Origin of the sequence: Kitasatospora sp. NPDC094028, assembly GCF_049543595.1 — a bacterium.
Lineage (GTDB): Bacteria > Actinomycetota > Actinomycetes > Streptomycetales > Streptomycetaceae > Kitasatospora.
Map to the genome: position 1 here is coordinate 266494 of NZ_JBMVFA010000007.1, position 57159 is coordinate 323652.

General features: G+C 73.8%; 31 protein-coding genes, 1 tRNA gene and 1 pseudogene (1 of these 33 only partly in view). 21 read left to right on the plus strand and 12 right to left on the minus strand.

Features of this window, described 5'->3' with window-relative positions; genetic code table 11:
- The 10 genes from ACPC54_RS14550 to ACPC54_RS14595 form a co-directional block, all read left to right on the plus strand.
- A protein-coding gene (locus ACPC54_RS14550; RefSeq protein WP_498964863.1) for an alpha/beta fold hydrolase crosses the window boundary here: on the plus strand, nt 1-2635 show its final stretch. It extends 6581 nt beyond the left edge of the window; 2635 of the gene's 9216 nt are visible here — the last part of the coding sequence; its start codon lies beyond the left edge, outside the window; it ends in the stop codon at nt 2633-2635.
- Entirely contained in the window at nt 2635-4071 is a 1437-nt protein-coding gene (locus ACPC54_RS14555; RefSeq protein WP_498964865.1) for a cytochrome P450, read from the plus strand. The genes ACPC54_RS14550 and ACPC54_RS14555 overlap by 1 nt, the downstream gene beginning before the upstream one ends.
- 32 nt (nt 4072-4103) lie before the next feature.
- Nucleotides 4104-5048, plus strand: a complete 945-nt coding sequence (locus ACPC54_RS14560; RefSeq protein WP_498964867.1) for an MBL fold metallo-hydrolase — start codon at nt 4104-4106, stop codon at nt 5046-5048.
- A complete protein-coding gene (locus ACPC54_RS14565) occupies nt 5045-5644 on the plus strand; it encodes a carboxymuconolactone decarboxylase family protein (protein WP_498964870.1) in 600 nt (199 codons plus the stop codon). Before ACPC54_RS14560 ends, ACPC54_RS14565 begins: the two co-directional genes overlap by 4 nt.
- A 128-nt stretch (nt 5645-5772) precedes the next feature.
- Nucleotides 5773-6966, plus strand: coding sequence for a cytochrome P450 family protein (locus tag ACPC54_RS14570; RefSeq protein ID WP_498964872.1), 1194 nt, complete (start codon nt 5773-5775; stop codon nt 6964-6966).
- 37 nt (nt 6967-7003) lie between these two features.
- Nucleotides 7004-8041, plus strand: a complete 1038-nt coding sequence (locus tag ACPC54_RS14575; protein ID WP_498964874.1) for a methyltransferase — start codon at nt 7004-7006, stop codon at nt 8039-8041.
- A 707-nt stretch (nt 8042-8748) separates the two neighbouring features.
- Nucleotides 8749-15225 (plus strand): type I polyketide synthase, encoded by a 6477-nt coding sequence (locus ACPC54_RS14580; protein WP_498964955.1) that lies wholly within the window; start codon nt 8749-8751, stop codon nt 15223-15225.
- A complete protein-coding gene (locus ACPC54_RS14585; RefSeq protein WP_498964877.1) occupies nt 15222-25910 on the plus strand; it encodes an SDR family NAD(P)-dependent oxidoreductase in 10689 nt (3562 codons plus the stop codon). The genes ACPC54_RS14580 and ACPC54_RS14585 overlap by 4 nt, the downstream gene beginning before the upstream one ends.
- 151 nt (nt 25911-26061) lie before the next feature.
- Complete coding sequence (locus tag ACPC54_RS14590) at nt 26062-34248, plus strand: type I polyketide synthase (RefSeq protein ID WP_498964879.1); 8187 nt, start codon at nt 26062-26064, stop codon at nt 34246-34248.
- Between the two features lie 4 nt (nt 34249-34252).
- Nucleotides 34253-35413, plus strand: a complete 1161-nt coding sequence (locus ACPC54_RS14595; protein ID WP_498964881.1) for an acyl-CoA dehydrogenase family protein — start codon at nt 34253-34255, stop codon at nt 35411-35413.
- 64 nt (nt 35414-35477) lie between these two features.
- Here ACPC54_RS14595 and ACPC54_RS14600 read toward each other — a convergent pair whose 3' ends face one another.
- Both ACPC54_RS14600 and mca read right to left on the minus strand, forming a co-directional pair.
- Complete coding sequence (locus ACPC54_RS14600) at nt 35478-35687, minus strand: hypothetical protein (RefSeq protein ID WP_498964883.1); 210 nt, start codon at nt 35685-35687, stop codon at nt 35478-35480.
- Between the two features lie 49 nt (nt 35688-35736).
- A complete protein-coding gene (gene mca, locus ACPC54_RS14605; protein WP_498964885.1) occupies nt 35737-36645 on the minus strand; it encodes a mycothiol conjugate amidase Mca in 909 nt (302 codons plus the stop codon).
- A gap of 240 nt (nt 36646-36885) precedes the next feature.
- Between mca and ACPC54_RS14610 the strand changes: the two genes are divergently transcribed.
- Both ACPC54_RS14610 and greA read left to right on the plus strand, forming a co-directional pair.
- The gene (locus tag ACPC54_RS14610; protein ID WP_498964886.1) at nt 36886-37299 is read left to right on the plus strand and encodes a DUF4307 domain-containing protein; all 414 of its coding nucleotides are present in this window, start codon (nt 36886-36888) and stop codon (nt 37297-37299) included.
- 259 nt (nt 37300-37558) lie between these two features.
- Nucleotides 37559-38059: a transcription elongation factor GreA gene (gene greA / locus ACPC54_RS14615; RefSeq protein ID WP_498964888.1), complete on the plus strand. Its 501-nt coding sequence runs from the start codon at nt 37559-37561 to the stop codon at nt 38057-38059.
- A gap of 80 nt (nt 38060-38139) precedes the next feature.
- Here the strand turns inward: greA and ACPC54_RS14620 are convergent, their stop codons facing one another.
- From ACPC54_RS14620 to ilvA, 3 genes are all read right to left on the minus strand, one after another.
- A complete protein-coding gene (locus ACPC54_RS14620; RefSeq protein WP_498964957.1) occupies nt 38140-38961 on the minus strand; it encodes an ABC transporter permease in 822 nt (273 codons plus the stop codon).
- Between the two features lie 37 nt (nt 38962-38998).
- Complete coding sequence (locus tag ACPC54_RS14625; RefSeq protein ID WP_498964890.1) at nt 38999-40075, minus strand: ATP-binding cassette domain-containing protein; 1077 nt, start codon at nt 40073-40075, stop codon at nt 38999-39001.
- 171 nt (nt 40076-40246) lie between these two features.
- A complete protein-coding gene (gene ilvA / locus ACPC54_RS14630) occupies nt 40247-41458 on the minus strand; it encodes a threonine ammonia-lyase (protein WP_498964892.1) in 1212 nt (403 codons plus the stop codon).
- Between the two features lie 123 nt (nt 41459-41581).
- Here ilvA and ACPC54_RS14635 point away from each other — a divergent pair, with 123 nt between their 5' ends.
- Nucleotides 41582-42067 carry a MarR family winged helix-turn-helix transcriptional regulator gene (locus ACPC54_RS14635; RefSeq protein WP_498964894.1) on the plus strand — a complete coding sequence of 162 codons (486 nt, stop codon included), beginning with the start codon at nt 41582-41584 and terminating at the stop codon, nt 42065-42067.
- Here the strand turns inward: ACPC54_RS14635 and ACPC54_RS14640 are convergent.
- Nucleotides 42064-43218: a cystathionine gamma-synthase gene (locus ACPC54_RS14640; protein ID WP_498964896.1), complete on the minus strand. Its 1155-nt coding sequence runs from the start codon at nt 43216-43218 to the stop codon at nt 42064-42066. The two genes, ACPC54_RS14635 and ACPC54_RS14640, sit on opposite strands and share 4 nt — an antisense overlap.
- Before the next feature lie 169 nt (nt 43219-43387).
- Here ACPC54_RS14640 and ACPC54_RS14645 point away from each other — a divergent pair, with 169 nt between their 5' ends.
- The 4 genes from ACPC54_RS14645 (at nt 43388) to ACPC54_RS14660 (ending at nt 47483) form a co-directional block, all read left to right on the plus strand.
- Nucleotides 43388-45043: a M48 family metallopeptidase gene (locus ACPC54_RS14645; protein WP_498964898.1), complete on the plus strand. Its 1656-nt coding sequence runs from the start codon at nt 43388-43390 to the stop codon at nt 45041-45043.
- A gap of 54 nt (nt 45044-45097) precedes the next feature.
- Nucleotides 45098-46222: a hypothetical protein gene (locus tag ACPC54_RS14650; RefSeq protein WP_498964900.1), complete on the plus strand. Its 1125-nt coding sequence runs from the start codon at nt 45098-45100 to the stop codon at nt 46220-46222.
- A gap of 80 nt (nt 46223-46302) precedes the next feature.
- Nucleotides 46303-46980 (plus strand): peptide-methionine (S)-S-oxide reductase MsrA, encoded by a 678-nt coding sequence (msrA, locus tag ACPC54_RS14655; RefSeq protein WP_498964902.1) that lies wholly within the window; start codon nt 46303-46305, stop codon nt 46978-46980.
- 140 nt (nt 46981-47120) lie between these two features.
- On the plus strand, nt 47121-47483 hold the full coding sequence (locus ACPC54_RS14660; protein ID WP_498964904.1) for a cupin domain-containing protein: 363 nt from the start codon (nt 47121-47123) through the stop codon (nt 47481-47483).
- 56 nt (nt 47484-47539) lie between these two features.
- Here the strand turns inward: ACPC54_RS14660 and ACPC54_RS14665 are convergent, their stop codons facing one another.
- From ACPC54_RS14665 to ACPC54_RS14675, 3 genes are all read right to left on the minus strand, one after another.
- Nucleotides 47540-48832, minus strand: coding sequence for a L,D-transpeptidase (locus ACPC54_RS14665; protein WP_498964906.1), 1293 nt, complete (start codon nt 48830-48832; stop codon nt 47540-47542).
- Nucleotides 48833-49017: 185 nt separating this feature from the next.
- Nucleotides 49018-49356, minus strand: coding sequence for a hypothetical protein (locus ACPC54_RS14670; RefSeq protein ID WP_045703072.1), 339 nt, complete (start codon nt 49354-49356; stop codon nt 49018-49020).
- A gap of 449 nt (nt 49357-49805) precedes the next feature.
- The gene (locus ACPC54_RS14675) at nt 49806-51206 is read right to left on the minus strand and encodes a cystathionine beta-synthase (protein WP_498964909.1); all 1401 of its coding nucleotides are present in this window, start codon (nt 51204-51206) and stop codon (nt 49806-49808) included.
- 213 nt (nt 51207-51419) lie between these two features.
- On the opposite strand from ACPC54_RS14675, the gene ACPC54_RS14680 reads away from it, so the two are divergent.
- The 3 genes from ACPC54_RS14680 to ACPC54_RS14690 all read left to right on the plus strand — a co-directional run bounded on the left by ACPC54_RS14680 (nt 51420) and on the right by ACPC54_RS14690 (nt 55071).
- Entirely contained in the window at nt 51420-52502 is a 1083-nt protein-coding gene (locus ACPC54_RS14680) for an SGNH/GDSL hydrolase family protein (RefSeq protein WP_498964911.1), read from the plus strand.
- Nucleotides 52503-52564: 62 nt separating this feature from the next.
- Nucleotides 52565-53785: an acetyl-CoA C-acetyltransferase gene (locus ACPC54_RS14685; protein WP_498964913.1), complete on the plus strand. Its 1221-nt coding sequence runs from the start codon at nt 52565-52567 to the stop codon at nt 53783-53785.
- Nucleotides 53786-54129: 344 nt separating this feature from the next.
- Nucleotides 54130-55071 carry a hypothetical protein gene (locus ACPC54_RS14690; protein ID WP_498964915.1) on the plus strand — a complete coding sequence of 314 codons (942 nt, stop codon included), beginning with the start codon at nt 54130-54132 and terminating at the stop codon, nt 55069-55071.
- A 75-nt stretch (nt 55072-55146) separates the two neighbouring features.
- Here ACPC54_RS14690 and ACPC54_RS14695 read toward each other — a convergent pair whose 3' ends face one another.
- From ACPC54_RS14695 to ACPC54_RS14705, 3 genes are all read right to left on the minus strand, one after another.
- Nucleotides 55147-55512, minus strand: coding sequence for a hypothetical protein (locus ACPC54_RS14695; RefSeq protein ID WP_498964917.1), 366 nt, complete (start codon nt 55510-55512; stop codon nt 55147-55149).
- Between the two features lie 101 nt (nt 55513-55613).
- Nucleotides 55614-56504 carry a Bax inhibitor-1/YccA family protein gene (locus ACPC54_RS14700; RefSeq protein WP_498964919.1) on the minus strand — a complete coding sequence of 297 codons (891 nt, stop codon included), beginning with the start codon at nt 56502-56504 and terminating at the stop codon, nt 55614-55616.
- A gap of 137 nt (nt 56505-56641) precedes the next feature.
- Nucleotides 56642-56726, minus strand: a tRNA-Leu gene (locus ACPC54_RS14705).
- Nucleotides 56727-57046: 320 nt separating this feature from the next.
- Here ACPC54_RS14705 and ACPC54_RS14710 point away from each other — a divergent pair.
- Nucleotides 57047-57159 (plus strand): annotated as a pseudogene (locus ACPC54_RS14710) (ABC transporter ATP-binding protein); the annotation flags it as partial.

Sequence of the window (57159 nt, forward strand, 5' to 3'; positions counted from 1 at the left end):
CGCCGCCCTGCTCGCCGACCCGGACCTCGACCCGGTCGACGTCGCCTTCTCGACGGCGACGACCCGTGCGGCCCTGCCGCGGCGGGCCGCGGTCGCGGCCCGGGACCGGGACGAACTGCTCGACGGGCTGACGGCGCTGGCCGGCGACGGCGCGGCCGAGCACACCGTCGAGGGCAAGGTGCTGAACGGCAAGACGGTCTTCGTCTTCCCCGGCCACGGTTCGCACTGGACCGGGATGGCGGTGCGGCTGCTGGACACCGCGCCGGCGTTCGCGGAGCAGATCGCGGCGTGCGCGAAGGCGCTCGAACCGCACGTGGACTGGAACCTGGAGGACGTGCTGCGCGGCGCGCCGGGCGCGCCGTCGCTGGAGGCGGTCGACGGGGCCGTCCCGTGGAACGTGCTGCAGCCGACGATGTTCTCGGTGATGGTCTCGCTGGCCGCGCTGTGGCGGGCCCACGGCGTGGAGCCGGACGTGATCGTCGGCCACTCGCAGGGCGAGGTCGCCGCCGCCTACGCGGCCGGCGCGCTGTCCCTGGAGGACGCCGTCCTGATCGTGGTGATGCGCAACCGGCTCGCGAGCGAGCTGCTCCCCAACGACGAGGGGCTGCTCTGGATCGGGGCGTCGGACGCCGAGGTCGAACGGCGGGTCGCCGCACACGGCGGCCGGGCCGAGGTCGCCGTGGTCAACAGCCCGGTCTCCGTGGTGCTCGCCGGTGACGGCGAGGTCCTGGAGCTGGTGCGGGCCGAGTGCGAACGCGACGGCGTGCGGACCCGCGCGCTCGGTTCGGGCTTCGCCTCGCACACCACCGCGGTCGAGGCCATGGAGACCGAGCTGGTGGCGTCCCTGGCGTCGGTGACGCCCCGGGCGGGCCGGGTCCCGTTCTACTCCACGGCGGTCGACGGATTCGTCGACACCACCGGCCTGGACGCGGCCTACTGGTACCGCAACGTCCGCAACCAGGTCGGCTTCGAGGCCGCGGTCTGCGCGCTGATCGACGACGGTGCGACCCGCTTCGTGGAGGTCTCGCCGCACCCGGTGCTGTCGACCGCGATCGAGCAGACCGCCACGGCCCACGACGCCGAGGGCCGGGTCGCCACGGTGGCGACGATCGGCACGCTCCGGCGCGACGAGGGCGGCCTGGACCGCTTCGCGCTCTCGCTGGCCGAGGCGCACACGGCCGGCATCGAGGTGGACTGGGACGGCTTCTACGCCGGCACCGGCGCCACCCGGGTGCCGCTGCCGACCTACGCGTTCCAGCGCAAGCGGTACTGGCTCGCGCCGGCCACGACCGGCCAAGCCGCCGCAGGCGCGACGCAGCCCGCCGAGCAGCCCGACGAGGACGCGGACGACCGCGGCGGCGTGCTGGTGCGGCAGTTGGCCGCGGTGCCGGCGGAGGAGCGCGAGGCGCTGGCGCAGAAGGTGGTCCGGGCGCAGGTCGCGGCCGTCCTCGGGCACGAGTCCGGCGACGCGGTCGAAGTCGACCAGGGCTTCTGGGAGATGGGCTTCAACTCGGTCGGCGTCGTCCGGCTGTGCAACCGCCTGAACCGGGTGACCGGCGTGCAGGTGGCGTCGACCGTGATCTTCGAGCACCCCGACGCCCTGGGCCTGGCCCGCTGGCTCGTCCGGCACCTGGCGGACGAGGTGGCGGCGGCCGAGGCCGACCCCCGGTCCGGCGGGTCCGACCGGCCGGTCGACGCGGACCGGCGGGCGCCGGGCAGCGCGGACGGACGGGACGCGGCCGCACCGGCCGGTTCCGCCGGCCACGGGGCCACGGCCACCCGGCCCGCCCCGCAGGACCGCGGCACGTTCACCGCGCTGGTGCGGCACGCCCACGCCGAGGGCGAGCTCGACCGGGCGATGAGCTGGCTGATGGAGGCCTCCCGCTTCCGCCCGGCCTTCACCTCGCCCGGCGAACTGCCGCAGGACGGCGGACGCGTGGTGCGCCTCGCCAAGGGCGACCCGGGGCAGCCGGGGCAGCCGGCCGTGGTCTGCGTGCCGTCGTTCGCGGTCGGCTCGGGCCCGCACCTGTTCCTGGCGCTCGCCCAGGGCCTGCGCGGCCGGGACGTGTACTCCTGCTCGCTGCCCGGCTTCCGCGAGGACGAGCCGCTGCCGGGGGCCTGGAGCACCGTCATCGGGCTGCTCGCGGAGCGGATCCGGCAGGCCGTCGGCGACGCCGAGGTGGTGCTCGTCGGGTACTCCATCGGCGGCGCCGTGGCGCACGCGCTGGCCGCCGAGCTCGAACGCACGGGCCGGGCCGCGGCCGGCCTGGTCCTGCTCGACTCGCCGGACCCGCGGTCCGTCGTCGAGGACAGCGGCAGCACGTTCGAGTCGAGCATGGACGCCCTGCTCAACGGCGGCCGCGACCTCGCCTTCGACGACTCCGGCTGGCTGGCGATGGGCGCCTACCTGCGCCTGCTGGCCGAACGCGAGGACACCGGCATCGAAACCCCGCGGCTGTACGTGAAGGCCGGTGACACGCACTCCTGGCCCGTGTGGGACCTCGGCGGCGACCTGGTGCGGCTCGACGCCGGCCACTTCGACCTGATCAACGACCCGAAGTGCGCCCAGGCCGTCGAGACGTGGGTCCGGGGCGGATTCTCTGCTGACTCAGCTGTGCACGACAAGGAGAAGTGATGAACCCCGACGCGAACGACGTGGCGGTCGAGGACGGAGCGGGCCGCTGCCCGGTCGACCACACCGCGAAGCCGGCGGAGACGACGGTGATCCCGTCCTCGCAGGTGCCGGGTCCGACCATGGGCCAGCGCGAGCAGCTCGCCCAGTGGGCCGGGAACCGCACCGCGTTCCTGAACGACTGCAAGCGGCTGTACGGCTCCAAGTTCAAGCTGGGCTTCGTGCCGGGCGTCGAGTTCTTCATCCTCACCGACCCGGACGAGGTGAAGGCCGTCTTCCAGGGGCCGCGCACCAGCCTGCACTGCGGCACCTCGAACGGCGCGCTGGAGAAGTTCTTCGGCCACACCGGGCTCGCCTTCCTCGACGAGGGCGAGCACCTGGCCCGCCGCAAGGCGCTCACCCGCAGCTTCAAGGGCGCCGCCTTCAACCGGATCACCGAAGCGGTGGAGCAGATCACCGTGGACGCGGTCGCGCAGTGGCCGCGCGACGAGGACCTCGACATGCACCCGCTGGTGCACCGCTGGGCGATGAACGTGATCCGCGAGGTCGTGTTCGGCCAGGTGGTCCCGAGCAACTGGCCGCAGCTGCTCGACGCGCTGATGGACCTGCTGGAGATCAACACCTACCCGACCGCGATGATCATGTTCGACCGGTGGTCGCCGGCGAAGAAGCGGCTCATGAAGCGCCGCCCCGGCACCGGCGTCAAGGACTTCTGGCAGAACCGGCCCCGGGTCGACGCGCTGATCGCCGAGGCGGTGGCCGAGCGCATCCAGGTCGGCGAGCTCGGCAACGACATGCTGTCGGTCCTGCTCGGCATCACCCACGAGGACGGCTCGTCGCTGTCCGGCGTGGAGCTGCGCGACGAGATCATGACCATGTTCGTCGCCGGCACCGTGACGACCGTGTCCGCGGTCTGCTGGTCGATCGAGCACTTCTCCCGCGACCCGGAGCGGCTCGCCAAGCTGCGGGCCGAGATCGCCGAGGGGTCCTCCACGGAGTACCTCACCGCCGCCGCGCACGAGGTGCTGCGGAAGAACCCGCCGCTGCCGAACAACCTGGCGCGCCAGGTCATGAAGCCGATCGTGATCGGCAACGTGCGCTACGAGCCCGGCCAACTGCTGGTTCCCAGCGCCGAGTTGATGAACAACGACCCGGAGCGCTACCCGGAGCCGGACGAGTTCCGCCCGGAGCGGTTCCTCGGCGTGCAGCCGGGCCAGTACACCTGGATCCCGTTCGGCGGCGGGCACACCCGCTGCATGGGCGACCAGATCGCGATCCACGAGATCAAGACCATGCTGCGCGAACTGGTGACCAACGTCGACTTCGAGCGGGTCGAGGAGGACCCCGCGAAGGCGGTGCCGCGCGGCCCGGTCGTGGTCCCCCAGCGCGGTCCGCGGATGGTGCTGCGCCCCCGGACCGCGGTGGCGGCCGGGAACTGACCGCGGATATTCACAGAACCGAGGAGACACCCTTGTCCGTTCCCTACAGCACCGGCGTGCACCAGCTCGCGCCGCAGACCTTCGCCTACCTGCAGGGCAGCTGTGCCACCGGCTTCGGCAACGCCGGCCTGGTGCACAGCGGCGAAGAGGCGCTGCTCGTCGACACGCTGTTCTCCGTCCCGCAGACCCGGGACATGCTGTCGGCCATCGCCAAGGCGGTGCCCACCGCCGACATCTGCTGGGTCGTCAACACCCACCACGACGGCGACCACTGGTGGGGCAACCAGCTCGTCGGCGACGCCATGATCGTGTCCTCCACGGCGGCGGCGCGGGCGATGCGCCACGCCGGCCCGGAGACCACCTCCCCGCTGCTGGCCCCCGACGCCGACCCCCGGCTGCGCAGGCACCTGGAGCCGTTCGACTTCTCCGGCATCATCCCGACCTACCCGACGATCACCTTCAGCGGCGAGCTCGAACTGACCGTGGGCCAGCGGGTCGTGCGGCTGATCGAGGCCGGCCCGGCGCACACCGTCGGCGACGTCATCGTCCACGTGCCCGACGCGGGGGTCGTGTACGCCGGTGACCTGCTCATGTTCGGCACCCACGGGGTCATCCACTCCGGGTCGATCGACAACTGCATCCGCGCCTGCGACACGATCGTCGAGCTCGACCCCGAGTTCGTCGTCCCCGGCCACGGCCCGGTCGGCGGCAAGCAGGACGTCGTGCGGGTCCGCGAGCACCTGGAGCAGCTGAAGATCCAGGCCACCGCCGCCCACCAGCAGGGCAAGTCCGCGCTGGAGGCCGCCCGCGACTTCGACCTCACCGGCTTCGAGGGCCTGGAGAACGCCGAGCGCCTGGTCCTCAACATCGGCGCCGTCTACCGCGAGCTCAACGGCGACGGAACCCCGGAGCCGCTGGAGTGCCTGCACCACATGGTGGAGCTGGAGGAGTCCCTGAAGGTCGAGGTGACCGCATGACGCCCCGGAGCACCGCGCCCCGGATGGCGCTCGCCCCGGCGGAGGTGGTCCGCCCGCTGCTCGGGATGCCCGCCGAGGTCCAGACCGACCCGGACGGCCCGCTGGCCCACATGGTCGGCAACCCGGTGCCCAACGTCCTCGGCGTGATCGGCAACCACCCGGCGCTGCTGTCCGGGATGAACCCGATGCTCTCCGCGCTCGGCCAGGGCAAGCTGCCGCTGCGCGACCGCGAGCTGATGGTGCTGCGGGTCGGCTACCTCCTGCAGTCGCGCTACGAGTGGGCCCACCACGTCGCCATCGGCTCCAAGGCCGGCATCTCCGCGGAGGAGATCGCCCGCGTCCCCGCCGGCCCGGACGCCGCCGGCTGGTCCGCGCACGACGCCGCCCTGCTGCGCGCGGTCGACGAGCTGCGCGGCCCGGACGCCGCGCTGTCCGACCGGACCTGGCAGCAGCTGTCGTCCGTGTACGACGACGAGCGGATGCTGGAGGTGCTGGCGATCATCGGCGCGTACTCGATGCTCGCCTACATCCTGAAGTCCTGCGACGTCGCCGTCGAAGACTGGTTCACCGACCCCGCCGACCTCCCCAGACCCTGAGAATCCGCCGACCGGTTCCGTGCGGCCGCACGGAACCGGCGCGGTTCGGCACCCGCATGCCGGACCGCACTCGTCAGTGGAAGTGATTCTCAGGGAGGGCAAGGCAGATGACTCGGTTCGGTGGTTCCGTGCACGAAGAGCCGATCGGAACGGACTTCTTCGACGATCCGCACAAGTACTACCGTCGCTGGCGCACCAACGGCCCCGTCTTCCGGGTCCGTCGGCCGAACGGTCTGCCGCACTGGCTGATCATCGGCTACGACGAGGCCCGCACCGCACTCGCCGACCCGCGGATGCGCAAGAACGTCACCGATCTCTACGAGATCCTGCGCCGCACCGCCCCGGACGGGCGGGGCGCCGGCGCCTCGGAACTGCTCAACTCGCACATGCTGAACAGTGACGCGCCCGAGCACACCCGGCTGCGCAAGCTCGTCGGCCGGGAGTTCACCGGGCGCCGGGTCGCCGCCCTGCGGCCGCGCATCGAGCACATCACCAAGGGCCTGCTCGACCGGATGGAGGGTCAGGAGGAGGTCGACCTGATCGAGGGGCTGGCGGCCCCGCTGCCGGTCATGGTGATCTGCGAACTGCTCGGCGTGCCCTTCGACGACCGGGAGAAGTTCCAGGAGTGGTCCCGGATCCTGCTGGACGCCGACCCCAGTGTCGACATGGCCGTCGTCTCGCAGCAGATGACCGACTACCTGACCGAACTGCTGGAGGCCAAGCGGGCCGCCCCCGGTGACGACCTGTTGTCCGGGCTGATCACCGACAGCGCGGACGGCGACCAGCTCTCCGTGGACGAGCTGATCGGGATGGCGTTCCTGCTGCTGGTCGCCGGGCACGAGACGACGCTGCACCTGATCGCCAACGGCGTCCACATGATGCTGCGGGACCAGGAGGCGCTGGAGTCGCTGCGGGCGCACCCGGACCGGATCCCCGCCGCGACCGAGGAGGTGCTCCGGCGCTTCGGTCCGGTCGGCTGGGCGACCATGCGGTACACCAGCGAGGCCGTCAGCCTCGGTGGCGTCACCATCCCGGCGGGCGAGCTCGTGTGCGTCTCGCTCGACGCCGCCAACCACGACCCCGAGTACAACGAGGACCCGCCCCGGCTGCACCAGGTGGACGAGAGCCCCAAGCACCTGGCCTTCGGGCACGGCATCCACTTCTGCCTCGGCGCCCCGCTGGGCCGGCTGGAGGCGAACGTCGCGTTCGCCCAACTGCTGCAGCGGTTCGAGAAGCTGCGACTGGCCGATCCCGACTTCTTCCCCGAGTGGCGGATCGGCTTCATGCGCGGATTCGGTTCCCTGCCGGTGCGCCTGAAATGAACGCGCGAACACCAAGCACTGCACTGAGGAAGACGTCATGACTGAAGCGATCCACAAGCAACGACTGTTCGAACTGGCCTTCGGCCACATGGCCATGCAGACGGTGTCCACCGCGGCCCGGCTGAACGTCGCCGACACGCTCGGCGACGGCGAGCGGACCGGCGCCGAGCTCGCCGCCGAGCTCGGCACGGACCCGGCGGTGACCACCCAGCTGTGCAGCGCGCTCGCCGCGTTCGGGGTCCTGACCCACACGGAGACCGGGCACTTCCGGCTGACCGAGGTCGGCGCCCTGCTGCGGACCGACCGGCCCGACTCGCTGAACTCCTTCACCCGGATGTTCACCGACCCGGCGATCCAGGCGGCCTGGCGCGAGCTGGACACCGCCGTCCGCACCGGGGGCTCCACCTTCGGCGACGTGTTCGGCAAGTCCTTCTTCGAATACGTCGCGGGCGACCCGGAACTGTCCGCGAACTTCCCCGCCACCCTGCGGCAGAGCGCCCTGCAGACCGCCGAGGCGCTGCCCCGGGCCTACGACTTCGGCGCCTTCAAGACCGTCGCCGACGTCGCCGGCGGGAACGGCGCGCTGCTCGCCGCCGTCCTCACCGCCAACCCCGGCCTGCGCGGCATCGTGCACGACGCCGCCCCGGCGGTCGGTGCGGCCGAGGAGGTCCTGGCCGCGGCCGGGGTCGCCGACCGCTGCACCGTGGTCGCCGGCGACCTCGCGGCCGAGGTGCCCGCCGGGGCCGACCTCTACCTGGTCAGGAACGTCCTGCACTACGCCGACGACGAGCGCGCCGTCGCGATCCTCGGCAACATCCGGCGGGTGGTCCCCCCGCACGGCCGGCTGCTCATCGTGGACCCGGTCATGCCCGACACCGTCGACGGCTCGCTGCCGAACACGATGTACCTGAGCGACATCCACATGCAGCTCGTCGGGGCCCGCCGGGGCCGCACCAAGGCCGAGTTCGAGGCCCTCTGCGTCCGCGCGGGCTTCACCGTGACCGGACTGTCGCTGCTGCCCGCCCCGATGGCCTTCTCGCTGATCGAGGCCGTCCCCGGGGGCGGCGAGAACTGACGACCGCCGGACGGCGGCCGCGGCCGCCGGTCCGACTTCCCGCTCGCGTCCCATTCCGTTTCGCGCAGGCCCACACCGTGCCTGCGCGGAACGGGACGCGGGCGGGTTCGTTATATCGGTTCGGCATCATCGCCGCCCGGAATCCGCGCGGACCGGATTAGCGCGGCCCAACTGGACCGCACCCGAAGCCCTTTACCACCGTGTTGTTTCAGGTTTGGTCCAGTCCACTGACCAGAAGCTGACAGCGATGTTGGTCACGCCGGGGCAGGGACGGCGATCAGGGCGCCTCCCCGTCGAGCGCGCACGTCGTGCCGTTCGCACAGCGTCCTCTCGTTGTTTTCCGGAGCCGTGCGAAGCCGCCGTCCGAACCGGATCAACCGCTCCCCCGGCCGCACCGCAAACAAAGTGACCGGTTCCTGCCCTCTTGACATTGGCAGGTTGCGGACAACGCTCTCATGACCGCACACGAAGGTGCGTACTGTCACTCGCGGGCCTGCTGACACTCGGCCCATGACGGGGAATTCGCCATGGCGGGGGAATTGCCGGCCCGACGGCGTGCCGGCTGCCGGGGTGGCTGCGTCGATCGGTCACCAACCGAACCCTGATCCGGACGGCCCACACACGCGTGGCATGAGAGCAGTCGAGGACCTGGTCGCCGCTGTGCGCCCAGACGTGAAGGAGTACGCATGGCCGCCGATCAGAAGGACATCGTCGGGGCCCTCCGGCAGACGCTCAAGGAAACCGAGCGCCTCCGGCGGCAGAACCAGCAGCTTCTCGACCGTGCGGGCGAGCCACTGGCGATCGTCGGCATGAGCTGCCGCTTCCCGGGCGGTGTGACGTCGCCGGAGGAGCTGTGGGAGCTGCTGGCGAAGGAGCGCGTCGGGATCTCCGAGTTCCCGGACGACCGCGGCTGGGACCTGGAGCGGCTCTACGACCCGGACCCGGACCACCCGGGCACCTCCTACACGCGCAGCGGCGGATTCGTGGACCGCGTCGGCGAGTTCGACGCCGAGTTCTTCGGCATCTCGCCGCGCGAGGCGCTCGCGATGGACCCGCAGCAGCGGCTGCTGCTGGAGACGGCCTGGGAGGCGTTCGAGGACGCCGGCATCGACCCGCTGACCCTCAAGGGCAGCGACACCGGCGTCTTCTGCGGCGTCATGTTCCAGGACTACGGCTTCGTCGCGGGCATGAGCGACCGCAACGCCGAGATCGAGGGCTACCTCCCGACCGCCGCCGCCGGCAGCGTCGCCTCCGGCCGGATCAGCTACACCTTCGGCTTCGAGGGCCCCGCGGTGTCGGTGGACACCGCCTGCTCCTCCTCGCTCGTCGCCGTGGACCTGGCGGCCAAGTCCCTGCGGGCGCGCGAGTGCTCGCTGGCGCTGGTCGGCGGCGTGACGGTGCACCCGCGGCCGAACAACTTCATCGAGTTCAGCCGGCAGCGGGCGCTGTCGGTGGACGGGCTGTGCAAGGCGTACGCGGCCGCCGCGGACGGCGTGGCCTGGGGCGAGGGCTCCGGCCTGCTGCTGCTGGAGCGGCTGTCGGACGCGCGCCGCAACGGTCACCGCGTCCTGGCCCTGGTGCGCGGCACGGCCGTCAACCAGGACGGCGCGAGCAACGGCCTGACCGCGCCGAACGGCCCCTCGCAGGAGCGGGTCATCCGGCAGGCGCTGGCGAACGCCGGGCTCAAGGCGTCCGACGTGGACGCCGTCGAGGGCCACGGCACCGGCACCACGCTCGGCGACCCGATCGAGGCCGAGGCCCTGCTGGCGACCTACGGCCGCGAGCGGACCGACGGCCCGCTGCGGCTCGGCTCGATCAAGTCCAACATCGGCCACACGATGGCGGCGGCCGGCGCGGCCGGCGTCATCAAGATGGTCATGGCGCTGCGGCACGAGACGCTGCCCGCCACGCTGCACGTGGACGCGCCCTCGCCGCACGTCGACTGGGCCTCCGGCGAGGTCGAGCTGCTGACCGAGGCGCAGAAGTGGCCGGTCACGGAGCGGCCGCGGCGCGCGGGCGTGTCCTCGTTCGGGATCAGCGGCACCAACGCGCACGTCATCCTGGAGGAGGCCCCGGCCGAGGAGCCGAAGCCGGTCGAGGACGCCGTGGGCACGCCGGCGGTGACGCCGGTGCTGCTCTCCGCCCGGAGCGAGGCGGCGCTGCGCGAGCAGGCCGACCGCCTGCGGGCCCGCATGATCGCCCACCCGGACATCTCCGTCCTGGACATCGGCTTCTCCTCGGTGACGACGCGCGCGCAGCTGGAGCACCGCGCCGTCGTGGTGGCCGCCGACCGCGGCGCGCTGCTGGGCGGCCTCGCCGCCCTCACCGCGGCCGACCCCGCGGCGCACGTGCTCGAAGGCCGGCCGGGCAACGGCAAGGCCGTGTTCGTCTTCCCCGGCCAGGGTGCGCAGTGGGTCGGCATGGCCGTCGAACTGCTGGACTCCGCGCCGGTGTTCGCCGAGTCGATCGCCGCCTGCGGTGCGGCGCTGGCCGAGTTCGTCGACTGGAGCCTGGAGGACGTCCTGCGCGGCGCCGAGGGCGCCCCCACGTTCGAGCGGGTGGACGTCGTCCAGCCCGCGCTGTGGGCGGTGATGGTGTCGCTGGCGGCGCTGTGGCGCTCGTACGGCGTCGAGCCCTCGGCCGTGGTCGGCCACTCCCAGGGCGAGATCGCCGCCGCGTGCGTCGCGGGCGGCCTGTCGCTGCGCGACGGCGCCCGGGTCGTGGCGCTGCGCAGCCGGCTGGTCCTGGACCGGCTGGCGGGCCGGGGCGGCATGGTCTCGGTGGCCCTGCCGGCGGAACGCGCCGAGGAACTGCTGAAGCCGTACGGGGGCCGGATCTCGATCGCCGCGGTGAACGGCCCCGCGACGGTGGTCATCGCCGGTGAGCCCGCCGCGCTGGACGAGATGATCGCCGGCTGCGAGCGCGACGGCATCCGCGCCCGCAAGGTCAACGTGGACTACGCCTCCCACTCGGCGCAGGTCGAGGCCATCGAGACGGAGCTGCTGGACGTGCTGGCGCCGATCGCGCCGGTCTCCGGGCAGATCCCGTTCTACTCCACCGCCACCGGCGGCTTCATCGACACCAGCACGCTGGACGCCGCCTACTGGTACGGGAACCTGCGCGGCCGCGTCGGCTTCGAGCCCGCGCTCCGCGCGCTGATCGACACCGGCGCGAGCTTCTTCGTCGAGGTCTCCCCGCACCCGGTGCTGACCATGGCCGTCGAGGAGACGGCTCAGGCCCACGGCGCCCAGAACCGCGTCGGCGTGGTCGGCTCGCTGCGCCGCGACGAGGGCGGCCTGCAGCGCTTCGCGATCTCGCTCGGTGCGGCGCACGTGAACGGCCTCACCGTCGACTGGCCCGCGTTCTACGCCGCCACCGGCGCCCAGCAGGTGCAGCTGCCGACCTACGCGTTCCAGCGCGAGCGGTACTGGCTGACCCCGAGCGCCAAGGCCGGGGACGCCTCGGCCGCCGGGCTCGGCCGGGTCGAGCACCCGGTGCTGGCCGCGGCCGCGCAGCTGGGCGACCGCGACGAGTGGCTGTTCACCGGCCGCCTGTCGATCGACACCCAGCCCTGGACCCGCGACCACGTCGTCTTCGGCATGGTCCTCGTCCCCGGCACCGCCCTGGTCGAGATGGCCCTCACCGCCGGTGAGACGGTCGGCTGCCCCGTCCTGGACGAGCTGATCATCGAGGCCCCGCTCATCCTCGACGAGGACACCGCGCGCCACGTCCAGGTCACCGTCGGCCAGCCCGGCGACGACGGCCGCCGCGAACTGGCCGTCTTCTCCCGCCCCGAGACCGGCGGCCAGGACGGCCAGACCGAGACCACCTGCCACGCCCGCGGCTGGCTCGCCACCGAGGCCGACACCCCGGCCCCCTTCCCCCCGCACTGGCCGCCGGCCGGCGCCCAGCCCGTCCCCGTCGACGCGTTCTACCCGCAGCTGGCCGACCTCGGCCTCGACTACGGGCCGCTGTTCCAGGGCGTGCAGGCGGCCTGGCGGCTCGGCTCCGAGGTGTACGCCGAGGTGGCGCTGCCCGACGACGCCGGGACCGACGGCTTCGGCCTGCACCCGGCGCTGTTCGACGCCGCGCTGCACGCCAGCATGCTGGACAAGGACGCGGGCGCGTCGGTCGACCTGCCGTTCTCCTGGTCGGGCGTGCAGCTCGGCCGGGCCGGCCTCACCCGGGTGCGGGTGCGGATCGGGTCGGCGGGCGAGTCCGCCCTGCGGATCGACGCGGTCGACGACACCGGCGCCACCGTGGTGACGGTCGGCACCCTCGCCCTGCGCCCGACCGACCCGGGGCAGCTCGAAAGCGCCCAGCGCGGCAAGCAGAACCCGCTGTTCCAGGTCGACTGGGCCACGGTCACGACCGAGTCCGCGAAGCCGGTGCGGCTGGCCGTCCTCGGCGACCCGTCGGCCCTCGACGGCCTGGCGGCGGAAGCCGAGCGGTACGCGGACCTGGCGGCGCTGGAGAAGGCCGTCGCCGATGGCGCGGCCGCGCCGGAGGCGGTCCTCGCCGGGTTCGGGAGCCCGGCCGCGGCGGGCGGTACGGCGGAGGCCGTGCTGGCGACCGCGGGCGGCGCGCTGGAGCTGGTGCAGCGCTGGCTGGCGAGCGAGTGGCTGGGGGACGCCCGACTGGTCGTGGTGACCCGGAACGCCGTCGCCGTGGGCGACGAGACGCCCGATCTGGCGCAGTCCCCGGTGTGGGGCCTGCTCCGCAGCGCCCAGTCCGAGCACCCCGGGCGCTTCGTCCTGGTGGACCACGACGGCGGCGACGAGCCGCAGTGGGGCGCCCTCCTCGACCTCGACGAGCCGCAACTCGCCCTGCGCGAAGGCCGGTTGACGGCGCCGCGACTCGGTCGCGCGCCCGCCGCGGCGGCCGACGACCTGTGGCGGCTGGCGATCACCCGGAAGGGCTCGCTGGAGAACCTGGCGATCGTCCCGTCCGAGGCCGGCCGGCCGCTGGGCGCGGGCGAGGTGCGGATCGGAGTGCGGGCCGCGGGCCTGAACTTCCGTGACGTGCTGATCGCGCTCGGCATGTACCCGGGCGAGGCGCCGCTGGGCAGCGAGGCCGCGGGCGTGGTGCTGGAGGTCGGCACCGGGGTGACCGACCTGGCTCCGGGCGACCGGGTGTTCGGCCTGGTCACGGACGCCTTCGGGCCGGTCACGGTGGCCGACCGGCGCACCGTCGCGCCGATGCCGGCCGGGCTGACCTTCGCCGAGGCGGCGGCCATCCCCGTCGTCTACCTGACCGCCTACTACGGCCTGGTCGACCTGGCCGACCTCCAGGCGGGCGAGAAGCTGCTGGTGCACGCGGCGGCCGGCGGTGTCGGTATGGCCGCGATCCAGCTCGCCCACCACTTCGGCGCGGAGATCTTCGCGACCGCCAGCCCCGCCAAGTGGGACGCCGTGCGGGCGCTGGACGTGCCCACCGAGCGGATCGCCAACTCCCGCGACCTGGGCTTCCGGGACGCCTTCCGGGAGGCGACCGGCGGCACGGGCATGGACGTGGTGCTGAACTCGCTGGCCGGCGAGTTCGTCGACGCCTCGCTGGAGCTGCTGCCGCGCGGCGGCCGCTTCCTGGAGATGGGCAAGACCGACCTGCGCGACCCGGAGGCCGTCGCCCGGCAGCACGCCGGGGTGCGCTACCGCTCGTACGACCTGGTCGCCCAGGCCGGGCCGGAGCGCATCCAGGAGATGCTGGTCGAGCTCGCCGCGCTGTTCGAGCGCAAGGTGCTCGTCCCCTCGCCGATCCGCTCCTGGGACGTGCGCCGGGGCCAGGAGGCCTTCCGCTACCTGCGCGAGGGCCGCAACACCGGCAAGGTCGTACTGACCGTGCCGGCGCCGCTCGACCCCGAGGGCACCGTCCTGATCACCGGTGGCACCGGCGGCCTCGGCGCCCTCTTCGCCAAGCACCTGGTCGAGCGGCGCGGGGCCAGGCACCTGCTGCTGGTCAGCCGGCGCGGCCCGGCCGCCGAGGGCGTGGACAAGCTGGTCGCCGAGTTGGAGGAGCGCGGCGCCGAGGCCCGGGTGGCCGCCTGCGACGTCACCGACCGCGACCAACTGGCCGCCCTGCTCGGCTCCCTGGAGCGGCCGCTGACCGCGGTCGTGCACGCGGCCGGCGTGCTGGACGACGGCGTCGTCGAGTCGCTGACCACCGAACAGGTGGCCCGGGTGATGCGCCCGAAGGTGGACGCGGCCTGGAACCTGCACGAGCTCACCGCGGGGACGGAGCTGGCGGCCTTCGTGCTGTTCTCCTCCGCCGCCGCGCAGCTGGGCAACCCCGGCCAGGCGAACTACGCCGCCGCCAACGCCGCCCTCGACGCCCTCGCCGCCACCCGGCGCGCGGCCGGCCTGCCGGCCACCTCGCTGGCCTGGGGCCTGTGGGCGGACGCGACCGGCATGACCGGCGAACTGGACGAGGCCGACCTCGCCCGGATGGAGCGGACCGGCATCGGCGCGCTCTCCGCCGACCTCGGCCTCGAACTGTTCGACGAGTCGCTGCGGTTGGACGCCGCGCTGCTGGTGCCGATCCAGCTGGACCTGGCCGCCCTGCGGGTGCAGGCGCGGGCGGGGATGCTGCCGGCGCTGCTGCGCGGGCTGGTGCGCACCCCGGCCCGCCGGAGGGAGTCCACGGGCGGGTCGCTGGCACAGCGGCTGGCCGGCGTGGCCGAGGCGGACCAGGAGCAGGTCGTCCTCGACGTGGTCCTGGCGCAGGTCGCCTCCGTGCTCGGCCACGCCTCCGGCGCGGCGATCGAGCCCGGGCGGGCCTTCAAGGACCTCGGCTTCGACTCGCTGGCCGCGGTCGAGCTGCGCAACCGGCTCAGCCAGGTGGCCGGCCTCCGGCTGCCCGCCACGCTGGTCTTCGACCACCCGACCCCGGTCGAGGCGGCGCGGCTGATCCTGTCCCTGGTCGGCGGGACGGGCGGCGTCGAGCAGCCCTCGCCGCTGGAGCAGGAACTGCAGCGGCTGGAAGCCCTGCTGATCGCGGTCTCCGGCCACGAGAAGCAGATCGCCAGCGCCGAACCGCGGCTGCGCTCGCTCAGCAACCGGCTCCGCGCCCTGCTCAGCACCACCGGCGCCGAGGACGCCGATGACGACGACACCTTCGAGGACGACCTCGACTTCGCCTCTGACAGCGACATGTTCGACCTGATCGACAAGGAGCTCGGATCCGCATGACCGGGAAGAACGACGACGGCCGCAGCGGACCGATGAGCGGAACCATGAGCGACGAACAGAAACTCCGTACCTACCTCAAGCGCGTCACCAACGAGCTGCGCACCGCCAACCGGCGGGTGCGCGACCTGGAGCAGCGCGCCGTCGAGCCGATCGCGATCGTCGGCATGAGCTGCCGGTTCGCGGGCGGGGTGACCTCGCCCGAGGAGCTGTGGCAGCTGGTCGCCGAGGGCCGGGACGGGATGGGCCCGTTCCCGACCGACCGTGGCTGGGACCTGGAGAAGCTGTACGACCAGGACCCGGAGCGGCCGGGCAGCGCGTACGCCGTCGAGGGCGGTTTCGTCGACACGGCGACGACCTTCGACGCGGACTTCTTCGGGATCTCGCCGCGTGAGGCGCTGGCGATGGACCCGACGCAGCGGCTGACGCTGGAGACGGCGTGGGAGGCGCTGGAGGACGCGGGCATCGACCCGTCCTCGCTCAAGGGCAGCGACACCGGCATCTACGCGGGCACCGTGTCCTCGGACTACGGGCCGTCCACGCTGCCGGAGCTGGAGGGCTTCCGGGTCACCGGCACGCAGAGCAGCGTGATGTCCGGGCGGGTCGCCTACTCGCTGGGCCTGGAGGGCCCGGCGGTGTCGGTGGACACCGCCTGCTCGTCGTCGCTGGTGGCCATGCACCTGGCGGCGAACGCGCTGCGGGCCGGGGAGTGCTCGCTGGCGCTCGCCGGTGGTGTGACGGTGCTGGCCGGGCCGTTCCTGTTCGTGGAGTTCAGCCGCCAGCGCGGGCTGGCGCCGGACGGGCGCTGCAAGGCGTACTCGTCCGACGCGGACGGCACCGGCTTCTCGGACGGCGTGGGCCTGGTCGTGCTGGAGCGGCTGTCGGACGCGCGGCGCAACGGGCGCCGCATTCTCGGCCTGATCCGTGGCAGCGCGGTCAACCAGGACGGTGCGAGCAACGGGCTGACGGCGCCGAGCGGTCCGTCGCAGGAGCGGGTGATCCGTCAGGCGCTGGCCAGCGCCGGCCTGTCGGCGGCGGAGGTCGATGCCGTCGAGGGTCACGGCACCGGGACCAAGCTCGGTGACCCGATCGAGGCGCACGCGCTGCTGGCGACCTACGGGCGCGAGCGGGCCGGGGACGAGCCGCTGTGGCTCGGCTCGATCAAGTCGAACATCGGGCACACCTCGGCGGCGGCCGGTGTCGCGGGTGTGATCAAGATGGTCATGGCGATGCGCAACAACGTGCTGCCCGCCACGCTGCACGTCAACGAGCCGTCCCCGCACGTGGAGTGGGACTCGGGCCGGGTCGAGCTGCTGACCGAGGCCCGGGACTGGCCGGCCGGTGAGCGGCCGCGTCGCGCGGGCGTGTCCTCCTTCGGCGTCAGCGGCACCAACGCGCACCTCATCGTCGAGGAAGCCCCCGCGGACGAGCCCGCCGAGGCCCCCGAGGCCGAGGTCGTCCGGCCCGCCGGCACGGTGCCGGTGGTGCTCTCCGCCCGCACCGACGCGGCGCTGAAGGCCCAGGCCGAGCGGCTGCGCGCGCACCTGCTGGCGCGGCCCGAGCTGTCCGTCGCCGACGTCGCCCACTCCTCGGTCGCCTCGCGGGCGCTGCTGGAGCGGCGTGCGGTCGTCGTCGCCGCCGGGCGCGACGAGCTGATCGAGCGCCTGGCCGCGGTCGCGGCCGGGACGCCGGGTGTCGGCGGCAAGTCGGCGTTCCTGTTCACCGGCCAGGGCTCGCAGCGGGCCGGGATGGGCCTCGAACTCGCCGGTACCTTCCCGGTGTTCGAGCGGGCGCTGACCGAGGTCTGCGCCGAGCTGGATGCCCGACTGGGCCGTTCCGTCCGGGAGTTGATCGCGGCCGGTGGCGAGGAGCTGAACTCCACCGAGTTCACCCAGGCCGCACTGTTCGCGGTCGAGGTCGCCCTGTTCCGGCTGGCCGACTCGCTCGGCCTGCGCGCCGACTACCTGGTCGGCCACTCGGTCGGGGAGATCGCGGCCGCGCATGTGGCCGGGGTGCTGTCGCTGGCCGACGCCGCCGAACTCGTCGTCGCGCGCGGCCGGTTGATGGGTGCGCTGCCCGCCGGTGGCGCGATGGTGGCCGTGCAGGCCACCGAGGCGGAGGTCGCCGAGTCGCTGGCCGGGTTCGAGGGCCGGCTGGAGATCGCCGCGATCAACGCGCCCACCGCGCTGGTCGTCTCGGGCGACGCGGACGCCGTCGAGGAGTGGCTGCCGAAGGTCGAGGGCCGCAAGACCACCCGCCTGCGGGTCTCGCACGCCTTCCACTCGCCCCGCATGGAACCCATGCTGGCCGAATTCCGTACGGTCGCCGAGAAGTTGACCTACGCCGAGCCGGCCATCCCGGTGGTCTCCAACGTCACCGGCGCCCTGGTCGAGGCCTTCGACGCCGAGTACTGGGTGCGCCACGTGCGCCAGGCCGTGCGCTTCGCCGACGGCGTGACCACCCTGTGGGAGCTGGGCGTTCGCCGCTTCCTGGAACTCGGCCCCGACGCCGTCCTGACCGCCATGGCCCGCCAGTGCGTCGACGAGAGCGCCGACGCCGCGTTCGCGGCCGCCCTGCGCGCCAAGCAGGAGGACCGCGAGACCTTCGCCGGCTTCCTCGGCCAGGCCCACACCGCCGGTTCGGCCGTCGACTGGGCCGCCTTCTACGCGGGCACCGGCGCCGGAACCGTCGACCTGCCGACCTACGCCTTCCAGCGCGAGCGCTTCTGGCTCGCCCCGAACGCCGGAACGGCGGACGCGGTCGCGGCCGGTCTCGGCCGCATGGACCACCCGCTGCTGGCGGCGGCGGTCTCGGTCGGCGACCGCGACGAGTGGGTGTTCACCGGCCGCGTCTCCACCGAGAGCCAGCCCTGGGCCGCCGAGCACATCCTCCTCGGCACCATGGTCGTGCCCGGCGTCGCGCTGGTCGAGCTGGCCATCGCCGCCGGCCGCCGGGTCGGCGTGCCGGTGGTGGACGAGCTGGTGCTCGAATCGCCGCTGATCCTGGAGGACGGCGTCACCCGCCAGCTGCAGGTCACCCTCGGCGAGCCCGCCGAGGACGGCCGCCGCGACGTGGCGCTCTACTCGCGCCCGGAGACCGACGCGGAGGACGGCGAGCGCGACATCACCTGCCACGCCCGGGGCGTGCTGGGTGCCGACGCGGCGCCCGTGGCGGACTGGCCCGAGCAGTGGCCGCCGCAGGACGCCGAGCCGCTGCCGGTCGAGGAGCTGTACACCCGCCTCGCCGACATCGGCTACGACTACGGCCCGCTCTTCCACGGCGTCGAGGCCGTCTGGCGCGACGGCGACGAGACCTACGCCGAGGTCACCCTGCCCGAGGGCCACGAAGGCTTCGGCATCCACCCCGCGCTCTTCGACTCCGCCCTCCAGAGCGGCGTCATCCTGCTCACCGAGAACAGCTCCGGCGCCCACCTCATGCCGTTCAGCTGGAACGGCGTGCAGCTCGACCGCACCGGCGCCACCCGCCTGCGCGTCCGCTCCACCATGACCGGCGGCACCTCGCTGCGCCTGGACGCCGTCGACCCGGACGGCACCCCCGTCGTCTCCGCACGCTCCCTCATCGTCCGCCCGGTCCAGCAGGCGGCGCTCGAAGGCACCCGGCAGGGCCGCCCGAACGCGCTGTTCCGGCTCGACTGGGCCGCGGTCGCGGCCGAGGGCGCCGCCGCGCCGGTCCGCCTCGCGGTGCTGGGCGCGGGCGGGGAGCACGCGGACCTGGCCGCACTGGAGGCGGCCCTCGCCGAGGGCGCCGAGGCGCCGCAGGCGGTCGTCGCCACGATCGAGACCCCGGCCGGTGCCGCCGACCCGGCCGAGGCCGCGCGGGTGACCGCCGTCCGGGCGCTGGAGCTGGTGCAGCGCTGGCTGGCGAGCGACCGGCTGGGCGACGCCCGGCTGGTCGTGGCGACCCGGGGCGCCGTCGCCGTGGGCGAGGAAGCGCCCGACGTGGCGCAGTCCCCGGTGTGGGGCCTGGTGCACAGCGCCCAGTCCGAGCACCCCGGGCGCTTCGTCCTGGTGGACCTGGACGGCGACGGCGAGCCGGACTGGAGCGGCGCACTCGCCTCCGACGAACCGCAACTGGCCGTCCGCAAGGGCGCGTTGCTGGCGCCGCGCCTGGTCCGCGCCGAGACGTCCGCACCGGGTGCCGCATGGTCCCCGGCCCCGGACGGCACGGTGCTGATCACCGGCGGCACGGGCGGTCTCGGTGCACGCTTCGCCAGGCACCTGGCCGAGCGGCGCGGGGCCCGGCACCTGCTGCTGGTCAGCCGTCGCGGCCCGGCCGCCGAGGGCGTGGCCGAGCTGGTCGCCGAGCTGGAGGCGCTCGGCGCCGAGGCCCGGGTGGCCGCCTGCGACGTCGCCGACCGCGACCGGCTCGCCGAGCTGATCGCCGGCCTGGAGCACCCGCTGACGGCGGTCGTGCACGCGGCCGGCGTCCTGGCCGACGGCGTCGTCGAGTCGCTGACCGCCGAGCAGGTCGAGCGCGTCATGCGCCCGAAGGCGGACGCCGCCTGGCACCTGCACGAGCTGACCAAGGACCTGGACCTCTCGGCGTTCGTGCTGTTCTCCTCGGTGGCCGCCCTGATCGGCAGCCCCGGCCAGGCGAACTACGCCGCCGCCAACGCCACCCTCGACGCCCTCGCCGCCACCCGGCGCGCGGCCGGCCTGCCGGCCACCTCGCTGGCCTGGGGCCTGTGGGCGGACGCGACCGGCATGACCGGCGAACTGGACGAGGCCGAGCTGGCCCGGCTGGAGCGGATGGGTGTCGGCGCGCTGCCGACCGAGCTCGGGCTGGAGCTGTTCGACCAGGCCCTCACCACGGACGCCGCCCTGCTGGCGCCCGTCCGGCTGGACCCGGCCGCCCTGCGGGTGCAGGCCCGGTCCGGGCTGCTGCCGGCCCTGCTGCGCGGACTGGTCCGGGTGCCGGCCCGCCGCGCCGCGGCGGGCGGGTCGCTGGCGCAGCGCCTCGCCGAGGTGGCCGAGGCCGACCGGGAACGCGTGGTGCTCGAACTGGTGCAGGCGCAGGTCGCCTCCGTCCTCGGGCACGCGTCCGCGGGCGCGGTCGGCGCCGAACGGAGCTTCAAGGACCTCGGGTTCGACTCGCTCAGCGCCGTCGAGCTGCGCAACCGGCTCACCCAGGCCACCGAGGTGCGGCTGCCCGCCACGCTGATCTTCGACCACCCCACCCCGGTGGCCGTCGCCCGGCTGATCCTCACCGAGGTCGGCGCGGTCACGGAGGCCGCGCGCCCCGCGGCCCGGCCGCGGCGGCGGACGGCCACCGACGAGCCGCTGGCGATCATCGGCATGAGCTGCCGATACCCGGGCGGCGTGACCTCGCCGGACGAGCTGTGGGAGCTGGTCATGTCCGGCCGGGACGCGATCTCGGGCCTGCCGACCGACCGCGGCTGGGGCGACGTCTACGACCCGGACCCGGACCAGCTCGGCAAGGTGTCCACCCGCGGCGGCGGATTCCTGGACCGCGTCGGCGAGTTCGACGCCGAGTTCTTCGGCATCTCGCCGCGCGAGGCGCTCGCGATGGACCCGCAGCAGCGGCTGCTGCTGGAGACGGCCTGGGAGGCGTTCGAGGACGCCGGCATCGACCCGCTGACCCTCAAGGGCAGCGACACCGGCGTCTTCTGCGGTGTGGTCACCACCGACTACGGCGACGCGATGACGCCGGAGATGGAGGGCTACCGCCTGACCGGCAACACGACCGCCGTCGCGTCGGGCCGGATCTCCTACACCCTGGGCCTGGAGGGGCCCTCGCTGTCGGTGGACACCGCCTGCTCCTCCTCGCTGGTCGCCCTGCACCTGGCCTCCCAGGCGCTGCGCAACAACGAGTGCTCGATGGCGCTGGTCGGCGGCGTGACCGTGCTCGCCGGCCCGTACCTGCTCACCGAGTTCAGCCGCCAGCGGGCGGTCTCGCCGGACGGGCGCTGCCGGGCGTACGCGTCCTCGGCGGACGGCACCGGGTTCGCCGACGGCGCGGGCCAGATCGTGGTGGAGCGCCTGTCGGACGCCCGCCGCAACGGCCACCGCGTCCTGGGCCTGATCCGGGGCGGCGCGGTCAACCAGGACGGCGCGAGCAACGGCCTGACCGCGCCGAACGGCCCGTCCCAGGAGCGGGTCATCCGGCAGGCGCTGGCGAACGCCGGGCTCAAGGCGTCCGACGTGGACGCCGTCGAGGGCCACGGCACCGGCACCAAGCTCGGTGACCCGATCGAGGCCCAGGCGCTGCTGGCGACCTACGGGCGCGAGCGGACCGACGGCCCGCTGCTGCTCGGCTCGATCAAGTCCAACATCGGGCACACCTCGGCGGCGGCCGGTGTGGCCGGCGTGATCAAGATGGTCATGGCGCTGCGCAACGGCGTGCTGCCGCAGACCCTGCACGTGGACGCGCCCTCGCCGCACGTCGACTGGGCCTCCGGCGAGGTCGAGCTGCTGACCGAGGCGCGGAAGTGGCCGGAGACGGAGCGGCCGCGGCGCGCGGGCGTGTCGTCCTTCGGCGTGAGCGGCACCAACGCGCACGTCATCCTGGAGGAGGCGCCGGTCGAGGACCGGGCTCCGGCCCGGGACGCGTCCCGTCCGCTGCCGGCGGTGCCGGTGCTGCTGTCCGGCCGGAGCGAGGCGGCGCTGCGCGAGCAGGCCGACCGCCTGCGGGCGCACCTGCTCGCCCGGCCCGAGGTGTCGCCGCTGGACGCCGGTTTCTCGGCGGCCACGACGCGGGCCCAGCTGGAGCGCCGCGCCGCCGTGGTGGCCGGCGACCGTCAGGAGCTGCTCGCCGGCCTGGCGGCCCTCGCCACCGCGGAGCCCGCCGCCAACGTCGTCGAGGGCCAGGTGCTCGGCAGCAAGCCGGTGTTCGTGTTCCCCGGCCAGGGTGCGCAGTGGGTCGGCATGGCCGTCGAACTGCTGGACTCCTCGCCGGTGTTCGCGGCGGAGATCGCCGCCTGCGGCGAGGCGCTGGCCGAGTTCGTCGACTGGAGCCTGGAGGACGTCCTGCGCGGCGCCGAGGGCGCCCCCACGTTCGAGCGGGTGGACGTCGTCCAGCCCGCGCTGTTCGCCGTCATGGTGTCGCTCGCGGCGCTGTGGCGCTCGTACGGCGTCGAGCCCTCGGCCGTGGTCGGCCACTCGCAGGGCGAGATCGCCGCCGCGTACGTCGCGGGCGGGCTGTCGCTGCGCGACGCGGCCCGGATCGTGGCCGTGCGCAGCCAGCTGGTCCGCGACAAGCTCGCCGGGCTCGGCGGCATGATGTCCGTCCCGCTGCCCGTCGACCGGGTCGAGGAGCTGCTGAAGCCGTACGCGGGCCGCCTCTCGGTGGCCGCCGTGAACGGCCCGGCCGCCGTCGTCGTCGCCGGTGAACCCGGCGCGCTGGACGAGGTGTTCGAGGCCTGCGAGCGCGACGGCGTCCGGGCCCGCAAGGTCAAGGTGGACTACGCCTCGCACTCGCAGCAGGTCGAGATCATCGAGACCGACCTGCTGGAGGTGCTCGCCCCGGTCGAGCCGACGAGCGGCCGGGTGCCGTTCTACTCCACGGTGGTCGGCGAGTTCATCGACACCGCGGTGATGGACGCCGACTACTGGTACAAGAACCTGCGCGGCCAGGTCGGCTTCGAGCCGGCCATCCGGGCGCTGATCGACAACGGCACCGGCTGCTTCCTGGAGATGTCCCCGCACCCGGTGCTGACCATGGCCGTGGAGGACACCGTCGAGGCGGCGGAGGCCAACGGCCGGGTGTCGGTAGTGGGTTCGCTGCGCCGCGAGGAGGGCGGTCTGCGCCGGTTCGCGGCCTCGCTCGCCGAGGCGCACGTGAACGGCGTCGTGGTCGACTGGCCCGCGTTCTTCGCCGCCACCGGCGCCCAGCAGGTGCAGCTGCCGACGTACGCGTTCCAGCGCGAGCGGTTCTGGCTGACCCCGAGCGCCAAGGCCGGGGACGCCTCGGCCGCCGGGCTCGGCCGGGTCGAGCACCCGGTGCTGGCCGCGGCCGCGCAGCTGGGCGACCGCGACGAGTGGCTGTTCACCGGCCGCCTGTCGATCGACGCCCAGCCCTGGACCCGCGACCACGTCGTCTTCGGCATGGTCCTCGTCCCCGGCACCGCCCTGGTCGAGATGGCCCTCACCGCCGGTGAGACGGTCGGCTGCCCCGTCCTGGACGAGCTGGTCATCGAGGCCCCGCTCATCCTCGACGAGGACACCGCGCGCCACGTCCAGGTCACCGTCGGCCAGCCCGGCGACGACGGCCGCCGCGAACTGGCCGTGTTCTCCCGCCCCGAGACCGGCGGCCAGGACGGCCAGCCGGAGACCACCTGCCACGCCCGCGGCTGGCTCGCCACCGAGGCCCCGCCCGCGACCCCGTTCCCCCTGCAGTGGCCGCCGGCCGGCGCCCAGCCGATCCCGGTGGAAACGCTCTACGCCGGGGTGAACGAGCACGCGCACCTGACCGACCTGGGCTTCGACTACGGCCCCGCCTTCCGGGCGGTGCAGGCGGCCTGGCGCCTCGGCGAGGACGTCTACACCGAGCTGGTGCTGCCCGAGGTCGCGGGCTCCGCCCAGGGGTTCGGCCTGCACCCCGCGCTGTTCGACTCCGCGCTGCACGGCGGGCTCGGCATGCTCGACCAGGGCGACAACGCCCAGGGCGGGCTGCCGTTCTCCTGGTCCGGGGTGCGGATCGACCGCCCCGGTCTCAGCCGGCTGCGGGTGCGGATCGGCCTGGCCAACGAGAACGCGCTGCGGCTGGAGATCGCGGGCGAGGACGGCCTGCCGATCGCCAGCGTGGAGCGGCTCGACGTCCGCCCGGTGGAGCAGGCGCAGCTGGAGGCCGCCCGCCAGAACGGGCAGCGTTCGCTGTACCGGGTCGACTGGGTGCCGGTGCCGGCCGGAGCCGCGCAGCCGGCCCGGGTGGCGATCCTCGGCGAGGTGGCCGATCTGGGCGAGCGGTTCGCGGACCTGGACGCGCTGGAGAAGGCCCTCGCCGATGGCGCGGCCGTGCCGGACGCGGTCCTCGCCGGGATCGAGTCCCCGGCCGGTGCCGCCGACCGGGCCGAGGCCGCGCGGGTGACCGCGGGCCGGGCGCTGGAGCTGGTGCGGCGCTGGCTGGCGAGCGACCGGCTGGGCGACGCCCGGCTGGTCGTGGTGACCCGGGGCGCGGTCGCGGTGGGCGAGGAGTCGCCCGACGTGGCGCAGTCCCCGGTGTGGGGTCTGCTCCGCAGCGCCCAGTCCGAGCACCCCGGGCGCTTCGTCCTGGTGGACCTGGACGGCAACGGCGAGCCCGGCTGGGAGTCGCTGCTCGGTCTGGACGAGCCGCAACTGGCCGTCCGCAAGGGCGCGTTGCTGGCGCCGCGCCTGGTCCGCGCCGAGTCGGCCACGCCGGGCGCCGCATGGTCCCCGGCCCCGGACGGCACGGTGCTGATCACCGGCGGCACGGGCGGTCTGGGCGCGCGCTTCGCCAGGCACCTGGCCGAGCGGCACGAAGCCCGGCACCTGCTGCTGGTCAGCCGTCGCGGCCCGGCCGCCGAGGGCGTGGCCGAGCTGGTCGCCGAGCTGGAGGCGCTCGGCGCCGAGGCCCGGGTGGCCGCCTGCGACGTCGCCGACCGCGGCCGGCTCGCCGAGCTGATCGCCGGCCTGGAGCACCCGCTGACGGCGGTCGTGCACGCGGCCGGCGTGATGGACGACGGCCTGGTCGAGTCGCTGACCGCCGAGCAGCTGGACCGGGTGATGCGGCCGAAGGTCGACGCCGCCTGGCACCTGCACGAGCTGACCGCCGGGACCGAGCTGTCCGCGTTCGTGCTGTTCTCCTCGATGGCCGCGATGATCGGCAGCCCCGGTCAGGCGAACTACGCGGCGGCCAACGCCACCCTCGACGCCCTCGCCCACCAGCGGCGCGCGGCCGGCCTGCCGGCCACCTCGCTGGCCTGGGGCCTGTGGGCGGACGCGACCGGCATGACCGGCCACCTCGGCGAGGCCGAGCTCGCCCGGCTGGCGGAGATGGGTTCCGTCGCGCTGCCGACCGAGCTCGGGCTGGAACTGTTCGACCAGGCCGCCGAGTTCGACGCGCCGCTGCTGGTTCCGGTCCAGTTGGACACGGCCGCGCTGCGGGTCCAGGCCCGGGCGGACCGGCTCCCCGCGCTGCTGCGCGGACTGGTCAGGATGCCGGCCCGCCGCCCGGAGCCGGTCGGCGCGTCGCTGGCCCAGCGACTGGCCGGCGTGGCCGAGGTCGGCCGGGAACGGGTGGTGCTGGAGCTGGTCCAGGCGCAGGTCGCGGCCGTGCTCGGCCACGCCTCCGCCGCCGCGATCGAGCCGGAGCGGCCGTTCCAGGAGCTCGGGTTCGACTCGCTGGGCGCGGTCGCCCTGCGCAACCGGCTGAACCAGGCGGCGGGGGTGCGGTTGCCCGCGACGCTGATCTTCGACCACCCGACGCCGTTGGCGGTCGCCCAGCTGCTCCTCGCCGAGATCGGCGTCGGGGCCGAGGAACCGCTCATCGACCAGGAGTTGAAGAAGCTCGAAGGCCTGCTCACCGCGGCCGATCCCGGCGAGCAGCAGCGGGTCGCGGGTCAGCTGCGCGCGATGCTGGCCGCCCTCACCGACAGCGGCGGCGGTCAGAGCCAGAACGAACTGATCGAGGCGGCCACGACGGCCGACGAGGTCTTCCGGTTGCTCGACGCCGAGTTCGGCGAGGCCTGACGGGGCCGCCCGGGTGCGGTCGCGGTCCACGCGGCCGCACCCGGGCGTCGCCGGTCGAGCACCACCGCTTATCTGCCTTTGGGGACGGGGAGTTCCGAAACTTATGCACGTGAATGAGGCCGATCGTCGGCCCGATGACCGGAGGATCCCGATGGACGACCGTGCCGTCGCCGTGGTCGGGATGGCCTGCCGCGTCCCTGGCGCCGAGGACATCCACGCCTTCTGGCGGATGTTGCACAACGGCGAGGACGCGATCACCGAGCCGCCCGCGGGCCGCAGCCACGACGTCCCGGAGCTGGCACCGTTCCGCCGGGGAGGGTTCCTCGACCGCGTCGCCGACTTCGACGCCGGGTTCTTCGGGATCTCCCCGCGCGAGGCCGCCGCGATGGACCCGCGCCAGCGGATGGTGCTCGAACTGAGCTGGGACGCCCTGGAGGACGCCTACCTGCCGCCGGACAGCCTGCACGGCAGCGCCACCGCCGTCTTCCTCGGCGCCACCGGCGACGACTACGCCTCGCTGGTGCACCGGCACGGCGCCGACGCGCTGTCCCACCACTCCATCGCCGGTCTGAGCCGGGGCCTGATCGCCAACCGGGTGTCGCACCGGCTCGGGCTGCACGGGCCCAGCCTGACCGTCGACACCGTCCAGTCCTCCTCGCTGGTCGCCGTGCAGATGGCCTGCGAGAGCCTGCGCTCGGGCGCCGCCCGGCTCGCCCTCGCCGGCGGCGTGCACCTCAACCTGGCCCCGGAGAGCACCCTCGCCTTCGCCCGCTCCGGCGCGCTGTCGCCGGACGGCCGCAGCTACACCTTCGACGCCCGCGCCAACGGCTTCGTCCGCGGCGAGGGCGCCGGCGTGGTCGTCCTCAAGCGCCTCGCCGACGCCGTCGCCGACGGCGACCCGGTCTACTGCGTGCTGCTCGGCGGCGCCGTCAACCACGACGGCGCCGGCCAGGCCCTGACCGTCCCCGACCGCGACGCGCAGCAGGCGCTGCTGCGGCAGGCGTACGACCGGGCCGGGGTCGACCCGGAGCAGGTGGCCTACGTCGAACTGCACGGCACCGGCACCAAGGTGGGCGACCCGGTCGAGGCGAGCGCCCTCGGCTCGGTGCTCGGCAGCGCCCGCGACGCCGGACAGCCGCTGCTGGTCGGCTCGGTGAAGACCAACATCGGCCACCTCGAACCGGCCTCCGGCGTGCTCGGCCTGATCAAGGTCGCGCTGTCGATGAAGCACGGGGTCCTCCCGGCGAGCCTCAACTACACGAGCCCGAACCCGGACATCCCGCTGGAGCAGTGGAAGCTGCGGGTCAACGCCGAGGCCCGGCCGTGGCCCGAGGGCCCGCGGCTGGCCGGCGTCAGCTCCTTCGGCGTCGGCGGCACCAACTGCCACCTGGTCGTCGCCGCCCCCGAACCGACGGACGCCCCTGCCCAGGACGCCCCGGCGCAGGAGGCGCCGGCCGAGGACGCCCCGGCGCAGGGCACCGCGGTGCCCGTCGTGGTCTCGGGCGCGTCCGCCACCGCCGTCCGGGCCCAGGCCGAACGGCTGCGGCAGTGGCTGGAGTCCCGGCCCGAGCTGCGCCCGGCCGATGTCGGCCACTCCACGGTGACGACCCGTTCGGCGCTCAAGCACCGCGGCGTCGTGGTCGCCGCGGACCGCGCCGAACTGCTGGACGGCCTCACGGCGCTGTCCGCGGGCGAGCCGTCGTCGGCCGTCGTGGCGGGCTCCGTCGCCGAGACCGGCCGCGGCGTGGTGTGGGTCTTCCCCGGCCAGGGCTCCCAGTGGGTCGGCATGGCCCGGGGCCTGTGGGAGTCGTCCCCGGTGTTCGGTGCCCGCATGGACGAGTGCGAGCGGCTGCTCGGCGGCCTCGTCGACTGGTCGCTGCGGGACGTGCTCGGCGACGAGGCGGCGCTGGCCCGGGTGGACGTGGTCCAGCCCGCGCTCTTCTCCGTCATGGTCTCGCTGGCCGAGGTGTGGCGTTCGGCCGGTGTGCTGCCCGACGCGGTCGTGGGGCACTCCCAGGGCGAGATCGCGGCCGCCTGCGCGGCCGGCCTGATCTCGCTGGCCGACGGGCTCCGGCTGGTCGTCGGGCGCAGCCTGGCCATCGACGCCGGGCTCTCCGGCCGCGGCACGCTGGCCTCGCTGGCGATGCCCGCCGACCAGGTGGACGAGTCGCGGGTCTCGGTCGCGGCGGTGAACGGCCCGAACGCGGTCGTGATCGCCGGCGCCGTCGACGCGGTGCGCGAGGTCGTGGCCGAGTGCGAGGCGAAGGGGATCCGCGCCAAGGTCATCCCGGTCGACTACGCGTCCCACTCCTCCCACGTGGAGGCGATCCGGGCCGAGGTGCTGCGGGCCGCCGAGGGCATCACGGCGACCGACAGCGGCGTCGCGTTCTACTCGACGGTCACCGCCGCCCCGGCGGAGGCGGCCGAGCTGGACGCCGAGTACTGGTACCGCAACCTGCGTCAGCCGGTTCGGCTGTCGGAGACCATCACGGCGCTGGCCGAGGACGGGTACCGCGTCTTCCTGGAGATCAGCCCGCACCCGGTGCTGACCACGCCGCTGGAGGACACGGTGGCCGCCGCGGGCGTCGAGGGCGCCGCGGTGGTCCAGGGCACGCTGCGCCGGGGCGAGGACGAGGCCCGCCGCCTGCTGCTGTCCATGGCCGAGCTGTACGCGCTGGGCCTGCCGGTCGACTGGCGGCCGGCCCTCGCGGGCGCCCGGCGGGTGGAACTGCCCACCTACGCCTTCGAACGGCAGCCGTACTGGGTCTCCGGCCCGCAGGGGTCGCTGCCCGTGCCGCAGTCGGCGGGCCTGGCGAGCGCCGAGGCCCCCCGGGACGCCGGGCCCGTCCGGGCGGAGCCCGCCGGGATGCGCGAGCAGGACCTGTGGAAGCTGGTCCGCTCGCAGGCCGCGGTGGTCCTCGGCCACCCCGACCCGGCGCTGATCGGGGCCGACAACACCTTCAAGGAGCTCGGCTTCGACTCGGTGACGGCCGTCGAGCTGCGCAACCGGCTGAACACCGCGGCCGGCCTGCGGATGCCGACCTCGCTGCTGTTCGACCACCCGACCCCCGGCGCGGTCGTCCGGCACATGCGCGAGCAGCTGTCCGGGCCCGACACCGACCGCGCCGCCCACGAGGCGGACGCCGCGCTCACCCCCGCCGCGCAGGCCGACGACCCGATCGCGGTCGTCGGCATGGCCTGCCGGCTCCCCGGCGGCGTGAACTCGCCGGAGGAGCTGTGGCGGCTGGTCTCCGAGGGCGGCGACGCGATCACCGGCTTCCCCGAGGACCGCGGCTGGCAGGTGGCGCCCGGCGCGGACTTCCCGCGCTGGGGCGGCTTCCTGGCCGGCGCCGCGGACTTCGACGCCGCCTTCTTCCGGATCAGCCCGCGCGAGGCGCTGGCGATGGACCCGCAGCAGCGGCTCGTGCTGGAGACGGCCTGGGAGGCGCTGGAGAGCGCCGGCCAGGACCCGGCGGCGCTGCGCCGCAGCCGGACGGGCGTCTTCATCGGCGCCATGGCCCAGGACTACCTGCCGCACCTGGAGGACGTCCCCGACAACCTCGGCGGCCACGCCCTGACCGGCAGCGCCACCAGTGTGGTCTCCGGCCGGGTCGCCTACGCGCTGGGCCTGGAGGGCCCGGCGGTGAGCGTCGACACGGCGTGCTCGTCCTCGCTGGTGGCGATGCACCTGGCGGCGCAGTCCCTGCGCTCGGGTGACTGCTCGCTGGCCCTGGCGGGCGGCGTGACGGTGATGTCGACGCCCGGCATGTTCATCGAGTTCGCGCGCCAGAACGGGCTCGCCGCGGACGGCCGCTGCAAGGCGTTCTCCGACGAGGCGGACGGCACCGGCTGGTCCGAGGGCGTCGGCGTGCTGGTGCTGGAGCGCCTCTCCGACGCGCGGCGCAACGGGCACCGGGTGCTGGCCGTGCTGCGCGGCAGCGCGGTCAACCAGGACGGCGAGAGCAACGGGCTCACCGCCCCGAACGGGCCGTCGCAGGAGCGGGTCATCCGCCAGGCGCTGGCCGGCGGGGGCCTGTCCCCGGCGGACGTCGACGCGGTCGAGGCGCACGGCACCGGCACCTCCCTGGGTGACCCGATCGAGGCCCAGGCGCTGCTGGCCACGTACGGGCAGGACCGCGAACAGCCGCTCTGGCTGGGGTCGGTGAAGTCCAACATCGGGCACACCCAGGCCGCGGCGGGCGCCGCGGGCGCGATCAAGATGATCATGGCGATGCGGCACGGCGTCCTGCCGCGCACGCTGCACGCCGCGGCGCCGACCCACCAGGTCGACTGGTCGTCGGGCGCGGTGGAGCTGCTCACCGAGCAGCAGCAGTGGCCGGCCACCGAGCGGCCGCGCCGGGCCGGTGTCTCGTCCTTCGGGATCAGCGGCACCAACGCGCACGTCATCCTCGAACAGGGCGACCCCGTCGAGTCGGCGCAGCCGGCCGAGGAGCAGGAGCCGACCGGCCTCGTGCCGTGGCTGGTCTCGGCGCGCGGCCAGCGCGCGCTGGCCGGGCAGGCGAAGCGGCTGCACGCCGCGGCGTCCGCCGAGCCGGCGCCGCGGGTGGCCGACCTGGCGCACTCGCTGGCCGCCGACCGGACGGCGTTCGACCACCGCGCGGTGGTGCTCGGCTCCGGCCGGGAGGAACTGCTGGCCGGGCTGGACGCGCTGGCCCGAGGCGACCGCTCCGCGGCCGTGGTCACGGGCAGTGCGGCGACGGCGCCCGGCGTCGGCGTCCTGTTCTCCGGGCAGGGCAGCCAGCGCCTCGGCATGAGCCGCGAACTGGTCGCGACGTTCCCGGCGTTCGCCGCGGCCTGGCGCGAGGTCTGCGCCGAGCTGGACCCGCTGCTGGAGCACGCGATCGACGACGTGGTGGCGGCCGAGCCCGACTCCGAGCGGGCCTCGCTGCTGAACGAGACGGCGATGACGCAGCCGGCCCTGTTCGCCTTCGAGGTGGCCGCGTTCCGGCTGCTGGAGTCGCTGGGCGTCACCCCGTCCGTCCTGGTCGGGCACTCGATCGGCGAACTGGCCGCCGCGCACGTGGCGGGGGTCTTCTCGCTCGCCGACGCGGCACGTCTGGTCGCCGCCCGCGGCCGGCTGATGCAGGCCCTGCCCCGCGGCGGGACCATGCTGGCCGTCCAGGCCGACGAGGACGAGGTCGCCGACGCGCTGGAGGGCTACGAGGAGTCCGTCTCGATCGCCGCGGTGAACAGCCCCACCTCCGCGGTGGTCTCCGGCGCCGAGGACGCGGTCGCCGAGGTCGAGACGACGCTCGCCGCGATGGGCCGCAAGACGACCCGGCTGCGGGTCTCGCACGCGTTCCACTCGCCGCTGATGGAGCCGATGCTGGCCGAGTTCCGCGAGGTCGCGCGGTCGGTGTCCTACGCGGCGCCGCGCATCCCGGTGGTCTCCAACGTCACCGGCTCCCTCGCCGAGGACGGCGCGCTGGAGCAGCCGGAGTACTGGGTGCGCCACGTGCGCGAGGCCGTGCGGTTCGCGGACGGCGTGCGCGCCGCGGTGGCGGCCGGGGCCGAGGTCCTGGTCGAGGTCGGCCCGGACGGCGTCCTGTCCGCGATGGCGCGGGAGACCCTGGCCGACTCGGCGCCGGACCTGCCGGTGGTCCCGGTCGTCCGCAAGGACCGGTCCGAACCCCGGGCCGCGGCCGAGGCGTTGGCGCGCCTGCACGTCGCGGGCGTGCCGGTCGACTGGCAGTCCTACCTCGGCGCCGTCGGCGCCGCCGGGCGCCACGTCGACCTGCCCACCTACGCCTTCGACCGGCAGCGTTACTGGGCGCAGCGCGCGAAGCCGCAGGGCGACGTCGGCAGCGCCGGTCTCGCCGCGGTCGAGCACCCGTTCCTCGCCGGCGCCACCGACCTCGCGGTCGGCGACCAGCTGTTCCTCAGCGGCCTGGTCTCGCCGGCCGACGACCCCTGGCTGGCCGACCACGCCATCTTCGGCAACGTGGTCTTCCCCGGCACGGGCTTCGTCGAGGCGGCGCTGCAGACCCTGGACGGCGCCGGCTGCCGGAGCGTGGAGGAGCTGACCCTCCTGGCCCCGCTGGTCCTCGGCGAGGAGCCCGTCCGGCTCCAGATCATCGTCGGCGCGCCCGAGGAGTCGGGCCGTCGCCCGATCGGCATCCACTCGCGTCCGTCCTCGGCGACGGGCGCGTGGACCACGCACGCGACCGGTTTCCTGGCCACCGGGGCGGGCCCGGTGCCCGACCCGTCCGGCTCCGAGGTGTGGCCGCCCGCGGGCGCCACGCCGGTCGAGCTGGCCGGCTTCTACCCGGAGCTGGTCGACCGCGGCTACGTCTACGGCCCGGCCTTCCAGGGCCTGCGCGCCCTGTGGCGGCTGGACGACGAGGTCTACGGCGAGGTCCGGCTGCCCGCCGACGTCCCCCGCGCCTCGGCCGGGTTCGCCGTGCACCCGGCCCTGTTCGACGCGGCGCTGCACCCGATGCTGTCGCTGCTGACCGGCTCGGAGCCCGGCCGGGTGCTGCTGCCGTACGCCTGGTCCGGGGTGACCGGCCACGCGCCCGGCGGCACGGACCTGCGGGTCCGGATCGCCCGCAAGGACGCCCACGAGGTGTCGGTGCAGATCTCCGGCCCCGCCGGCACCCCGGTGCTGTCCGTGGAGTCGCTGTCGCTGATGCCGGCGTCCGTCGAGCAGTTGTCCGGCGGGAAGACCGCCGACGCCCTGTACGCCGTCGACTGGACGGCGCTGGAGGCGGCCGCCTCCGGCGCCACCGCGCCGGAGTTCGAGTTCGCCCACGTGGCCCCGGCGGCCGGCGCGGACGTTCCCGCGGCGGCGCGGGCGACCGCGCAGCGGGTGCTCGACCTGGTGCAGAAGCGGCTGCGCGACGAGCGCTCCGACCAGCACCCGCTGGTGGTCGTGACGCGTGGCGCGGTGGCGGTCACCCGGGACGAGTCGCCCGACCTGTCCGTCGCGCCGGTCTGGGGCCTGCTGCGCTCGGTGCAGGCCGAGCACCCGGGCCGGTTCGTCCTGGTCGACACCGACGGGGAGCAGGCGTCGCTGCGGGCGCTGGAGGCGCTGGACCTGTCCGGCGAGCCGCAGCTGGCCCTGCGCGGCGGCGTGGCGTACGTGCCGCGGCTGACCCCCGCGCCGACCGCGCGGGCCGCGGCCCCGGCGTGGGACCCGGAGGGGACGGTGCTGCTCACCGGCGCCACCGGCGCGCTCGGCGCGCTGTTCGCCCGGCACCTGGTGGCCGAGCACGGCGTGCGGCACCTGCTGCTACTCAGCCGGCGCGGATCGGCGGCACCGGGTGCGGCCGAACTGGCCGCGGAGCTGACCGCGCTCGGCGCGGGCGTCACGCAGGCCGCCTGCGACGTGACCGACCGGGCCGCGCTCGCCGACGAGCTCGCGCGGATCCCGGCCGGGGCGCCGCTGACCGCGGTCGTCCACCTGGCGGGCGTGCTCGACGACGGCGCCGCGGATTCGCTGACGCCGGACCAGCTGGGCCGGGTGTTCGCGCCGAAGGTCGACGCCGCCTGGCACCTGCACGAGCTGACCGCGGACCTGGGCCTGTCGGCCTTCGTCCTGTACTCGTCCGTCGTCGGGACGCTCGGCAACGCCGGCCAGGCCAACTACGCCGCGGCCAACGCGTTCCTGGACGCCCTGGCCGCGCACCGCGCGGCCGCCGGCCTGCCGGCGGCGTCGCTGGCGTGGGGCCCGTGGGAGCTGGGCATGGCCGGCACCCTCGGCCAGGCCGACCTGGCGCGGTTCCGGCGCAGCGGGATGGTGCCGCTGGACGCCGCGAAGGGCGCCGCGCTGTTCGACGCCTCGCTCGCCCTCGACACCGCGGTGGCGGTGCCCGTCGTGCTCGACGTGGCCGCGCTGCGCCAGCAGGAGTCGGTGCCCGCGCTGCTGCGCGGACTGGTCCCGGCCCGGCCGCAGCCCGTCGAGGACCGGAGCGGACCGGCGATCGCCCAGCGGCTGGCGGACCTGATGCCCGACGAGCAGCGCACCCAGCTGCTGGACCTGCTGCTCTCCACCGCCGCCGTGGTGCTGGGCTACCCGGACGTCGACGACATCGACGCCGAGATGTCCTTCAACGAGATCGGCTTCGACTCGCTGAGCGGCATGGAGTTCCGCAACCAGGTCAAGAAGGACACCGGGGTCCAGCTCCCCGCGACGGTGATCTTCAACTACCCGACCCCGGCGACGCTGGCGGTCCGGATCCAGGAGCTGCTGTTCCCGAAGGACGAGCCCGACGCGGACCTGCCGGCGGGCGACGAGGACCTGGCAGCCGACCAGTTGGATGACGAGATCGACGGCCTGGACCTCGACGACCTCATCCAGCGCGCGATGAATGAGTAGTGGGATGATGAAGACTGAAGACCTGAAGGCCGTACGCGCGTTCGTCAAGCAGCATCTGGACGGCCGGTACGCCGAGTTGGACGCGTTCGAGGACAAGCCCTCGGAGGTGTACGAGCGGTTCCGGGAGACCGGGCTGGCGAACTGGTGGCTGCCGCAGTCGCTGGGCGGCCGGGGGCTGGGCCTGGAGGACGGGGTCGAGCTCGTCAACGAACTCGCCTACGGGGACGCCGGGGTGGCGTTCACGCTGTTCATCTCGGTGCTGGGCACCAGCATGGTGGAGCTGTACGGCTCGGAGGAGCTGAAGAAGCGCTACCTGGCGCCGATGGCCGAGCGCGGCTCGTTCTGCGCGACGCTGGGCAGCGAGCGGGTGGCGGGCAGCGAGCTCGGCAAGATCGACACCGTGGTGGCCGTGGACGGCGACGAACTCGTCGTCACGGGCGAGAAGTTCTTCTCCACCAACACCGACTTCGCGGACTTCCTGCTGGTCGTCGGCCGCTCGGCCGAGGACCCGGAGCAGTCCTCGATGGTGCTGATCCCGCGCGACACCCCCGGCATCGAGATCGTCAAGCGCTGGGACGTCATCGGGGTGCGCTCCTCGTTCACCTACCAGGTGAGCCTGAAGGGCTGCCGGGTGCCGGTGGCCAACCGGCTGGAGGGCTCGGGCCTGCGGCTGCTGGAGATCGGCCTGAACGCCAGCCGGATCCTGATCGCCACCACCGCGCTCGGCATCGCCCGCCGCATCCGCGACCTGTGCATGACCTATGCCAAGACCAAGCCGCTGCGCGACGGCGTCCTGCTGGACAACCCCGTGTTCGCGGCCAAGCTCGGCCAGATGGAGATGCAGATCGACGTCATGAAGAGTCATCTGCTGCGGGCGGGGCGGGACTACGACGCGGTGATGGCGAGCCCGGACGCGGCCGACCTGTGGCACCGGCAGGGGACCCTGAAGTCCGCGCTGACCGCCAAGATGTTCTGCGGGCAGACCGGCTGGGACATCGCCACGGTCGGCTCGGAGATGTTCGGCGGGCTCGGGTACACCCACGAGTCGCCGATCAACAAGCTGATGCGGGACATGCGCTACATCTCGGTGGTGGAGGGCGGTGACGACGTCCTGCGCGACCTGGTGTTCAGCCGCTACGTCATCCCCGTCCCGCGCCGCTCGTAGCACCGGCCGGCACGTCCGACGGGCCCCGGCCCCGCGCGTCCGGCGCGGGGCCGGGGCCCGTCGTTCACTCCTTGGGGCCGCCGGCCGTTCCTTCCGGGGCCGGCTCCTCCGTGAAGTCGACCTTCTTGAACTGCCGGTTCATCGACTTGGCCAGGAACCAGGTGGCCACGCCGAGGGCGGCGAAGACGACGAAGCCGAGCAGGCCGGGGGTGACCTTCGCGTCGTCGACGGCGAGGTCTGCGGCGAGGTGGACGAGGTTCACGGGGGCACTCATATCTCTATGGTGGCCCGGCTCACGGGGAGCCGGGCCATCGGGGGGTGGTTCAGTCGCGCGTGTCGCCGACGGCCTCGGCCGCCAGGGTGGGGGTGCGCACACCGGCGAACAGGTCGTCCTCCGGCAGGTCCACATCGATCAGGGTACGGGCGAGCTCGTAGTCCTCGGTGGGCCAGACCTCGCGCTGGACCTCCAGCGGCACCCGGAACCACGGGCCGTCCGGGTCGATCTGGGTGGCGTGCGCGATCAGCGCGCGGTCCCGGGTCTCGAACCAGTCGTCGCAGCGCACCCGGGTGGTGATCTCGCGCTCCTTGCGGCCGCTCTTCTCCCAGCCCTCGATCCACTCGCCGTACGGCGAGTCGTGCCCGTGCTCGGTGAGGTACTGGTGCAGGGCCCGGATCCGGCCCATCGGGAAGCCGTGGTTGTAGTAGACCTTCAGCGGCTGCCAGGGCTCGCCCGCCTCGGGGTAGGCGTCCGGGTCACCGGCGGCGTCGAAGGCCACCATGGTGATCTTGTGGGTCATGATGTGGTCCGGGTGCGGGTAGCCGCCGTTCTCGTCGTAGGTCGTGATGACCTGCGGCTTGAACTCGCGGATCAGCCGGACCAGCGGCTCGGCCGCCTCCTTCACGTCCTGCAGGGCGAAGCAGCCCTCGGGCAGCGGGGGCAGCGGGTCCCCCTCCGGCAGGCCGGAGTCGACGAAGCCCAGCCAGGCCTGCTTCACGCCGAGGATGGCGCGCGCCTCGTCCATCTCCTTGCGCCGCACCTCGTGGATGTTCTCCTCGATGTAGGGGTCCCCCTGCAGCTTGGGGTTGAGAACCGACCCGCGCTCGCCCCCCGTGCAGGTGGCCACAAGCACGTCCACGCCCTGCTCGACGTACATGGCCATGGTGGCCGCGCCCTTGCTGGACTCGTCGTCCGGGTGGGCGTGCACCGCCATCAGTCGCAACTGCTCAGTCAACGCCTTGCGTTCCTTCCACATCCTCGGGCGTCCCGCGAAGACCGGTCTGCCCACCGTTCGAACCGCTCGGTACGGGGTCACGCCGCCGCGGAACCGGCCGGCGAGCCGTCCTCGGCGCGGCCGGGCTCCGCCCCCGCCGGACCGGCTGCGGGCGTGCCCCTCCTATAGTGACGGACTGGAGGCGCGTCGCATTCCCCCGCACCGCCCGCGCGGCCCCTCCCCAGGAGAGGACAAAGTCCGATGACTGCAGACACCACCGCCCAGCGGCCGCCCGAGGGCCGTTACGGCCGCAGCGGCGACGGCGAGTCGGACCGCCGCCTGAAGGTGGTCGGCGCGGTCTGCGGCGTCCTGGCCCTGGGCCTGATCGCCTGGCTGGGCGGCTCCTACCTGCTGCGCGAGTCGCAGATCAACGGTTCGGTGCCGACCTTCCAGGTGGTCTCCGACTCCGAGGTGCAGCTGCACCTGAGCGTGCACAAGAGCGACGGGACGGCCGGCACCTGCACCGTCCGCTCGCAGGGGGACGACCACGGCGTGGTCGGCGTGGCGGACTTCCCCGTCCCGGCGGCCGGCTCCGGCTACGAGGCCGACGTCGTCCTGCGCACCACCGCCCGCGGCACCACCGCCGAGCTGCTGCACTGCACGCCGGCCGAGTGAGGCGCATATTTGAGCGGCGGAGCGGGCATCGGTAGGAGGTCCCCCGAACGTTTCCCGTACACCGTGGCGTAACGCCGCCGTCAACGGCGCGCCAACGGCCCTCCCGCTTGTCGGCAGGACTTGTTAGGCTCGTGGTTTCGCCCCTTCCGCACCGGATGGTACGGGAGCGGGCGTTGCTTTGTAGTTGAGACCGAAATCACCGTCGACCCTGCTGACGACTCACACCCTCAGCACCGCCCCGCACCTACGAGGAGCACCCGTGACCCAGACCAGTGAGAACGTGACCTGGCTCACTCAGGCCGGCTACGACCAGCTCAAGGCCGAGCTGGACCATCTGACCGGGCCCTGGCGCATCGAGATCGCCGAGAAGATCGAGGCGGCGCGCGAGGAGGGCGACCTCAAGGAGAACGCCGGCTACCACGCCGCCAAGGAGGAGCAGGGCAAGACCGAGCTCCGCATCCGCCAGCTGACCCAGCTGCTGGAGCGCGCCAAGGTCGGCGAGGCCCCGGCCGACTCGGGCGTGGTGGCCCCGGGCATGGTCGTCACGGTCGCCTTCGACGGCGACGAGGACGACCTGATGGAGTTCCTGCTCGCCTCCCGCGAGGTCGCCGGCTCCGACACCCTCGACGTCTACTCGCCGCAGTCGCCGCTGGGCCGCGCGATCGACGGCAAGAAGATCGGCGACGAGGCCACCTACGACCTGCCGAACGGCAAGCCGGCCATGGTGAAGATCATCAAGGTCGTGCCGCACGCCGGCTGACCCACCCCGAACCGCGCCGAGGGCGGCCGCCCGGTCCCGTGAGGACCGGGCGGCCGCCCTCCGGCGTGCCACGGCCCGGTTCAGCCCGCCGCGGAGCGGTACTTGCGCACCGACAGCCAGGAGAACACCGCCGTGATCACCACGGACCACAGCACCGACACCAGCGCCGCGTGCTGCATCGACCAGGCGCTGTCCACCGGCCCGACCTGGTTGCCGAAGAGGTCCCGGCAGGCCTGCACGGTCGCGCTGAACGGGTTCCAGTAGGCGACGCCCTGCAGCCAGCCCGGCATCGAGGTGACCGGCACGAAGGCGTTCGACACGAAGGTCAGCGGGAACAGCCAGATCAGCCCGGCCGAGGTGGCCGCCTCCGGGCTGCGCACCGACAGGCCGATCAGCGCGCCGATCCAGGAGAACGCGTAGCCGAGCAGGAGCAGCAGGCCGAAGGCGCCGAGCGCCTTGAACACCCCGTCGTGGATCCGCCAGCCGACCAGCAGCGCGACCAGCCCCAGCACCACCACGGTGAACGCGGTCTGGCACAGGTCCGCCAGGGTGCGCCCGACCAGCACCGCCGAGCGGGCCATCGGCAGCGAGCGGAAGCGGTCCACCAGGCCCTTGGTCATGTCCTCCGCGATGCCCGCCGAGGCGCCGGCGGTGGCGAAGGTGACGGTCTGCGCGAAGATGCCGGCCATCAGGAACTGGATGTACGTGTTCGAGCTGGAGTCCGTCCCGGGGATCCGGATCGCGCCGCCCATCACGTACGAGAACAGCAGCACGAACATGACGGGCTGCATCAGCCCGAAGACGACGATCTCGGGGATCCGGGTCATCCGGCGCAGGTTGCGCTTGGCGACCACCCAGGAGTCGTGCAGCGTGGCGGCCAGGCCCCGGCGCGGGGCGGGCATCGCCGCGCCGATGGCGTGTGCGGTGGAGGCGCTCACCTCACTGCTCCTTCCCGGCCGTGACGGCCCGCTGCTCGTCCGGTCCGCGGTCGTCGGGGCCCTCGCCCCGGCCCGCGCCCGCCCGCCCCCGGCCCCGACCGCGGCCCCCGGCGCCCTCGCCGCCCTCGTCCTCGGCCGCCTCCGCGACGTGCCCGGTGAGGGTGAGGAAGACGTCGTCGAGCGTCGGGCGGCGCAGCCCGATGTCGTCGATCTCGATCCCGCGGCCGTCCAGTTCGCGGATCGCGTCGGCGAGCACCCGGGCGCCGCCGCTGACCGGCACGGTGATCCGCCGGGTGTTGCGCTCCACGGTCGGCTCGCCGAGCGCGTACCGGGACAGCGCCGCGACGGCGTCGGCGATCTCGCCGGGCTCGTGCACGACGAGCTCGATCCGCTCGCCGCCGATCTGCGCCTTCAGCTGGTCGGCGGTGCCGCGGGCGATCACCCGGCCGTGGTCGACCACGGCGATGTCGTGGGCGAGCCGGTCGGCCTCCTCCAGGTACTGGGTGGTGAGCAGCAGCGTGGTGCCCTGCTCGACCAGGGTCTCGATGACCTCCCAGAGCGCGAGCCGGTTGCGCGGGTCGAGCCCGGTGGTCGGCTCGTCCAGGAACATCACCGGCGGCCGGACGACCAGCGCGGCGGCGAGGTCCAGGCGTCGGCGCATGCCGCCGGAGTACGTCTTGGCGGTGCGGTCCTTGGCCTCGGTGAGGTTGAACCACTCCAGCAGCTCCAGCGCCCGGGCCTTCGCGGCGCGGGCGCTCATCTGGTACAACTCGCCGACCATGGTGAGGTTCTCGAAACCGGTGAGGTACTCGTCGACCGCCGCGTACTGGCCGGAGAGGCCGATCAGGCTGCGCACCCGGTTGGGGTGCTTGAGGACGTCGACCCCGGCGACCACCGCGCGGCCGGAGTCGGGGCGGAGCAGGGTGGTGAGGACCCGGACGGTGGTGGTCTTCCCGGCGCCGTTCGGCCCGAGCAGCCCGAGCACCGTGCCCTCGGGGACGTCCAGGCTGACGCCGTCGAGGGCACGTACGTCGCCGAAGGTCTTCACCAGATTCTCGGCTTGGATGGCTGGCGCCATGACCTGCCTCATCTCATCGGACGGATGGAGCGATCTGTCTCACTTTGCCCCTCTTTCGGGTGCGCGGGCGACTCGGTTCTCGCCCACCGAACACAGAACGCGATGTATCGTGAGTCTGGCAACTCGCGATACATCGCGTCAAGGGAATTCCCGTGGAACGAACGGGGCCGTTCAGTCGGCGACCACGTACCCCGCGTCCCTCAACTCCCCGAGCACCAGCGCGCAGTGCTCCGGCCCCTTGGTCTCCAGGTGCAGGTCCACCTCGACCTCGGTCAGCCCCAGCCGCGGGTCGGTCCGCACGTGGGCGACGTCCAGCACGTTGGCGTCCACCCTGGTCAGCACGGCCAGCAGGTCCGCCAGCGAGCCCGGCTTGTCCGCCAGCCGCACCCGCAGCGACAGGTAGCGCCCGGCCGCCGCCAGCCCGTGCCGCAGCACCCGCTGCATCAGCTGCGGGTCGATGTTGCCGCCGGACAGCACCGCCACCACCGGGCCCTCGAACGAATCCGGATGCTCCAGCAGCGCGGCGATCGGCGCCGCCCCGGCCGGCTCGACGACCAGCTTCAGCCGCTCCAGGCCGACCAGCAGGGCCCGCGACAGCGCGTCCTCGGAGACCGTGCGGATGCCGTCCGCCAGCGTGTTGACCACCTCGAACGGGATGTCCCCGGGCCGCCCGACCATGATCCCGTCCGCCATCGTGGCGAACCGCTCCAGCGACACCGGCCGCCCGGCCGCCAGCGAGGGCGGGTACGCGGCCGCGCCCGCCGCCTGCACCCCGACCACCCGGACGTCCGGCCGCAGCGGCTTGACCGCCGCGGCGATCCCGGCGAGCAGCCCGCCGCCGCCCACGCCGACCAGGATCGTGCGCACCTCGGGGCACTGCTCCAGGATCTCCAGGCCCACCGTGGCCTGGCCGGTGACCACGTCCCAGTGGTCGAAGGGGTGGATGAACACCGCGCCGGTCGCCTCCGCGTACCGCTGCGCGGCCTGCAGCGCCTCGTCCACGGTCGCCCCGTGCAGCCGCACCTCGGCGCCGTAGTCCCGGGTGGCGGCGACCTTCGGCAGCGGCGCCGCGAGCGGCATGAACACCGTCGAGCGGACCCCCAGCAGGGCGGCCGCCAGCGCCACGCCCTGGGCGTGGTTCCCGGCGCTCGCCGCCACCACCCCGCCGGCCCGCTGCACCGGGGAGAGCCCGGCGATCCGCAGGTACGCCCCGCGCAGTTTGAACGAGCCGGTGCGCTGCAGGTTCTCGCACTTCAGGTGGACCGGCGCGCCGACCAGCCCGGACAGGTACCGGCTGCCCTCCATCGGGGTGACCCGGGCGACCCCGGCGAGCATCTTCTGGGCCCCGCGGACGTCGTCGAGGGTGATCGGCCAGGTGTGCATGGCGCCAGCCTAGGACCAGGATCACGCGCGATCCGGGACGCCGGGCCTGTTCCCGGGCCCGCCCGGCCCGCGTACGCTGCTGCTCCTGAGCCTCCCTCACCAGCACACCGATCGTGAGCCGCGATGACGACCACCTCGCCCCAGGCCACCGACCGAATCGACCCCCTGCACGCCCAACTCCAGTACCAGCTGGCGGTGTTCTCCCGCCGGATGGAGCAGGTCCGGACCTCCGGCGGTGGCGGCGCCCTGGACCGCGCCGCCTACCTGCTGCTCGACCGCCTGGAGCGGCACGGGCCGGCGAACGTCAAAGCGCTGGCCGACGCCCTCGGCGTGGACTCCTCGACGGTGACCAGGCAGGTCGCCCCGCTGGTCGCGGCCGGGCTGGTCGGCCGGGTGCAGGACCCGGCCGACCGCCGCGCGGTACGGCTCGCGCTGACCCCGGTCGGCTCCGGCCGGCTGGCCGAAGTCCGCGACGGCAGAGCCGAGTTGACCCGCCGCCTGACGGCCGGCTGGCCGCCCGAGGAGCAGCGCGCGTTCTGCACCCTGCTGGCCCGCTTCAACCTCGCGATGGAGTCGTACTCGGCGGACCAGCAGGGGCAGGCGGGTTAGCCCAGCGCCTGGGTGAGGTCGGCCAGCAGGTCGTCGATCGACTCGATGCCCACCGAGACGCGCACCAGGTCGGCCGGCACCTCCAGCGGCGAGCCGGCCGCCGAGGCGTGGGTCATCCGGCCCGGGTGCTCGATCAGCGACTCGACGCCGCCCAGCGACTCACCGAGGGTGAACAACCGCGCGCGGTTGCACACCTCGACGGCCGCCTCCTCGCCACCGGCGACCCGGAACGACACCATGCCGCCGAAGGCCTTCATCTGCTTGGCCGCGATGTCGTGGCCGGGGTGCTCGGGCAGGCCCGGGTAGAGCACCTGGCTCACCTTGGGGTGGCCGGTCAGCAGCTCGGCGACCTTCTCCGCGTTGGAGCTGTGCCGGTCCATCCGGACGCCGAGCGTCTTGATGCCTCGCATGACCAGCCAGGCGTCGAACGGCCCGGAGACGGCGCCCATCGCGTTCTGGTGGTACGCGACCTCCTCGCCGAGGCCCGCCTCGGCGAGGACCAGCGCACCGCCGACCACGTCCGAGTGGCCGCCCATGTACTTGGTGGTGGAGTGCACGACCGCGTCCGCGCCGAGCGAGATCGGCTGCTGCAGGTACGGGCTGGCGAAGGTGTTGTCGACCACCAGCAGCGCGCCGGCGCCGTGCGCGACCTCGGCGAGGCCGGCCAGGTCGGTGATGCCCAGCAGCGGGTTGGACGGGGTCTCCACCCACACCGCGCGGGTGTTGGGGCGCAGCGCGGCGCGGACGTCGTCCAGGTTCTGGGTGTTGGCGACGGAGAACTCGACGCCCCAGCGGGTCAGCACCTTGGCGAACAGCCGGAAGGTGCCGCCGTAGGCGTCGTTGGGGATCACGATGTGGTCGCCCGGCTTGAGGATGGTGCGCAGCAGGGTGTCCTCGGCGGCCAGGCCGGAGGCGAAGGCGAGGCCGCGGGAGCCGCCCTCCAGCGCGGCGAGGCACTCCTCCAGCGCGGTACGGGTCGGGTTGGCGCTACGGCTGTACTCGTAGCCGCCCCGCAGGCCGCCCACCCCGTCCTGCTTGTAGGTGGACACCTGGTAGATCGGCGTGACGACGGCCCCGGTCTGGGGGTCTGCTTCCTGACCCGCGTGGATGGCGAGGGTCTCGAAGCCCTGGGGAAGCTGGTGCTCGGTCATGGCTCCGAGCCTAATGGCCGAACGCCCGCGCGCTCGCTGGAACGGCCGAGTCGGATCCCCGGTGCGGCCGTCCCGGGCTCACCGCTAGCATCTGCACCTGCCGTACACCTGTTCACCGTGCAACAACCGCGCGCCGCCCTGCCGTCGCGCCCCGGGGAGGACCGACCGCATGGGCGCGCCCGAGCGTTCCACCGGCCTGAGCGCATCCGGGCGGGCCGTCACGGCCGTCGCCCTGCTCGCCGGCTTCTACCTGCTCGCCGTCTGCATCATCGGGGGCCTGCTCGCCATCGACGTGGCCCTGTTCCAGGCCTCGGACCGCTTCCACCCGGCGCTGGTCAAGGTCTGGGCGCTGAGCGCCGCGATCGCCTACCCGGTGCTCCGGGTGGTCTTCCTGACCCGCCGTCGCGCGGACGACGGCGAGCTGCCCGGCGTGCCCCTCACCCGCGAGCGCCAGCCCGCCCTGTGGGCCGTGGTGGACCGGATCGCCGAGCGGACGGGCGTCCGCGGACCGGCCGAGATCCGGCTCGTGCCCGAGGTCAACGCGGGCGTCCGGGAGGAGACCAGGATGCTCGGGCTGGTTCCCGGCCCGCGCCACCTGGTCGTCGGCGCCCCGCTGCTGATCGGCCTCACCGAGGGCGAGCTGGAGTCCGTCCTGGCCCACGAGTTCGGCCACTACAGCAACCGGGACGTGAAGCTGGCCGCCGTCACCGTGGCCGGCCGCCGCGCCGTCCTGCACACCATCGGCGGCCTGCACCAGCGCGCCGACCAGCACAAGGCCGAGGAGGCCGCCAAGCTGGCCGCCAAGGCCGAGAAGCGGCTGGCCAAGGGCCGCAAACCGTCCGGGGCGGAGGCCAACGGCGGCGTCGACCGGGCCCTCGCCAAGCTCTTCACCCTGTACGCCAAGCTCTACTTCCGGGTCTCCGAGGCGGTCGGCCGCCGCCAGGAGTACGCCGCCGACCGGGTCGCCGCCCAGCTGGCGGGCCGGGACGCCACCGCCTCGGCGCTGCGCCGGATGCCGGTGCTGGACTCCGCCCAGGGCTTCTACCTCAGCCGCTACGCCACCATCGGCTGGGACGCCGGCCTGCTCCCGCCGCCCGGCCAGGTCTACGGCGGCCTGCAGCACCTGCTGAGCGACCCGGAGCGGCGCAAGGAGCTCGCCGAGTTCGCGCTGGAGCCGCCCGCGGAGCAGCCCGACCCGTACGACTCGCACCCGCCGATCGCCCTGCGGATCGCGGCGATCGAGGCGCTGCCCGACGACGGGCGCGGCCCCGGCGCGGCCGGCCCCGCGCTCGCGCTGCTGCACGACGCCGAGCGGGTGCTGGCCGAGCTGGAGGTCGTCTCGCTGGTCCCCGAGGCGGCCGGCAAGCAGCGGGTCGAGTGGCCCGAGCTGGTCCGCGCGGCGATGCTGGCGCGCGCCCGCGAGGCGGCCGCCCCGGCGTACGCGGCACTGACGGCGCTCGGCCTGCCGGCCGGCGTCCACGGCCTGCTCGACGCGGTCGACGCCGGGCGGGCGTGGGAGTTCACCGACCGGCTGCCGAAGAGCGAGCAGGCGGCCGCCGCCACCGGCAGGGCCGCCCGCGAGTTCGCCCGCCCGGTGCTGCGCGAGGAGCTGGCGCACGCCGCCCTCGTCGCGCTGGCCGAGGCCGGCCTGGCCGGCTGGGAGCTCTCCTGGTCCGGGCCGGCCGAACTCCGGCTGCCCGACGGCTTCGAGGACGGCCTCGACGCGGCCCTCGACGCCGCCTGCCGGGACGGGGCGGACACCGCGCCGCTGCGCGCGCTGCTCACTGCCGCCGGCCTCCCGTCGCCCGCCGTCCCGACCGCCTGACCCGGCCCCCGGCCCCGACAACTTCCCCCCGAGCTCCCCCCGGAAGGATCCTCCTTGATCGGCATCATCATCTTCGCCGTCATCGGCCTCGTCCTGCTGTTCCCGGTCGTCATGACCCGGCTGGCCAAGCGCAAACTGGCCCAGGTCGAGCAGGCCAAGGCCACCATCGCCCGGCACCAGGGGCGCGTGGCCGACGAGGAGCGCGCGAAGAACACCATCTACCCGGAGGACCACGGGCTGATCCTCGGCAAGGACCTCGTCGTGTTCGGCGACCCCGGCCCCGAGGAGGCGGCCGCGCTGGAGGCCGCCAAGACCGGCGACTGGCAGCCGATCGCCGCCTACATCCGCGGCGGCGCCACCTTCGACGTCCGCGGGCGGCGCCTGTACGGCGCGGCCGGCCTGGCGGCCGAGGACGACACCTGGCTGCGCGCCTGGCGCACGGAGCACCCGCAGGACCCGACGGCCGCGCTGGTGAACGCCAACGCCCTGGTCTTCCTGGCCTGGAACATCCGCAGCAGCGCCCGGGCCAGCGAGGTCAGCCGGGAGCAGTTCGAGGGCTTCCACCGCGTCCTGCTCCAGGCCGAGGCGGCCTGCGAGGAGGCTGCCGCCCTCGCCCCCGAGGACCCCAATCCGTACGCCGCCCGGATCGCCGTCGCCATGGGCCTCAACTACCCCAACGACCGCTTCCGCGAGCTCTGGGCCGAGCTGACCGAGCGCGACCCCCACAACTGGGGCGCGCACGACCGGGCCCTGCAGTACTGGTGCCAGAAATGGCACGGCAGCCACGAGTTGATGCACGCCTTCATCGACGGCGCGATCGCCGCCGCCCCCGCGGGCAGCCTGCTCACCCCGCTCAAGCTGTCGGCGTTCTGGGAGCAGTTCGTCCGGGACGGCAAGAACACCCCCGCCTCCTGGCAGAGCCCCGAGGTCGGCGCCGCCCTGGACGCGACGCTCGCCGACCTCGCCGCCGCCGACCCGGAGAACATCCGCGTCACCTACACCCGCGGCTGGCTGGCGTACGCCCTGACCAAGGCCGGCCGGCACACCGAGGCGCTGGCGCAGTACCAGGCGCTCGGCCCGGTCATCCCGCCGCCGTTCAACGGTTTCAACGACCCCCGCCAGGCCTTCGTCGACCTGCGGATCGACGCGGTCCGGGGCGCGGTCGCCGCGGCCTCGTAGGCGGCCCGGCCCAGTACGGCCGCTCCCGGAATCCGGGGGCGGCCGTCCGCGTTTCACCCTGAGCCACCTTTCCCGACCCGATGGAGCAGGCCGTGCTGTTCAACCGCCACAAGACCTCGCTCGTCCCCGCCGACCAGGCGCTGCCCGGCCGCAACGAGTCGGCCTTCACCCTCACCGAGCCGCACACCGTGCTCGGCCACCCGCTCACCGGCCCGTACCCGGAGGGTCTGGAGGTGGCCGACTTCGGGCTGGGCTGCTTCTGGGGCGCCGAGCGCACCTTCTGGCGGCTGCCCGGCGTCTGGACGACGCTGGTCGGCTACCAGGGCGGCTACACGCCCCACCCGACGTACGAGGAGGTGTGCAGCGGGCTGACCGGGCACACCGAGGCCGTCCGGGTGGTGTTCGACCCGGCGGTGATCTCCTACGAGCGGCTGCTGAAGGCCTTCTGGGAGGCGCACGACCCGACCCAGGGCAACCGCCAGGGCAACGACGTCGGCTCCCAGTACCGGTCCGCGGTCTACACCCACTCCCCCGCCCAGGCCGAGGCGGCGGCGGCCACCCGGGACGCCTTCCAGCCCGCCCTGACCACGCTCGGTCACGGCCGGATCACCACCGAGATCGCCCCGGCGGGCCCGTTCTACCCGGCCGAGCCGTACCACCAGCAGTACCTCTCCGAGGCCAAGAACCCGGGCGGCTACTGCGGTCTGGGCGGCACCGGCGCCTCCTGCCCGATCGGCGTGGCCCGCACCGAGGGCTGACCCGGCCCGACCGGGGGTCGGCCACTCAAGGTGAGCGGTCCCCGGTCCGGGCGCAGACTGGAATGGCCAGCAGGGCGGGCCGCGGCCGCCCGTCGGCGGCCGCGCCGGCCTCGGACCCGCCCCGAGGAGAGGAGTGCGCCATGTCCGGTCTCTACCAGCGGAACTTCGACGATCCCGAGGAGGTCCGTCCGTTCGAGGACGGCAAGGGGGAGCTGCGGCTGGTCAACCTGGACGGCGGCCCGGTGGGCCGGGCCGTGTTCGAGCCGGGGTGGCAGTGGTCGAAGCACGTCAAGCCGATCGCCAAGACCGACAGCTGCCAGGCCGCCCACCTGGGGTACGTGGTCTCCGGCCGGATGAAGATCGTCATGGACGACGGCCAGGCGGCCGAGTACGGCCCCGGCGACTTCATGATCTGCCCGCCCGGGCACGACGCCTGGATCCTCGGCGAGGAGCCCTGCGTGATCGTCGACTGGCAGGGCTTCGCCGACTACGCGAAGCGCTGACCCCGGCGCCCGCCGCGCGCCGGGGCGGACGGCCGCCGGGTGGTGCGCCCGCCGGGTCAGACGGCGCTGCCGGCCTTCCAGTCGGCCCAGCCGAGGTTCCAGCCGTTCAGCCCGTTGTCCGGCGCGACGGTCTTGTCCCCGGAGTTCGTCACCTCGACCACGTCGCCGATCATCGAGGACTTGTAGAACCTGTAGCCGTCCGTGCCGCTGTCCTGCGCGCCCTTGGCGTCCTGCAGCCCGACGCAGCCGTGGCTGGTGTTCTGGCCGCCGAAGATCGACGGCGAGGACCAGTAGTTGCCGTGGATGAAGGTGCCCGAGGTGGTGAGCCGCTGGGCGTGCGGGACGTCGGCGATGTCGTACTCGCTGCCGAGGTTCACGGTCTGCGAGTTCATCCGGGTCTGCTCGTACTGCTCCGAGATGACCATCTTGCCGCCCCAGGTCGTGTGGTCGGGGGCCCCGCCGGAGATCTTGTAGACGGCGCTGACCTGGCCGTCCGTGGTGACGGTGAGCTTCTTGGTGGCGAGGTCGGCGACGCTGGTCTGGGCGCGGCCGATGGTGAAGCGCACGTCCTTGGACTGGGTGCCGTAGACGCCCTTGGCGCCCTCGACGTCCTTGAGCCGCAGCTTGAGGGTGACCTTGGTGCCCTTGGCCCAGTACTGCTGCGGCCGGAAGTCGAGCCGGGTGCTGGAGAACCAGTGCCCGACGATCTCGACGCCCGGCTCGGCCGTCACGGTGATCGCCTGCTGGACGGCCTTCCGGTCGCTGATCGGCTTGCTGAAGTTGATCGAGACGGGCATGCCGACGCCGACCGTCGAGCCGTCCTCGGGGGTGAAGTAGCCGACGAAGGTGTTGGCCGGCGTCGCCGTGGTGAAGACGGCGTTGGCGTCCGCCTCCAGCTTGTCCTTGTCGAGGGCGGTCGCCGCGACGGTGTACTTGGTGCCGCTGGCCGGGGCGGTGGCGGAGGTCCAGCCGGTGCCGTCCGCGGCGAGCTGCCCGGCCAGTTCCTTGCCGGTGGAGTCGGTGACCTTGACGGTGCCCAGGGTGCCGCCCGTGACGGTGACCTTGACCGGCTCGCTGAAGCTGGCGCCGGTGGCGCCGTCCGCGGGGGTGACGGTGATGACGGCGGCGGAGGTCCGCGGCGTGCCGCCGGAGCCGGGGGTGCCGCTCGCGCCGCCGGAACCGGAACCGGAACCGGAGCCGGAGCCGGAGCCGGAGCCGTTGCTCCCGCCGTCACCGTTGTCGTTGCAGGCCGCCAGCAGCAGCACCGGCGCGGCGACCAGACCCGCGAGCACTCCGCGCCGGCTCCAGCTGCCTCCGGCCGTCCGCTGCCCGCCGTCCCGTGCCGTCACGTCGTGTCTCCCTGCTGATCATCCCGGGCATTACGGATACAGAAACGCAATACGCCCGTTCACGGTTCCGTCCCCGAAGGGTAAGCGATCGTATGAGATGACCCAACTTCCCACCGAACATGGACAAAACGCCCGGCCTGCGTCGAACAGGCCGGGCGTTCACGATCGGTGGCGGGAAGGAGCCGCTACTCGGCGGACTCCTCCACTGCGTACTCGTCCCACTCCTCGTTGTCGGGGTCGAACTCGGTCTGCGCCGACTCCCAGGTCGCCGAGGCGAGTTCCACGCCCGGGACGTCCCCGAGCAGCGCGACGGGGTCGATGAAGTGGGCGAGCGAGCCGGACGGGTCCACCTCGATGGCCTCGACGGACTGCGCCCGCTCGTCGTCGTCGAGGTACTCGTCCTCGACGACCTGCTGCAGCGCGGCCGCCTTGAGCGCGCCCTCGTCGGTGATCTCCGCGATGAGCTCGATCTTGACCCGGACGTAGCGCGGGGCGTCCTGGTCGGTCGTTTCAGTGCTGGTCATGCGTGCGAGCGTACGGGAAGGGCCGGCCCCTCGGAGAAGGACCGGCCCTGCCGTCTCCCCGCCGGCTCCCCCACCCGGGAGCCGCGGAGACGCGCCGTGCGGCGCGTTGGTGGCCGCGGGAGCCACCGCACCCTGTCGGGCCGGTCGGAACCGGCGCAGGGTCGGGACGACGGCGCCTCCCGCGGAGGCGGGCGCAGCGCGGCGGGTCAGGCCGCCCGGTGCACCCGGAGTCGACCGCGTCCGCCGGGGAGCCGCTCCCGGACGGCCGCCGCCGCCTCGCCCGGCGTCTCGCCGTCGACCACCACGATGCCGGAGCGTTGTTAACTGGCTGCTGCGGTCACGTGACGCCGGTGTACCACTTCACCCGTGGACGAAGTCCATCCGGTTTCGGCGCTCCCCGCCGGCCAGTGCGCGACCGGCCAGTGCGCGACCGGCCGGCGCGCGGCCGGTCAGTGCGCGGCGCGGCCGGTCAGGAAGCCGAGCAGGTCCTGGCGGGTGACGATGCCCTGCGGCTTGCCCTCCACCAGCACGACGGCCGCGTCGGCCTTCTCCAGCACGGTCATCAGGTTGGTCACCGTCTCGCCGGAGCCGACCACGGGCAGCGGCTTGGACATCACCTTGTCCAGCGTGTCGGTCAGCTCGATCTCCTTCGCGAAGATGCCCTCCAGCAGCAGCTTCTCGACGACCGAGCCGATCACCTCGCCGGCCATGATGTCCGGGTGCCCGGCGCCCGGCGAGACCACCGGCATCTGCGAGACGCCGTACTCGCGCAGCACCCGGACCGCCTCGGCGACGGTCTCGTTCGGGTGCATGTGGACGAACTGCGGGACGCCGCCCTGCTCGATGGTCTCCTTGCGGGCCAGCACCTCGCCGATGTGCGCCTCGTCGGTGGACGAGGGCAGGAAGCCGTAGTCGGCCATCCAGTCGTCGTTGAAGATCTTCGACAGGTAGCCGCGGCCGCCGTCCGGCAGCAGCACCACGACGACGTCGTCCGGGCCGAGCCGCTTCGCGACCTCCAGCGCGGCCACCACGGCCATGCCGCAGGAGCCGCCGACCAGCAGGCCCTCCTCCTTGGCCAGGCGGCGGGTCATCTGGAACGAGTCCTTGTCGGACACGGCGACGATCTCGTCCGCGACGTTCCGGTCGTAGGCGGTCGGCCAGAAGTCCTCACCGACGCCCTCGACCAGGTACGGCCGGCCGGTGCCGCCCGAGTACACCGAGCCCTCGGGGTCGGCGCCGATCACCTGGACCTTGCCGCCGGAGGCCTCCTTGAGGTACCCGCCGGTGCCGGAGATGGTGCCGCCGGTGCCGACGCCCGCCACGAAGTGGGTGATCTTCCCCTCGGTCTGCTCCCAGAGCTCCGGACCGGTGGAGTGGTAGTGCGAGGCCGGGTTCTCCGGGTTGGAGTACTGGTCCGGCTTCCAGGCGTTCGGGGTCTCCCGGACGAGCCGGTCGGAGACGTTGTAGTACGAGTCCGGGTGCTCCGGGGCGACGGCGGTCGGACAGACGACCACCTCGGCGCCGTACGCGCGCAGGGTGTTGATCTTGTCCGTGGACACCTTGTCCGGGCAGACGAAGATGCACTTGTAGCCCTTCTGCTGGGCCACGATCGCCAGGCCGACACCGGTGTTGCCGGAGGTCGGCTCCACGATCGTGCCGCCCGGCTTGAGGGCGCCCGAGGCCTCGGCGGCCTCGATCATGCGCATCGCGATGCGGTCCTTCACCGAGCCGCCGGGGTTGAAGTACTCGACCTTCGCCAGCACGGTCGCGCTGATGCCCTCGGTGACCTTGTTCAGCTTGACCAGCGGCGTGTTGCCGACCAGGTCGATGATCGAGTTGTGGTACCGCACGGAGGGTCCTCCCGTTGTGTGGGCATGCAGGTGCTTTCGGTACTGCAAGCCTAGGGCGTGGGCGGTGACTCGTGATTCCCCTCTTGCACAGCTCCCCCAATGGCGCACCCCCGCCCCGGCCACCGGTACTGCCGCCCCCCGCGCGGGTAAGAGGGGTGTGCAGCACTGCCGCGGCCCCGAGGGGGCGGCCCGAGGACGCGAAGGGGGCACCGCATGCCAGGGGCACACGACTCGCGGGCCCGGGTGGCCCGCCGGATCGCCACCGCGGCGGCGTACGGCGGCGGCGGGCTCGGCCTGCTGGGCGTCGGCCTGGTGGGCGTGCTGCTCACCGAGAGCAAGCTCGCCGTCCAGGCCATCGGCATCCTGGAGCACCCGCCCAAGGCGGACGGCGTCTACGGCGAGGCCTTCGCGGACGGCGACGCCGCCCCGCAGCGGCCCCTGGTGCTGGCCGTCCTCGGCGACTCCACGGGCGCCGGCCTCGGCGTGCTGCGCTCCCGCGAGACCCCGGGCGCGCTGCTGGCCGCCGGGCTGGCCTCGGTGGCCGAGCGCCCGGTCCGGTTGGTCAACGCGGCCCGCTCCGGCGGCCGCTCGGCCGACCTCTCCGGCCAGCTGGAGCAGGCCCTGCGGGAGCGCCCGGACGTCGCGGTGATCATGATCGGCGCCAACGACGTGACCCGGCACAGCCCGGCCCAGCTGGCCGTCCGCCAGCTCGGCGAGGCGGTCGCCGCGCTGCGCGCCAACGGCTGCGAGGTGGTGGTCGGCACCTGCCCCGACCTCGGGACGATCAAGCCGGTGCGCCCGCCGCTGCGCTGGGTGGCCCGCCGGCTGAGCCGGCAGCTGGCCGCCGCGCAGACCATCGCGGTGGTCGAGGCGGGCGGCCGGACCGTCTCGCTCGGCTCGCTGCTGGGCCCGGAGTTCGCGGCCCGCCCGGAGATGTTCGCCGCCGACCGCTACCACCCGTCCGCCCAGGGCTACGCGACCGCGGCGATGGCCGTGCTGCCCTCGGTCTGCGCCGCGCTCGGCCTGTGGCCGGAGGAGGAGCACCCGACCGCGCCCGTCCCCGGCGACACGGTGCTGCCGGTGGCGGTGGCCGCCGCGGCGGCGGCCGGGCGCTCGGGCACCGAGGTGGCCGCGATGGACGCGGAGGGCGCGGGCCGGCGCTGGGCGCTGCTGCGCCACCGGCTGCGGGTCGGTCTGCCCGGGGTCGGTCTGCCCGGCCCGGAGGCCGGGAAGGCTGCAGGTACGGGGCCCGGGAGCACGTCGGCCAGCTCACACGCCGGTACGGGTGACGCCTGATCTACCAGGCGGTAACTTTCCTCCCGGACGCCAGTCCGCCGTCACCCAGCGAGGAGCCCGCCATGCCCGAAGCCGTCATCGTCAGCGCCGCCCGTTCGCCGATCGGCCGGGCCTTCAAGGGCTCCCTCAAGGACGTCCGCCCGGACGACCTGACCGCCCACATCATCCAGGCCGCGCTCGCCAAGGTCCCGCAGCTGGACCCGCGCGAGATCGACGACCTGATGCTCGGCTGCGGCCTGCCCGGCGGCGAGCAGGGCCACAACCTGGCCCGCATCGTGGCCGTCCAGATGGGCATGGACTACCTGCCCGGCGCCACCATCACCCGCTACTGCTCGTCCTCGCTGCAGACCACGCGGATGGCGCTGCACGCGATCAAGGCCGGCGAGGGCGACGTCTTCATCTCGGCCGGCGTGGAGACCGTCTCGCGCAGCATCAAGGGCACCTCGGACGGCCTGCCGGGCACCCAGAACCCGCTCTTCGACGAGGCGGTCGCCCGCACCGCCAAGCGCGCCGAGGAGGGCGGCGGCGAGTGGCACGACCCGCGCGAGGACGGCCTGCTGCCGGACGCCTACATCGCGATGGGCCAGACCGCCGAGAACCTGGCCGCGCTCAAGGGCATCACCCGCGCCGACCAGGACGAGTTCGGCGTCCGCTCGCAGAACCTCGCCGAGGCCGCCATCAAGGCCGGCTTCTGGGAGCGCGAGATCACCCCGGTGACGCTCCCGGACGGCACCGTGGTGAGCACGGACGACGGCCCGCGCGCCGGCGTCACGCTGGAGGGCGTCTCCGGCCTGAAGCCGGTGTTCCGCCCGGACGGCACCGTGACCGCCGGTAACTGCTGCCCGCTGAACGACGGCGCGGCCGCGCTGGTCGTCATGTCCGACACCAAGGCCCGCGAGCTGGGCATCACCCCGCTCGCCCGGGTGGTCTCCACCGGCGTCAGCGCGCTCTCCCCCGAGATCATGGGCTACGGCCCGGTCGAGGCCTCGAAGCAGGCGCTGAAGCGGGCCGGCCTGACCATCGGTGACATCGACCTGGTCGAGATCAACGAGGCCTTCGCCGCCCAGGTGATCCCCTCCTACCGCGACCTGGGCATCGACCTGGACCGACTGAACGTCAACGGCGGCGGCATCGCGGTCGGCCACCCCTTCGGCATGACCGGCGCCCGGATCACCACCACCCTGATCAACTCCCTGCAGTGGCACGACAAGCAGTTCGGCCTGGAGACCATGTGCGTCGGCGGCGGCCAGGGCATGGCGATGGTCATCGAGCGCCTCAGCTGACCCGGGCGGCACGTCCGCAGCACGCCCGCACCGCTCCCGCGCAGGCACGTCCGGGCGCCTTCCGCACCCCGGAAGGGTCTGGACCACCCATTTGGAGTGACGCAGGGTAATTGAGGGCCGGATCACACCGCGAGGTCGATCCGGCCCTCTTTCCGCTCGTTTTCGACCTGGAAATCGACACTGCGGAGCGGATCAACTGCACTGCGTAGAACGGGACTACCTAACAATTCGGGGACAAGGGCGAAAGTCCCGGACAAATTAGACATTCACCACTGCGGTAACACCCCCGGATGCGGCAGTGTGGAGACGTAACCCCGTTCCGCTCCTCGCTAGGAGTACGTTCCGTGAGCGCCGTCTACACCATCCTGCTGCTGATCCTGATCACCGTGTCGACCGCGGTGCTGCTCCGCCTCCGGGGAATCTCCCGCCGGCTGGACGCGCAGGCCGCGGCCCCGGCCGCGCCCGCCCCGGTGGACGAGGCCGCGATACGCCGGGCCGTCACCGAGGCCCTGGCCGCCGACCGCGAGCGGGAGATCACCGAGGCCCGGGCGTTCTGGGCCGAGCAGGAGGCCCGCGCGGCCGAGGACGCGCCGCTCTTCGACTCCCCGTTCACCGGAACCTTCTCCAGCACCGACGAGTGGCCCCTCTTCTTCCCCCGCCCCATCGGCCCGCAGGACGCCGCCGACAACGCCGGGACGATGGACCCGGAGTTCGGCGAGGCGCTGCGCTCCGCGCTGGAAGACCTGATCAACGACGACGGCACCGGCCCGGTCGAGCCGGGCCCCGAGGGCGGCGTGCCGCTGCGCCCCGGCCACCCGGCCGGCGAGACCGCCAAGGACGCCCGGGCCCGCCGCGAGGCCGACCTGCTGGCCACCGGCCTGGAGGCCGGGCTGCTGGACGCCGACCCGGCCGTCGAGGACGCCCCGGTCGCCGCGCCCGATCCGCGCCGCCACCCCTCGCACCCCGACTTCGTGCCGAGCCAGGCGCCGTCCCGCGAGTGGACCGACACCCGGCTGGCCGCCCTCGCCGACCAGGCCGTCGCCCTGGTCGACGTCCGCCCGGGCCCGCTCGGCACCCTCGACGTGTACGCCTTCGAGGACGGCACCACCCTGTGCGTCGCCCCCGGAGACCGGGAGGCCGCCTACCGGCTGATCGACGCCGTCCGCGCCGGTGAGCACGTCCGGCTGCTCGGCGGCTCGCGCTTCTCCGGCTCGTACTCGCTGACCTTCTCCACCGACGACGAGGCCGTCTACGTGCTCGCCGACCGGGTGGTCGCCAGCATCTGACGCGGAATCGATCGCAGGGGTTGACGAAAGGCCGGCCGGATCACGGGATCAGTGATCCGGCCGGCCTTTCCGCGCTCACGCGCAGAGCGCCGCCGTCTCCCGCACCGCCGCCAGCGCCCCGGCCAGCACCTCGGCGGCGGCCGCCGGGCCGTCCGGGAGCGCCACCTCGCCGCCCTCCGGCAGCACGGTCAGCGCGGCCGCCAGATCGTGCCCGGCGACGGCCAGTTGGTCACCCACCGCGAAGACCCCGACGTCCGGGACCTCCCGCTCCGGCTCGCCCTCCGCCGCCAGCCCGAGCCCGGCCAGCCGCCGGGCCAGCGCCAGCCCGGCCGCCGCCCGCGAGGCGTGCCCGGGCACCGCGCCCAGCAACTTGCTCTGCGGCAGCGAGCGGAACCGGTCCGCCAGCGCTTCGACGGCTTCGACCAGGGGCTGTACGTCCATGAGGAGGAGCCTAGGGCAGCCGGAACGCCCGCCCGGCCCCGGAACGCCGCCGGGCCCCGGAGCGGCTGCTCCGGGGCCCGGCGAGGCGGTGCGGGGTGCGCTTAGTCGTCGCCGCGCAGGACGGCGATCAGGCGCAGCATCTCGACGTAGATCCAGAGCAGCGAGAAGGTGAGCCCGAAGGCGGCCCTCCAGGACTCCTCCTGCCGGGCGCCGCGCGCGATGGCCTGCTCGACCTCGTTGAAGTCCAGCGTCAGATAGAACGCGCCGATGCCAATGCCGAGCAGGCCGACGCCGAGGCCCAGCGGACCGGACCAGGTGCTCAGGCCGCCGCCGGCCCACCATGCGACGCAGTTGATCAGCAGAAGGACGGAGAAGGCCAGGCCGACCGCGAGGCCGATCCGGCGGTACTTATTGGAGACCCTGAGCCGGCCGCTCTTGAACGCGAGCAAGAGGGCGCCGGAGATCGCCGCCGTGCCCAGGGCCGCCTGGATCGCGATGCCCGGGAGCTTGGTCTCCAGGGCGTGCGCGAGCGCGCCCACAAAGAAGCCCTGGAACGCCGCGTAGGCCAGGACCAGCCCGGGGCTGATCTTGTCGCGGAACTGGACGACCAAACCGACGATCGCGGCGACCAGCGAGGCGCCGACCGCGAAGCCGAAGTTCTTGAAGGGCAGCGTGAACCAGGACACCGCGCCGGCGGCGACCACGGTCAGCAGGCAGATCGCGGTGCGGGCGACCACGTCGTCGAGCGTCATGCGCCCGGTGGCCCCGGGGCCGGCCGACTGGCCGTTGTACATCACGTACAACTGCTCGTCGGTCAGCGGAGCCTGACCCGGCGCCGGCTGGGCGTACTGCGTCCCCGCGTAGGGGTTCTGGCCGTACTGGGCTCCGGCGTTGGCGCCGTACGGGGCCTGGCCGTTCGGACCGAACCCCGCGTAGCCGGAGTCGCGGGAGAAGGACCCCTCCCGCGAGAAGACCGGGTTGCTGCTTCTCATTGCTCATTCCCTCCGTGGCAGCACAGCGCCGCCCGCACACCAGGGTAATGGCAAGGCAAAAATTTCGGGATACGTCGCGAGGAGGATCCGGTGAACGACGCCCGGCGGGGACGCCGACGACGCCCCCGCCCGTCGAGTGGTGCCCGGAGCCGGACTCGAACCGGCACGGCCTCACGGCCAAGCAGTTTTAAGCTGCCCGTGTCTGCGTTCCACCATCCGGGCGTCCTGCGAACCCCCCTGAGCCTAGTCGCCCGGATCGCCCTTTCGCATGTTCCCAGCCAGGGAAGTTGTCATGTTTCCTTGCGATCTGACGATTAGTCCGCAATTCGGCCACGAAGGGCGCCGGTTCAGGCCAGCGCGGTTCCCTCAGGGGTGACGTCATACCGGAGGAGGAGGGGCCGGTCCCCGCGTACGCCCAGCGGTGGTCGGCCCAACCGTCCGGCGGAGCGACGAGGGACCATGATCACCCGACGGACCATGGAAGGGACGATTTCCGCCTTCCGATCCCGCCCCGTGAACCGCCCAGAGCGAGGAGCCCTCCCGTGACCACGTCGACCGCAACCGCCGTCCGTACCGGCCGGGCGGCTGCCCGCGCCACCGGCCTGAACAAGGTCTACGGGGAGGGCGAGACCAGGGTCGTCGCCCTGGACGACGT

Excerpts from the sequence above, each read along its gene's own strand:
- ACPC54_RS14555 (WP_498964865.1), top strand. The coding sequence starts at position 2,635 with ATGAACCCCGACGCGAACGACGTGGCGGTCGAGGACGGAGCGGGCCGC.
- ACPC54_RS14565 (WP_498964870.1), top strand. The coding sequence starts at position 5,045 with ATGACGCCCCGGAGCACCGCGCCCCGGATGGCGCTCGCCCCGGCGGAG.
- ACPC54_RS14575 (WP_498964874.1), top strand. The coding sequence starts at position 7,004 with ATGACTGAAGCGATCCACAAGCAACGACTGTTCGAACTGGCCTTCGGC.
- ACPC54_RS14585 (WP_498964877.1), top strand. The coding sequence starts at position 15,222 with ATGACCGGGAAGAACGACGACGGCCGCAGCGGACCGATGAGCGGAACC.
- ACPC54_RS14590 (WP_498964879.1), top strand. The coding sequence starts at position 26,062 with ATGGACGACCGTGCCGTCGCCGTGGTCGGGATGGCCTGCCGCGTCCCT.
- ACPC54_RS14595 (WP_498964881.1), top strand. The coding sequence starts at position 34,253 with ATGATGAAGACTGAAGACCTGAAGGCCGTACGCGCGTTCGTCAAGCAG.
- ACPC54_RS14600 (WP_498964883.1), bottom strand. The coding sequence starts at position 35,687 with ATGAGTGCCCCCGTGAACCTCGTCCACCTCGCCGCAGACCTCGCCGTC.
- ACPC54_RS14610 (WP_498964886.1), top strand. The coding sequence starts at position 36,886 with ATGACTGCAGACACCACCGCCCAGCGGCCGCCCGAGGGCCGTTACGGC.
- ACPC54_RS14620 (WP_498964957.1), bottom strand. The coding sequence starts at position 38,961 with ATGCCCGCCCCGCGCCGGGGCCTGGCCGCCACGCTGCACGACTCCTGG.
- ACPC54_RS14625 (WP_498964890.1), bottom strand. The coding sequence starts at position 40,075 with ATGGCGCCAGCCATCCAAGCCGAGAATCTGGTGAAGACCTTCGGCGAC.
- ilvA (WP_498964892.1), bottom strand. The coding sequence starts at position 41,458 with ATGCACACCTGGCCGATCACCCTCGACGACGTCCGCGGGGCCCAGAAG.
- ACPC54_RS14635 (WP_498964894.1), top strand. The coding sequence starts at position 41,582 with ATGACGACCACCTCGCCCCAGGCCACCGACCGAATCGACCCCCTGCAC.
- ACPC54_RS14640 (WP_498964896.1), bottom strand. The coding sequence starts at position 43,218 with ATGACCGAGCACCAGCTTCCCCAGGGCTTCGAGACCCTCGCCATCCAC.
- ACPC54_RS14645 (WP_498964898.1), top strand. The coding sequence starts at position 43,388 with ATGGGCGCGCCCGAGCGTTCCACCGGCCTGAGCGCATCCGGGCGGGCC.
- msrA (WP_498964902.1), top strand. The coding sequence starts at position 46,303 with ATGGAGCAGGCCGTGCTGTTCAACCGCCACAAGACCTCGCTCGTCCCC.
- ACPC54_RS14660 (WP_498964904.1), top strand. The coding sequence starts at position 47,121 with ATGTCCGGTCTCTACCAGCGGAACTTCGACGATCCCGAGGAGGTCCGT.
- ACPC54_RS14670 (WP_045703072.1), bottom strand. The coding sequence starts at position 49,356 with ATGACCAGCACTGAAACGACCGACCAGGACGCCCCGCGCTACGTCCGG.
- ACPC54_RS14680 (WP_498964911.1), top strand. The coding sequence starts at position 51,420 with ATGCCAGGGGCACACGACTCGCGGGCCCGGGTGGCCCGCCGGATCGCC.
- ACPC54_RS14685 (WP_498964913.1), top strand. The coding sequence starts at position 52,565 with ATGCCCGAAGCCGTCATCGTCAGCGCCGCCCGTTCGCCGATCGGCCGG.
- ACPC54_RS14695 (WP_498964917.1), bottom strand. The coding sequence starts at position 55,512 with ATGGACGTACAGCCCCTGGTCGAAGCCGTCGAAGCGCTGGCGGACCGG.
- ACPC54_RS14700 (WP_498964919.1), bottom strand. The coding sequence starts at position 56,504 with ATGAGAAGCAGCAACCCGGTCTTCTCGCGGGAGGGGTCCTTCTCCCGC.